At 70.8% G+C, this 55462-nt stretch carries 57 protein-coding genes (1 of these 57 only partly in view); 40 read left to right on the forward strand and 17 right to left on the reverse strand.

Annotated features, from left to right (window positions below; all coding sequences use genetic code 11):
• Positions 1-148 precede the first annotated feature (148 nt).
• The 7 genes from ASD11_RS16625 (at position 149) to ASD11_RS18320 (ending at position 8135) form a co-directional block, all read left to right on the forward strand.
• Positions 149-607 (forward strand): MaoC family dehydratase, encoded by a 459-nt coding sequence (locus ASD11_RS16625; protein ID WP_056290151.1) that lies wholly within the window; start codon positions 149-151, stop codon positions 605-607.
• A gap of 1 nt (position 608) precedes the next feature.
• Positions 609-1826, forward strand: a complete 1218-nt coding sequence (locus ASD11_RS16630; protein ID WP_056290154.1) for an acyl-CoA dehydrogenase family protein — start codon at positions 609-611, stop codon at positions 1824-1826.
• Positions 1823-2650, forward strand: a complete 828-nt coding sequence (locus ASD11_RS16635) for an SDR family oxidoreductase (RefSeq protein ID WP_200940198.1) — start codon at positions 1823-1825, stop codon at positions 2648-2650. Before ASD11_RS16630 ends, ASD11_RS16635 begins: the two co-directional genes overlap by 4 nt.
• A 22-nt stretch (positions 2651-2672) precedes the next feature.
• The gene (locus ASD11_RS16640) at positions 2673-3056 is read left to right on the forward strand and encodes a hypothetical protein (protein WP_056290155.1); all 384 of its coding nucleotides are present in this window, start codon (positions 2673-2675) and stop codon (positions 3054-3056) included.
• A gap of 10 nt (positions 3057-3066) precedes the next feature.
• On the forward strand, positions 3067-3837 hold the full coding sequence (gene map / locus ASD11_RS16645) for a type I methionyl aminopeptidase (protein ID WP_056290158.1): 771 nt from the start codon (positions 3067-3069) through the stop codon (positions 3835-3837).
• A gap of 80 nt (positions 3838-3917) precedes the next feature.
• Complete coding sequence (locus tag ASD11_RS16650; RefSeq protein WP_056290160.1) at positions 3918-5552, forward strand: hypothetical protein; 1635 nt, start codon at positions 3918-3920, stop codon at positions 5550-5552.
• Between the two features lie 84 nt (positions 5553-5636).
• Complete coding sequence (locus ASD11_RS18320) at positions 5637-8135, forward strand: zinc-dependent metalloprotease family protein (protein ID WP_056290162.1); 2499 nt, start codon at positions 5637-5639, stop codon at positions 8133-8135.
• Here ASD11_RS18320 and ASD11_RS16660 read toward each other — a convergent pair.
• Genes ASD11_RS16660 through ASD11_RS16675 form a run of 4 tightly spaced genes read right to left on the reverse strand, consistent with a single transcriptional unit; the run spans position 8132 to position 11361 of the window.
• A complete protein-coding gene (locus ASD11_RS16660; RefSeq protein ID WP_056290164.1) occupies positions 8132-9559 on the reverse strand; it encodes an amidase in 1428 nt (475 codons plus the stop codon). The genes ASD11_RS18320 and ASD11_RS16660 overlap by 4 nt on opposite strands.
• Before the next feature lie 10 nt (positions 9560-9569).
• Positions 9570-10157 carry a PsbP-related protein gene (locus ASD11_RS16665; protein ID WP_056290167.1) on the reverse strand — a complete coding sequence of 196 codons (588 nt, stop codon included), beginning with the start codon at positions 10155-10157 and terminating at the stop codon, positions 9570-9572.
• Between the two features lie 9 nt (positions 10158-10166).
• Positions 10167-10850: a TetR/AcrR family transcriptional regulator gene (locus ASD11_RS16670; RefSeq protein WP_056290170.1), complete on the reverse strand. Its 684-nt coding sequence runs from the start codon at positions 10848-10850 to the stop codon at positions 10167-10169.
• Positions 10851-10896: 46 nt separating this feature from the next.
• On the reverse strand, positions 10897-11361 hold the full coding sequence (locus ASD11_RS16675; protein WP_156464857.1) for a hypothetical protein: 465 nt from the start codon (positions 11359-11361) through the stop codon (positions 10897-10899).
• Positions 11362-11430: 69 nt separating this feature from the next.
• Between ASD11_RS16675 and trhO the strand changes: the two genes are divergently transcribed.
• Positions 11431-12315, forward strand: a complete 885-nt coding sequence (gene trhO / locus ASD11_RS16680) for an oxygen-dependent tRNA uridine(34) hydroxylase TrhO (RefSeq protein ID WP_056290175.1) — start codon at positions 11431-11433, stop codon at positions 12313-12315.
• 24 nt (positions 12316-12339) lie between these two features.
• On the opposite strand, the gene ASD11_RS16685 is transcribed toward trhO, so the two are convergent.
• Entirely contained in the window at positions 12340-12822 is a 483-nt protein-coding gene (locus ASD11_RS16685; RefSeq protein WP_056290177.1) for a hypothetical protein, read from the reverse strand.
• 102 nt (positions 12823-12924) lie between these two features.
• On the opposite strand from ASD11_RS16685, the gene ASD11_RS16690 reads away from it, so the two are divergent.
• Genes ASD11_RS16690 through ASD11_RS16700 form a run of 3 tightly spaced genes read left to right on the forward strand, consistent with a single transcriptional unit; the run spans position 12925 to position 14320 of the window.
• Positions 12925-13293: an ArsR/SmtB family transcription factor gene (locus ASD11_RS16690; protein ID WP_056290179.1), complete on the forward strand. Its 369-nt coding sequence runs from the start codon at positions 12925-12927 to the stop codon at positions 13291-13293.
• Complete coding sequence (locus tag ASD11_RS16695) at positions 13290-13769, forward strand: SRPBCC domain-containing protein (RefSeq protein ID WP_056290182.1); 480 nt, start codon at positions 13290-13292, stop codon at positions 13767-13769. The genes ASD11_RS16690 and ASD11_RS16695 overlap by 4 nt, the downstream gene beginning before the upstream one ends.
• Positions 13766-14320 carry a maleylpyruvate isomerase N-terminal domain-containing protein gene (locus ASD11_RS16700; RefSeq protein WP_056290185.1) on the forward strand — a complete coding sequence of 185 codons (555 nt, stop codon included), beginning with the start codon at positions 13766-13768 and terminating at the stop codon, positions 14318-14320. The genes ASD11_RS16695 and ASD11_RS16700 overlap by 4 nt, the downstream gene beginning before the upstream one ends.
• Here ASD11_RS16700 and ASD11_RS16705 read toward each other — a convergent pair.
• Positions 14286-15254 (reverse strand): AraC family transcriptional regulator, encoded by a 969-nt coding sequence (locus tag ASD11_RS16705; protein WP_235503387.1) that lies wholly within the window; start codon positions 15252-15254, stop codon positions 14286-14288. The two genes, ASD11_RS16700 and ASD11_RS16705, sit on opposite strands and share 35 nt — an antisense overlap.
• 94 nt (positions 15255-15348) lie before the next feature.
• On the opposite strand from ASD11_RS16705, the gene ASD11_RS16710 reads away from it, so the two are divergent.
• From ASD11_RS16710 to ASD11_RS18760, 7 genes are all read left to right on the forward strand, one after another.
• On the forward strand, positions 15349-15804 hold the full coding sequence (locus ASD11_RS16710) for an anthrone oxygenase family protein (RefSeq protein WP_056290187.1): 456 nt from the start codon (positions 15349-15351) through the stop codon (positions 15802-15804).
• Positions 15805-15943: 139 nt separating this feature from the next.
• Positions 15944-17794, forward strand: coding sequence for a molecular chaperone DnaK (dnaK, locus tag ASD11_RS16715; protein ID WP_056290190.1), 1851 nt, complete (start codon positions 15944-15946; stop codon positions 17792-17794).
• Entirely contained in the window at positions 17791-18366 is a 576-nt protein-coding gene (locus ASD11_RS16720) for a nucleotide exchange factor GrpE (RefSeq protein ID WP_056290192.1), read from the forward strand. Before dnaK ends, ASD11_RS16720 begins: the two co-directional genes overlap by 4 nt.
• Before the next feature lie 29 nt (positions 18367-18395).
• Positions 18396-19544 (forward strand): molecular chaperone DnaJ, encoded by a 1149-nt coding sequence (dnaJ, locus tag ASD11_RS16725; RefSeq protein WP_056290195.1) that lies wholly within the window; start codon positions 18396-18398, stop codon positions 19542-19544.
• A complete protein-coding gene (locus ASD11_RS16730) occupies positions 19541-19936 on the forward strand; it encodes a heat shock protein transcriptional repressor HspR (protein WP_056290199.1) in 396 nt (131 codons plus the stop codon). The genes dnaJ and ASD11_RS16730 overlap by 4 nt, the downstream gene beginning before the upstream one ends.
• A gap of 23 nt (positions 19937-19959) precedes the next feature.
• Positions 19960-20403 carry a hypothetical protein gene (locus ASD11_RS18755; protein WP_162246509.1) on the forward strand — a complete coding sequence of 148 codons (444 nt, stop codon included), beginning with the start codon at positions 19960-19962 and terminating at the stop codon, positions 20401-20403.
• Positions 20404-20405: 2 nt separating this feature from the next.
• Complete coding sequence (locus ASD11_RS18760) at positions 20406-20612, forward strand: biotin/lipoyl-containing protein (RefSeq protein WP_056290206.1); 207 nt, start codon at positions 20406-20408, stop codon at positions 20610-20612.
• Positions 20613-20711: 99 nt separating this feature from the next.
• Here ASD11_RS18760 and ASD11_RS16745 read toward each other — a convergent pair whose 3' ends face one another.
• The 3 genes from ASD11_RS16745 to ASD11_RS16755 all read right to left on the reverse strand — a co-directional run bounded on the left by ASD11_RS16745 (position 20712) and on the right by ASD11_RS16755 (position 24670).
• Positions 20712-22136: an HAD family hydrolase gene (locus ASD11_RS16745; RefSeq protein WP_056290209.1), complete on the reverse strand. Its 1425-nt coding sequence runs from the start codon at positions 22134-22136 to the stop codon at positions 20712-20714.
• Positions 22133-23329, reverse strand: coding sequence for a helix-turn-helix domain-containing protein (locus ASD11_RS16750; RefSeq protein WP_056290212.1), 1197 nt, complete (start codon positions 23327-23329; stop codon positions 22133-22135). The genes ASD11_RS16745 and ASD11_RS16750 overlap by 4 nt, the downstream gene beginning before the upstream one ends.
• Before the next feature lie 225 nt (positions 23330-23554).
• Positions 23555-24670, reverse strand: coding sequence for a hypothetical protein (locus ASD11_RS16755; RefSeq protein ID WP_056290215.1), 1116 nt, complete (start codon positions 24668-24670; stop codon positions 23555-23557).
• 285 nt (positions 24671-24955) lie between these two features.
• Between ASD11_RS16755 and ASD11_RS16760 the strand changes: the two genes are divergently transcribed.
• From ASD11_RS16760 to ASD11_RS16775, 4 genes are all read left to right on the forward strand, one after another.
• Positions 24956-25591, forward strand: a complete 636-nt coding sequence (locus ASD11_RS16760) for a hypothetical protein (protein ID WP_056290218.1) — start codon at positions 24956-24958, stop codon at positions 25589-25591.
• A gap of 97 nt (positions 25592-25688) precedes the next feature.
• Positions 25689-26318 carry a hypothetical protein gene (locus ASD11_RS16765; protein ID WP_056290221.1) on the forward strand — a complete coding sequence of 210 codons (630 nt, stop codon included), beginning with the start codon at positions 25689-25691 and terminating at the stop codon, positions 26316-26318.
• 35 nt (positions 26319-26353) lie between these two features.
• Complete coding sequence (locus tag ASD11_RS16770) at positions 26354-26992, forward strand: hypothetical protein (protein WP_056290224.1); 639 nt, start codon at positions 26354-26356, stop codon at positions 26990-26992.
• A gap of 69 nt (positions 26993-27061) precedes the next feature.
• A complete protein-coding gene (locus ASD11_RS16775; RefSeq protein ID WP_056290227.1) occupies positions 27062-27691 on the forward strand; it encodes a hypothetical protein in 630 nt (209 codons plus the stop codon).
• 182 nt (positions 27692-27873) lie between these two features.
• Here ASD11_RS16775 and ASD11_RS16780 read toward each other — a convergent pair whose 3' ends face one another.
• Positions 27874-29121, reverse strand: a complete 1248-nt coding sequence (locus ASD11_RS16780) for a helix-turn-helix domain-containing protein (protein ID WP_056290230.1) — start codon at positions 29119-29121, stop codon at positions 27874-27876.
• Positions 29122-29592: 471 nt separating this feature from the next.
• On the opposite strand from ASD11_RS16780, the gene ASD11_RS18965 reads away from it, so the two are divergent.
• The 10 genes from ASD11_RS18965 to ASD11_RS16830 are packed head-to-tail and all read left to right on the forward strand — an operon-like array spanning position 29593 to position 40100.
• Positions 29593-31365: an ABC transporter permease gene (locus ASD11_RS18965; protein ID WP_056290233.1), complete on the forward strand. Its 1773-nt coding sequence runs from the start codon at positions 29593-29595 to the stop codon at positions 31363-31365.
• Position 31366: 1 nt separating this feature from the next.
• Positions 31367-32221: an MlaE family ABC transporter permease gene (locus tag ASD11_RS16790; protein ID WP_056290235.1), complete on the forward strand. Its 855-nt coding sequence runs from the start codon at positions 31367-31369 to the stop codon at positions 32219-32221.
• Complete coding sequence (locus ASD11_RS16795) at positions 32218-33537, forward strand: MCE family protein (protein ID WP_056290240.1); 1320 nt, start codon at positions 32218-32220, stop codon at positions 33535-33537. The genes ASD11_RS16790 and ASD11_RS16795 overlap by 4 nt, the downstream gene beginning before the upstream one ends.
• Entirely contained in the window at positions 33534-34547 is a 1014-nt protein-coding gene (locus ASD11_RS16800; RefSeq protein WP_056290243.1) for an MCE family protein, read from the forward strand. Before ASD11_RS16795 ends, ASD11_RS16800 begins: the two co-directional genes overlap by 4 nt.
• Entirely contained in the window at positions 34544-35578 is a 1035-nt protein-coding gene (locus ASD11_RS16805) for an MCE family protein (protein WP_056290246.1), read from the forward strand. The genes ASD11_RS16800 and ASD11_RS16805 overlap by 4 nt, the downstream gene beginning before the upstream one ends.
• Entirely contained in the window at positions 35575-36540 is a 966-nt protein-coding gene (locus tag ASD11_RS16810; protein WP_056290249.1) for an MCE family protein, read from the forward strand. The genes ASD11_RS16805 and ASD11_RS16810 overlap by 4 nt, the downstream gene beginning before the upstream one ends.
• The gene (locus ASD11_RS16815) at positions 36540-37841 is read left to right on the forward strand and encodes an MCE family protein (RefSeq protein WP_082554527.1); all 1302 of its coding nucleotides are present in this window, start codon (positions 36540-36542) and stop codon (positions 37839-37841) included. The genes ASD11_RS16810 and ASD11_RS16815 overlap by 1 nt, the downstream gene beginning before the upstream one ends.
• Complete coding sequence (locus ASD11_RS16820) at positions 37841-39004, forward strand: MCE family protein (protein WP_056290252.1); 1164 nt, start codon at positions 37841-37843, stop codon at positions 39002-39004. The genes ASD11_RS16815 and ASD11_RS16820 overlap by 1 nt, the downstream gene beginning before the upstream one ends.
• Positions 39001-39600, forward strand: coding sequence for a nuclear transport factor 2 family protein (locus ASD11_RS16825; protein ID WP_156464858.1), 600 nt, complete (start codon positions 39001-39003; stop codon positions 39598-39600). Before ASD11_RS16820 ends, ASD11_RS16825 begins: the two co-directional genes overlap by 4 nt.
• Positions 39597-40100, forward strand: a complete 504-nt coding sequence (locus ASD11_RS16830; RefSeq protein ID WP_156464859.1) for a hypothetical protein — start codon at positions 39597-39599, stop codon at positions 40098-40100. Before ASD11_RS16825 ends, ASD11_RS16830 begins: the two co-directional genes overlap by 4 nt.
• A gap of 93 nt (positions 40101-40193) precedes the next feature.
• Here the strand turns inward: ASD11_RS16830 and ASD11_RS16835 are convergent, their stop codons facing one another.
• A complete protein-coding gene (locus tag ASD11_RS16835) occupies positions 40194-41111 on the reverse strand; it encodes an NAD-dependent epimerase/dehydratase family protein (RefSeq protein ID WP_056290259.1) in 918 nt (305 codons plus the stop codon).
• 119 nt (positions 41112-41230) lie between these two features.
• On the opposite strand from ASD11_RS16835, the gene ASD11_RS16840 reads away from it, so the two are divergent.
• The gene (locus ASD11_RS16840) at positions 41231-41920 is read left to right on the forward strand and encodes a TetR/AcrR family transcriptional regulator (protein ID WP_056290262.1); all 690 of its coding nucleotides are present in this window, start codon (positions 41231-41233) and stop codon (positions 41918-41920) included.
• Between the two features lie 102 nt (positions 41921-42022).
• On the opposite strand, the gene ASD11_RS16845 is transcribed toward ASD11_RS16840, so the two are convergent.
• From ASD11_RS16845 to ASD11_RS16855, 3 genes are all read right to left on the reverse strand, one after another.
• Positions 42023-43558 (reverse strand): AMP-binding protein, encoded by a 1536-nt coding sequence (locus ASD11_RS16845; RefSeq protein WP_056290264.1) that lies wholly within the window; start codon positions 43556-43558, stop codon positions 42023-42025.
• A gap of 75 nt (positions 43559-43633) precedes the next feature.
• A complete protein-coding gene (locus ASD11_RS16850) occupies positions 43634-44215 on the reverse strand; it encodes a GNAT family N-acetyltransferase (protein ID WP_056290268.1) in 582 nt (193 codons plus the stop codon).
• Positions 44216-45064 carry a 3-hydroxybutyryl-CoA dehydrogenase gene (locus tag ASD11_RS16855; protein ID WP_442854201.1) on the reverse strand — a complete coding sequence of 283 codons (849 nt, stop codon included), beginning with the start codon at positions 45062-45064 and terminating at the stop codon, positions 44216-44218. It abuts the gene before it with no gap.
• 124 nt (positions 45065-45188) lie between these two features.
• Here ASD11_RS16855 and ASD11_RS16860 point away from each other — a divergent pair, with 124 nt between their 5' ends.
• Positions 45189-45587 carry a hypothetical protein gene (locus tag ASD11_RS16860; protein WP_056290274.1) on the forward strand — a complete coding sequence of 133 codons (399 nt, stop codon included), beginning with the start codon at positions 45189-45191 and terminating at the stop codon, positions 45585-45587.
• A gap of 14 nt (positions 45588-45601) precedes the next feature.
• On the opposite strand, the gene ASD11_RS16865 is transcribed toward ASD11_RS16860, so the two are convergent.
• Entirely contained in the window at positions 45602-46771 is a 1170-nt protein-coding gene (locus ASD11_RS16865) for an acyl-CoA dehydrogenase family protein (RefSeq protein ID WP_056290277.1), read from the reverse strand.
• An 88-nt stretch (positions 46772-46859) separates the two neighbouring features.
• Positions 46860-48074 (reverse strand): acyl-CoA dehydrogenase family protein, encoded by a 1215-nt coding sequence (locus tag ASD11_RS16870; RefSeq protein ID WP_056290280.1) that lies wholly within the window; start codon positions 48072-48074, stop codon positions 46860-46862.
• 92 nt (positions 48075-48166) lie between these two features.
• Between ASD11_RS16870 and ASD11_RS16875 the strand changes: the two genes are divergently transcribed.
• From ASD11_RS16875 to ASD11_RS16885, 3 genes are read left to right on the forward strand one after another with little or no spacing between them, the layout of a single operon-like run.
• The gene (locus ASD11_RS16875; RefSeq protein ID WP_056290283.1) at positions 48167-49036 is read left to right on the forward strand and encodes an SDR family NAD(P)-dependent oxidoreductase; all 870 of its coding nucleotides are present in this window, start codon (positions 48167-48169) and stop codon (positions 49034-49036) included.
• Positions 49037-49050: 14 nt separating this feature from the next.
• Positions 49051-50217 (forward strand): thiolase family protein, encoded by a 1167-nt coding sequence (locus ASD11_RS16880; RefSeq protein WP_162246510.1) that lies wholly within the window; start codon positions 49051-49053, stop codon positions 50215-50217.
• A gap of 10 nt (positions 50218-50227) precedes the next feature.
• Entirely contained in the window at positions 50228-50656 is a 429-nt protein-coding gene (locus ASD11_RS16885) for a DUF3237 domain-containing protein (protein WP_162246511.1), read from the forward strand.
• Positions 50657-50719: 63 nt separating this feature from the next.
• On the opposite strand, the gene ASD11_RS16890 is transcribed toward ASD11_RS16885, so the two are convergent.
• A complete protein-coding gene (locus ASD11_RS16890; RefSeq protein WP_056290289.1) occupies positions 50720-51340 on the reverse strand; it encodes a TetR/AcrR family transcriptional regulator in 621 nt (206 codons plus the stop codon).
• Between the two features lie 125 nt (positions 51341-51465).
• Between ASD11_RS16890 and ASD11_RS16895 the strand changes: the two genes are divergently transcribed.
• The 3 genes in view from ASD11_RS16895 to ASD11_RS16905 are tightly spaced (at most 23 nt apart) and all read left to right on the forward strand, a layout consistent with a single transcriptional unit that may run on beyond the window.
• Entirely contained in the window at positions 51466-53241 is a 1776-nt protein-coding gene (locus ASD11_RS16895) for a flavin-containing monooxygenase (protein ID WP_056290292.1), read from the forward strand.
• A 23-nt stretch (positions 53242-53264) separates the two neighbouring features.
• Positions 53265-54173: an SDR family NAD(P)-dependent oxidoreductase gene (locus ASD11_RS16900; protein WP_056290296.1), complete on the forward strand. Its 909-nt coding sequence runs from the start codon at positions 53265-53267 to the stop codon at positions 54171-54173.
• A 2-nt stretch (positions 54174-54175) separates the two neighbouring features.
• A protein-coding gene (locus tag ASD11_RS16905; RefSeq protein ID WP_056290299.1) for a class I adenylate-forming enzyme family protein crosses the window boundary here: on the forward strand, positions 54176-55462 show its 5' portion. Its footprint extends 288 nt past the window's final position; 1287 of the gene's 1575 nt are visible here — the first part of the coding sequence; its start codon is at positions 54176-54178; its stop codon lies beyond the right edge, outside the window.

Here is a 55462-nt window from a genome sequence, read left to right on the forward strand (position 1 = left end):
ACGGACGCCAGCTCACCGCCCGGGTTAAGACAGGTGACAGGCTCACCGCCCGGGGCGGGGCGCGGGCGGACCTAGCCAGTGGCCTCGGGGGCGGCTAGGGTGCCAGGTAAGCAAGCGCTTAGTTGTACCCACACCGGAGGAGTCCCGCATGCCCCGCGTCTTCGAAAGCCTCGACGAGCTGAAGTCCGCCGTCGGAACCGAGCTCGGCACGAGCGACTGGATCACCGTCACCCAGGAGCAGATCAACACGTTCGCCGACGCCACGGGCGACCACCAGTGGATCCACGTCGACCCCGAGCGCGCCGCCGACGGCCCGTTCGGCACGACGATCGCCCACGGCTACCTCACCCTCTCGCTGCTGCCCGTCTTCGGCGCCGACATCTACGAGGTCCGCAACATCGCCATGGGCGTCAACTACGGCGCCAACAAGGTGCGCTTCCCCAACCCCGTCCCGGTGGACTCGCGCCTGCGCGCCACCGCGACGCTCAAGGAGACCGCCGACATCCCGATCGGCACCCAGGTCACCATCACGTTCGTGGTCGAGCGCGAGGGTGCGGAGAAGCCCGCCGTCGTGGCCGAGGTCGTCTACGTCTTCGCGGCGGCCTGACATGGACTTCCTCCACGACGCCGAGACCAACGCGCTCCTCGAGCGCGTCCGTGAGTTCATGGACGCCGAGGTGTTCCCCCGCGAGGCCGAGCTCAAGCAGCAGCTCGAACAGAGCGTGAAGGACGACGTGTGGTCGTTCCCGCAGGCCATCCTCGACGTCCGCGAGAAGGGCAAGGCCGCCGGTCTCTGGAACTTCGCGCTCCCGGGCGCGCCCGAGGAGGGCGGACTCACCAACCTCCAGTACGCCCCCATCGCCGAGCTCACGGGCCGCAGCATCCAGCTCGCGCCCCAGGCCTTCAACTGCGCGGCGCCCGACACGGGCAACATGGAGGTGCTGCACATGTTCGGCACCGACGAGCAGAAGGAGCGCTGGCTCAAGCCCCTGCTCGCCGGTGAGATCCGCTCGGCCTTCGCCATGACCGAGCCCGACGTCGCGTCGTCCGACGCCACCAACATCCAGATGAGCATCGTCCGCGACGGCGACGAGTACGTCATCAACGGACGCAAGTGGTGGATCACCGGCGCCATGAACCCGGCGTGCGAGGTCTTCATCGTGATGGGCAAGACCGACCCGTCGGCCGACCGTCACCGCCAGCAGTCGATGATCCTCGTCCCGCGCGACACCCCCGGCCTGGAGATGGTGCGCGGGATGCACGTCTTCGGCTATCACGACCGCGACCACGGCGGGCACGCCGAGCTGCGCTTCACCGACGTCCGGGTGCCGGCGTCCAACCTCATCGCCGGCGAGGGAGAGGGCTTCGCCATCGCGCAGGCCCGACTCGGGCCCGGCCGCATCCACCACTGCATGCGCTCCATCGGCCTCGCCGAGCGCGCGCTGGAGATGATGGTCCGTCGCGCCACGCAGCGCGAGACGTTCGGCAAGGCGCTCGCTCGCCAGGGTGTGGTGCAGGACTGGATCGCCGAGTCGCGCGTCCAGCTCGAGCAGCTGCGCCTGCTGTGCCTCAAGGCCGCCTGGCTCATGGACACGCAGGGCAACCGTGCGGCCCACACCGAGATCCAGGCCATCAAGATCGCGACGCCCAAGACGGTGGAGTGGATCCTCGACAAGGCCATCCAGGTGCACGGCGGCGGCGGGCTCAGCCAGGACTACCCGCTCGCCGAGATGTTCGCCGGCATCCGGACCCTCCGGTTCGCCGACGGCCCCGACGAGGTGCACAAGGCGGCCCTGGCCCGGGCCGAGATCAAGAAGTACCTGTGACCGTGGACCTGCAGGGCCGGGCCGCCGTCGTCACCGGTGCGGGCGGCGGCATCGGTGCGGCGTTCGCGCGACGTCTGCTGGAGGAGGGCGTGGCCTCGGTCGTGCTCGCCGACATCGACGACGACCTCCTGGACGCGGCGGCCGACCCGCTGGCGGAGGAGTTCGGCGAGGAGCGGGTGCTGCGCCGAGCGGTCGACGTCACGAGCGACCTCGGCGTCGGTGCGCTCCTGCAGACGTCGCCCGGCCCCGTCGACCTCTTCGTGGCCAACGCGGGCGTCTTCCGCGGGTTCGGCCTCGAGGCGTCGCCCGACGACTGGCAGCTCTCGTGGGACGTCAACGTCATGGCGCACGTCGTGGCGGCCCGGACGCTCGTCCCGGAGTGGGTGGCCGACGCCCGTGAGGGCGGGCGCGGCGGCATCTTCGTGAGCGTCGCGTCGGCGGCCGGGCTGCTCACCCAGCTGGGCTCGCCCACGTACTCCGCCACCAAGCACGCTGCCCTCGGCCTCGCCGAGTGGCTCGCCGCCACCTACGGCGACCAGGGCGTGCAGGTCTGTGCCGTGTGCCCCATGGGGGTGCGCACCGCCATGCTCGAGGAGGGCGAGACGAGCGAGGTCCCCGACGCGCGCCTGGGCATGAGGTCGGTCGTGAGCGCCGGGGAGCCGGTGGAGGCGTCGGCGGTGGCCGACGCCGCGCTCCAGGCGCTGGCCGAGGGTCGTTTCCTCGCCCTGCCCCATCCGGAGGTCGACCGCATGCAGCAGCAGAAGGCCGCCGACCGCGACCGCTGGATCAGCGGCATGCAGCGCTTCCGCTCCAGCCTGGAGTAGGCGACGGCGCTAGGGTCGGGTCATGGGTGTCTGGGCAGGGCGGATCAAGGTCGCGGCGGTCGCGCTGGCGGTCGTCGTGGCGGTGTGGATCCTCGACCGGCTCGCCGACGTCGAGTGGCCCGAGGGGGCCGTGCCCGTCGTCCGCGCCGTGCTGCTCGTCGCGGCCGTGGCCATCGCCGGCATCGCGTACCAGACCTGGAGCACCAACCCTCCGCGCACGCCGCTCGTCGTCTCCTCGATGATCGTGTCGCTGGTGGGTGGCGCAGCCTTCGCCTCCGCCGTCACGTCGGCCCCCAGCGGCGAGGTGCTCACGAGCGGACCGCTGCCTGTCGTGGGCGTGGTGGCGCTGGTCTTCGCGGTCGTCGCCCTCACGGCTGAGTCCTCGAAGCGCTCACCCACCACCTAGGCTGGGTCGTATGGCCATCGAGCTCAGGACCCCCGCGCAGATCGAGGAGATGCGTCCCGCCGGACGCTTCGTCGGCGAGGTGCTCACCGCCCTCGTCGAGGCGGCCGACGTCGGCGTCAACCTGCTCGAGCTCGACGCCCTGGCCCACCGCATGATCACGGACCGCAGGGCCGAGTCCTGCTACATCGACTACGCGCCGTCCTTCGGCCGCGGACCGTTCGGCAAGGTGCTCTGCACGTCCGTCAACGACGCCGTCCTGCACGGGCTCCCGCACGACTACACGCTCGCCGACGGCGACCTCGTGAGCCTCGACTTCGCGGTCTCGGTCGACGGCTGGGTGGCCGACTCGGCCGTCAGCGTCGTGGTGGGGACCCCGCGCGAGGAGGACCTCACCCTCATCGACGCCACCCGGGAGGCACTCGACGCCGCCATCGCGGTGGCACGTCCCGGGAAGAAGATCGGCGACATCAGCGCCACCATCGGTGAGGTGGCCCGATCCCACGGCTACCTGGTCAACACCCAGTTCGGGGGCCACGGCGTGGGCCGCACCATGCACGGCGACCCGCACATCTCCAACGACGGTCGCGCCGGTCGTGGACTGCCGCTCAAGCCGGGCCTCGTCATCGCCATCGAGCCCTGGCTGCTCCACACCACCGACGAGATCCGCATGGACGACGACGGCTGGACCATCCGCAGCGCCGACGGCTCGCGCGGCGCCCACAGCGAGCACACCATCGCCATCACCGACGGCGACCCCATCATCCTCACTGCACGCGTTTGACCTCGCAGATCCGTCGTCGCCCGTAGTCTCGGAAGGCCGCGGGACCGACGGGTCCCGCCGGGAGAGCAGGGGAGAACGCGATGTCGGGCCGCGCCAGGAACATCCGGTCGCTGACGGTCGTCGCCGCCCTGGTGGTCGCGACGCTCGTCGGCGCAGCACCGGCGCCGGCCGCGGAGCCGCAGCCGACCGTGCGCACCACTGCCGACGGGTCCACCACCCTCCGCGACCCTGCGCTGTCGGACGAGGACACCCGCACCGTCGAGGGCGTGCTGCGCGAGGTCGTCACCGAAGGGGCCTCGGACCAGGCTCCGGTCATCACGACCGACGACGGCGACATCATCCCGGTCGACCTCGGCACCGAGGTCCCGCAGTCCGACGCTCCCGTCACCGCCGAGCTGGTGGAGGGCCCGGCGCTCGACGCCGCCCTGGGCGGTCGGGCCGCAGCGCCCGTGCAGGTCGAGTCGGCCCGCGTCGGCACGGCCGCGGTCGCGGCGGCCGTCACCAGCCACCGCGCCTACGTGGCCGTCGTGACGAACAGCGGCTCGAGCAACCTCGAGCCGTCGCCGACGCTCGAGGCCGGGGTGGACCGGGGCCTGGCGTACTGGGCCACCGAGTCCGAGGGGGCCATCTCCTCCTTCACCCGGCCCGCCGCCACGGTGCGGTTCCGGTCGTCGCTCGACGCAACCCGGCGCTGCGGCTTCACCGGCGCCGACGCCCTGTGGAACGAGGCGGCCAGACGGTTCCCCGCCGTCGACTTCAACGCGAGCGGCAACCACCTCGTCGTCATCGTCTCTGACGGCTGCAGCGGCACCGGGCTCGGCACGTTCGGGTCGTCCCTCGCCAGCGGGGGACTCGTCACGATGGCCCAGACGCCGTCGGTCTTCCCCATGACCATCGCCCACGAGCTGGGCCACAACGTGGGCCTGGACCACGCCAACTTCTGCGCGGCCGGGTGCTCGGCGCCGTCCGAGTACTGGAACCTCTACAGCGTGATGGGCCTCGCTGTAGCCGGTGGGACGGCGTACCAGCCGGCGTCGCTCGACAGCGTGTACCGCTCGCAGCTGGGCGTCACGACGCCCGGTGAGGTCGGCGTGGTGTCGGCCGGTCAGAGCGTCACGCGATCCCTCGCGTCCCGGGGCTCCGTGAGCGGGCTGCGCGCCCTCAAGGTCAAGGCCGGCACCACGACCTACTGGGTCGAGTGGCGTGACGGCACTGGGCGCGACGCCGCGTCCTTCTACGCCGCCGCCGACGGTCAGGGCATCGGCGGACGCAGCTTCCCCGACGGCGTGACGGTGACCCGACGGACGGCCGGGACGAGGTCGAGCGCCCTGATGGCCAGGAGCACCCGGTCCGGCTCCTACCAGGGTGGCCAGTCGTTCAAGGCCGGCCCGGTCACCGTGAGGGTGGACTCCATCGGGACCTCGGCGGTCGTCTCGACGACGGTGCTGCGGACGTTCACGACCAAGACTCCGACCATCGTGGGGGTGCGCAAGGTCGGCAGGACGCTGCGGGCCTCGACCGGCACGTGGAGCCCCACGCCGACCTTCTCGTTCCAGTGGTACGCCGACGGCAAGGCCATCTCGAGGGCGACCCGCTCGACCATCACGCTGACCAGGGCCCAGAAGGGCAAGCGCATCACCGTGTGGGTGACCGGGCGCAGGTCGGGCTACCTCACCGTCAAGAGAGGCTCGGCCAGGACCGGCACGATCGGCTGATGCCGACTGCCTGTTTCCTGCCCCGCTGGACTCCCGTCGTCGTACTCTCGACTGGGTAGCTCGGGGGAGCTGGGAGATCTGACCATGCGCAGCACGCGCACGTCCCGACGACGCATCGGAGTCGTCGCAGTCCTCGTCGGGCTGTCCGCGGGTGTCATGGCGCCGGCGTCGGCCGCGCCGGCCGCCGCCGATCCCACCGTCTCCACGGCCTCGGACGGCACGGTGACCTACCGCGACGCCGAGCTCCTGGACGATCCGACGACGACGGTCGAGGGACTCCTGCGGACCGTCGTCCAGGAGGGCGAGCACGGCGAGAGCCGCGAGACCACGGTCATCACGACGGACGACGGCACCGTGGTGCCGGTGGCACTCGACGACCGCGTCGATCGCACCGAGGCTCCGGTCGTGGCGAGGCTCGTGGACGGCTCCGACCTCGACGCAGCCCTCGACGGTCGACGGGCCGACCCGGTCGACGTCGCGTCGGCCCGCGTCGAGCCCGCTGTCGCTGCTGCTGCTGTGGCGCCGGCCCCGCAGCGCGCCTACGTGGCCGTCGTGGCCAACAGCGGGAACAGCGACCTCGACGCAGACGCCACCCTGGAGGCGCGGGTCGACCCGGCGCTCCAGTGGTGGGAGACGGAGGCCGACGAGGCCATCACGTCGTTCGACCGCGCCGGCGGCACCCGGCGCTACACGTCGTCGATCAGCGACACGACCCTCCGCTGCGGCCTCGGCAACCCGGGCCCGCTGTGGACCGAGGCTGCTCAGCAGTTCCCGGGGGTCAACTTCAACGTCGCGGGCAACCACCTCGTCGTCATCGTGTCGAGCACGTGCGCCGCGTCCGGCCTGGGCATCGGGACCATGGGGACGTCGATCTCGGACGGTGGCCTCGTCACGGTGAAGCAGGGCGCCGACACGTTCATGGCGACGCTCGACCACGAGCTCGGGCACAACTTCGGGCTCGACCACGCCAGCTTCTGCGACCCGGGCTGCACGTCGCCCGACGAGTACTGGAACGTCTACAGCGTCATGGGCTTCGGCGTCTCCGGATCGACGTGGGGCCCGCCGGCCCTCGACTCGGTCTACCGCGCCCAGCTGGCCGTCACGGACGCGGGCGAGATCGAGAAGGTCGGCCTCGGGCAGTCCGTCACGCGCAGCCTCGCACCGCGGTCGTCGGCCTCGGGGCTGCGAGGCATCGAGGTGACGGACGGCTCGACGAGCTACTGGGTCGAGTGGCGCAACGGGTCCGCGCGTGACGCCAACACGTTCTACCAGGCGTCGGTGACGGACGGCTACGTCCTCAGCAGCAGCCGCAGCTACCCCTACGGCGTCACGGTGACGCGGCAGGCCACGGGGACGCGGGACGAGACGGCGCTCATGGCACGGGACGCAGGCGGGGGGAAGTACCCGGGCGCCTACGCCGCCGGCCAGACCTTCACGGCGGGCCGCGTGAGCGTCACGGTCAACAGCATCGGGAGCGCCGCGAGCGTCACGGTCGCGAACACCGAGGACGCGCCGACCACGATCGGGACGCCCGCGGTGACGGGGACGCCGAAGGTGGGCGTGCCACTCACCGCGACCGAGGGGACGTGGAGCCCGACGCCGACGGCGTACACGTACCGATGGCTCGCGGACGGCGTCGTCATCGCGGGAGCCACGGCGCGGACGTACACGCCCGACGCGGCCCGACTGGCACAGCGGATCAGCGTCGAGGTGACGGCGATCCGTTCCGGGACCACGCTGGGGAAGGCGACGTCGGCCGGGGTCGGCCCCGTCGCCTCGGGGACGTTCACGCCAGGAACGCCCACGGTCTCGGGAACGGCCAAGCTGGGGGCGACGCTCACGGCCTCGACCGGCACGTGGACGCCGGCCCCCGACAGCTTCACGTACCAGTGGCTCGCCGACGGGGTGGCCGTCAGCGGGAGCACCGGGAAGACCTTCGTGCCCCGTGCTGCCCAGGTGGGAAAGAACATCGCCGTCCGCGTCTCGGCGGTCCGTCCCGCCTACGTGTCTGCGCCGCGGACGTCGGCCGAGACGGTGCAGGTCGCGCCGGGCGACCTCGTGAGCGGCACGCCGTCGACGTCGGGGACGGCGAAGGTCGGCTCGACGCTCACGGCGGCCAGCGGCGCCTGGTCGCCGACCCCGGTCTTCTCGTACCAGTGGCTCGCCGACGGATCGCCCGTGGCAGGCGCCACCGCGGCCACGTTCAGGCTGACGGCCGCGCAGCTCGGCAAGAGGATGAGCGTCCGGGTCCAGGGCGCCCTGACCGGGTACGTCACGGCGTCGCGCGCGTCGGCCCAGACCGGTGCCGTCGTCGCAGGCACCCTGAAGCCGGCGACGCCCAGGATCATCGGCACGGCGAAGGTCGGGAAGAGGCTGACGGTGTCCCGAGGCACCTGGAGCCCGACGCCGACGTTCAGCCAGCGGTGGTACGCCAACGGCGTGGCCATCTCCAGGGCCACCGGCTCCTCCTTCACGCTCACCAGGGCCCAGAAGGGCAAGACCATCACGGTCAAGGTCACGGGCCGGAGGTCCGGCTACACCACCGTCTCCAGGACGTCGGCCAGGACGGCCAAGGTCGGCTAGCGGCCGAGGTCGGCGACGGGCCACGGACCCGCGACCCGCTCCACCTGCGCCGCGAGGCTGAACAGCGGGCCGTCCTCGCCCGGTCGTCCGGCCAGCATGACGCCGACCGGCAGGGCGGGTCGCTCGGCCGTGGCCTCGGTGACGTGCAGCGGAAGGCTCACGGCCGGGACCCCGGCCATGTTGTAGACCGCGGTGTACGGGGTGAAGAGGAGCTCGCGCCGATGGTCCTCGGCGGGGTCGCCGGACTCGTTGAACCACTCCACGGGCTGGGGCGGCAGGGCGAGGGTGGGCGTCAGCCACACGTCGAAGTCGCGCATCGCCGTCAGGAGCGCCCGCGTGGTGGCCTCGAGGTACTGCAGCGCACCGGCGAGCTGCGGGCCTGTCACCTCTCGCCCACGCTGCAGCCAGTACCGCGTGTTGGGGCGCAGGACCTCGAGCGCCTCGTCCGGGACCGGCGCTGCTGCCATGCCGCTGGACCAGACGGCGTTGAACTGCGGCTCCAGCTCGGGCGGGAAGGGATTGTCGACGTCGACCACCTCGTGACCGAGCGAGGCGAGCAGCCGGCTCGTCTCCTCCCAGGCCGCCACCGACTCCGGCGAGGCCTCGATGCCCGGCAGGTAAGGGGTGGACCAGCGGGCCACCCGCAGCCGTCGCGGCTCGCGGCCGGCCCAGTCGACGAACGGCGTGGTCGGATCGGGCAAGGGACGGAGGTCTCCCGGCATGGGGTGGGCCATGGCGTCGAGGAGTGCCGCGGCGTCGCGCACGGTCCGTGACAGCGGCCCGTCGCCCGCCAGGCCGCTCCAGTCGCTGCCCAGCGGTCCGGCGCTCACCCGTCCACGGCTCGGCTTGAATCCGACGATGCCGCAGCAGCTGGCCGGGATGCGGAGGGATCCTCCGCCGTCGCTGCCCTGAGCCACCGGGACGAGGCGCGCCGCCACGGCCGCGGCCGCACCGCCGCTCGAGCCACCGGCGTTCCGGGTGAGGTCCCAGGGGGTCCGGGCGGGGCCGACCAGGTCGTTGTCGGTGTACGAGGACAGACCGAACTCCGGGGTGTTGGTCTTGCCCAGGCTGATGAAGCCGGCTCGTCGGACGAGCGTCACCGCGTTGGCGTCGACCTGCGGGACGTTGTCGCGCATGAGGACGGATCCCATGGTCGTGCGCACGCCGGCCGTCGCGTTGAGGTCCTTGAAGGCGGTGGGCACGCCCGCGAAGACGGGTACGTCGTCTCCGCGGGCGCGCCTCTCGTCGACGGACCTGGCCTCGGCGAGCGCGGCCTCGTCGGTGACCGTGACGAACGCGCCGAGCTGCTGGTCGAACGCGGCCACGCGGTCGAGGTGGTGCTGCACGAGCTCGACCGACGAGACCTCACCGCTCGCGAGGAGGCGGGCCTGGTCGTGCGCGTCGAGGGCGTGCAGCTCGGTCACGCCTCGCGCCTCAGGACTTCCAGGACCAGCTGGCGGCGACGGACTCGGCGATCTCCTGCTGCTCGGCGTCCGGGCGGTCCTCGGAGTAGCTGAACGTGACGACGTAGCCGTTGTCGCCGTGGGCGACGTAGTACTGGCGCTGGTCGATCTTGTTGGAGCCGACCTTGGCGGTGTACGAGATGACGGTGGCGTCGTCGCCGTCGAGGGAGACGGGGTCCTCGACCTTCATGTTCTCGGTGGAGAGCATGGCGAGGCCCTTCTTGGCCGCGTCGGCGCGGTCGTCGAGGTCCTGGAAGTTCGCGATGGCGGGGTCGGAGACGACGTTGACGTTGTCGGTGAACCCGTCCTTGTCGTTGGGGTCGGCCGCGAGCACCTCGAAGTTGACCGAGGGCATGGCGGAGGCGTCCTTGGCCTCCCAGCCGTCGGGCGCGTTGAAGGTGAAGTCGTCGGCGCTCTGCTCGGCGCCGGTGGCCGCGGCCGCGGTGGCCTTCGAGTCGCCGGACGTGTCGTCGGAGGACTTCTTGTCATCACCCCCGCCGCAGGCGGTGAGGGCGAGGGAGGCGGTCAGGGCAACAGCGGCGATGCGCGTACGGGTCATGACATCACCCTAGGGCCCCTTGACCGAACGGACGAGTCCGACGACGTCGTCCACGACGCCCCTGACCACCGGCACGCGCGTGAGTCGCAGGAGCCGATCGATGAGCGGCACGGCACGCTCGACGAGCTCGCGCGTCCGTCTCTGGTCGGGACTCCGGTCGTGCACCCAGAACAGGACGACGCCCATCTGCAGGAGCCACATGAGCTCCGGGAGCTCCTCGCGCAGCGCCTTGGACACCTTGAGGTCGGAGCCGTCGATGGTGGCCCGGTGGATCTGGACCGCGGCCTCGCGGGCCGGCGTGGACGCCTCGCTGAAGGGGGACAGCGGGCTGGTGGGCTCGGCGGCGTTCTTGAAGAACGTCCCGGCGAACTCGTGGTACTCCGAGGCGATGTCGACCCACGCCGAGAGCACCGCCCGCAACCGGTCGCTGTACGCAGTCCTGCCCTCGAGGCCCTGGAGCGCCTCCGCCGCCGCGGCGGCATGAGCCTCCTGGAGCTGGTCGTAGAAGGCCTGGACCAGGTGCTCCTTGGAGCTGAAGTAGTAGTAGGCGTTGCCCGCAGAGACGCCGGCCTGCTGTGCGACGGCCCGCATCGTCGTCCCGTCGTATCCGTGGGAGCGGAAAAGGTCCAGGGCCGCGTCGAGGATGGCGGCCCTGGTCTGGCGGGCCTTCTCCGTCGCCGGCGTCTCAGTCACCCGGTCAACCTATCCGGGGGTCCGGGTGTCCCGCTCGTCCTGGCGCTCACCTCTGCGGGTAGGCGGCGTAGGTGGCCGGGCTGACGGCGGTGGACTGGTAGGTCGGGGCTCGGTGGTTGCGACGCATGGAGGTGAAGACGCCCAGGTTGACGAGGTGCACGATGCCCAGCACCAGCAGGACCGAGCCGATCTTCACGCTCACTGCGGTGATCATGTCGGCCGCACCGTCCTGCTGTCCGCCCGTCCGCAGGAAGAGCAGCACGAAGCCGAGGTTCAAGAGGTAGAAGCCCACCACGAGCAGCTGGTTGACGGCGTCGGCGAGGCCCTCGTTCTCCTCGTACACGTCCCGGAGGAAGACCGCTCCGTTGCGGGACAGCGTGCGGGCCACCCAGATCGTGACCGGGACGGCCGTCACGAGGTAGACGAGGTATCCCACGAGGGTCCAGTCGATCCCGCTCGGTGGGGCCGCAGCAGGGCCGACGATTGCTTGAACGTGTTCAAAAGTAGTCATGGACCGACCATAGACCAAGAGTTGAACATGTTCAACTCGCGGACGGGGTCACGTCGCTAGGATGCTCGGGTGGGCACGCCGAAGGTCATCCTCTTCTACGCGTTCGCGCCCCTTCCGGACCCGGACGCCGTCCGCCTGTGGCAGCACACGCTGGCCTCGTCCCTGGGCCTGAAGGGCCGCGTCATCATCTCTCGGCACGGCATCAACGGGACGCTCGGCGGCGACGTGCTCGAGCTCAAGAAGTACGTCAAGGGACTGAGGTCGTTCGCGCCCTTTCGCGGCACCGACATCAAGTGGAGCGCGGGCGAGGCGCTGCCCGACGGCTCGTCCGCCCTCTTCCCCCGGCTGAGCGTGAAGGTCCGCGACGAGATCGTGACCTTCGGGGCCGTGGGCGAGCTCGAGGTCGATGCCGACGGCGTCGTGGGCGGTGCGCCGCGACTCACTCCCGAGGAGCTGCACGCCCTCGTCGAGCGTGAGGACGTGGTCTTCCTCGACGGCCGGAACAGCGTGGAGGCGCAGGTGGGCCGGTTCAAGGGCGCGGTCGTGCCGGGCGTCGAGGCCACGCGCGAGTTCGTCGACGTGCTCGAGTCCGGCGCGCTCGACCACCTCAAGGACAAGACCGTCGTCACGTACTGCACCGGCGGGATCCGCTGCGAGGTCCTGACGCCTCTGATGCGCAACCGGGGGTTCACCGACGTCTACCAGCTCGACGGCGGTATCGCCCGCTACGGCGAGGCGTACGGTGACGACGGCTTGTGGGAGGGCTCCCTGTACGTCTTCGACGCCCGCGACACCGTGGAGTTCTCCGACCACGCAGCGGTCGTGGGTCGGTGCGACCACTGCGGGACCCCCACCAAGGACGTGGTGGACTGCGCCGACGGCGGATGCGTGCGCCAGATGGTCCGGTGCCCCGCCTGTGCGACGACAGACCACCGCTGCGACCGGCCCCGCTGATGGACCGTCCCGCGGCGGCGAGGCTCAGCGGCCGCCGAGGTGACGCTGCATGGCGACGTTGAGCTCGGCGACGACGGATGACACCTGCCGGGCCACGAAGTCGTTGAGCCGGTGGCGCAGACTCTCGCCGGGCTCGGGCAGGAGCTCGTCGAGGCGCACCTCGAGCCGGCGGTCGGTGCCTTCGCGGTCGATGAGGAGGTCGGTGACGTCGGCGCCGCCGAGGGCCGGCCACACCGTGACGCGGAGGTCGATACCCACCTCGGAGGCCGAGCGGGACCGGGCCTGCACGAGCGTGGTGATGGATCCGGCGGCCGGGCGCCGGTAGCCCGCGGGCGGGTCGGCGCGGTGGGCCGGGTCGTCGTCGGCGAGCACCTCGAACTCGTGCACGAGGGGCCTGGAGATCTGTCGTTCGGCAGTGCGCACGAGGAGGGCCTGGAGCGTGCGGGCGGCGTCGTCGAGCTGGGCGTAGGTCAGCCCGCCTCGTCCGTCCAGCAGCTCGTCGTCCATGGGGCCAGCATGCCAGACCTTGATCAACCAGATGGTTGACAACGAGCCCGGCGGGATCGTACCGTTGATCAACCAGAAGGTTGACGACGAAGGAGGCGGGAGATGGCCGACCAGCTCTCCCAGTTGTTCGCGGCCCTCGCGGACCCCACCCGGCGTGACATGGTCGCGCGGCTCGCGGTGGCCGACGCCACCGTCGGCCAGCTCGCCGAGCCGTACGACGTGAGCCTCCAAGCGGTCTCCAAGCACCTCAAGGTGCTCGAGTCCGCCGGCCTCGTGACCCGTGGTCGCGCGGCACAGACCCGCCCCGTCCATCTCGAGGCGAAGGTGTTCGACCTCATGACCAAGTGGATCGAGCGGTACCAGCAGCAGGCCGAGGAGCGCTACCAGCGCCTCGACGCGGTGCTGGACGCCATGAACGGCCCAGCAGACGGAACAGTGCAGACCGACCCGCAGGAGGGGACAGCATCATGAACGCACCGACGAGGCACGCAGGAGTCCAGGTGGAGGCGCCCGACGACGCCCCCGTCATCCTCATGACCCGAGACTTCGCGGCCACCCCCGCGCAGCTGCGCCGGGCCCACCTCGACCCCGAGATCTTCGCCCGGTGGATCGGCCCCAAGGGCTACGTCACCGAGATCGACCGCTGGGACGCGCGGACGGGAGGCAGCTGGCGCTTCACGCACCAGGGGCACGGCTTCTTCGGCAGCTTCCACGAGGTCGGCCACGACCGGCTCGTGCAGACGTTCACGTGGGAAGGGATGCCCACCTCCGTCTCGGTCGACACCCTGACCTTCGAGGACCTGGGCGACGGCCGGACGCGGCTGCGCACGAAGTCGTTCTTCGAGAGCTTCCCCGCCCGTGACGGCATGCTGTCGAGCGGCATGGAGGGTGGCGTGAGCGACGGGTACGAGAAGCTCGACGACCTCCTCGCCGACGGCGCGCTGTGACGGCCGCTGAGCGCCATCGCGACGTGGCCGGGCGGTTCGCCGGCCACGTCGCGGCGGTGACCGACTGGGATGCGCCTGTTCCCGTCGACGGCTGGGTCGCGCGTGACGTGGTGGCCCACCTCGTGGAGTGGCTCCCGGGGCTGCTCGCGGCCGACGGCGAGGAGCTGGGCGCGGTTCCGCCCGTCGCCGACGGCCCCGTGGCCGCCTGGACGGCTCATGCCGCGGCGGTCCAGGCGCTGCTCGACGCACCCGACGCCGATCGGCCGTTCACGCACCAGCACCTCGGAACGTTGCCGCTGGAGGATGCGATCGACCGTTTCTACACGTCCGACGTCTTCATGCACACGTGGGACCTCGCCCAGGCCGCAGGCAGGCCCTCGGGCCTGCCCGAGCTCGAGTGTGCCGAGATGCTCGCGGGCATGGAGCCTCACGACGCGATGCTCCGGTCCTCGGGTCAGTACGGACCGCGCGTCGAGGTGCCTGGCGACGCCCCCGCCGAGGAGCGCCTCGCCGCGTTCATCGGGCGAGACCCGCAGTGGCGCTCGCGCTGACGGCTCGTCGCGCGGCGCGGTGCTGCGCCGGGCTGATCCCGCGCACGCGGGAGAAGGCGGCGCTCAGGGCGAACGGCGTGCTGTAGCCGACCTGGCGGGCGATCGAGCCGATCGTCGCGTCGGTGCGATCGAGGAGGTCGGCGGCGAGTGCGAGCCGCCACGACGTCAGGTGCGCCATGGGTGACTCGCCGACGACCTCGCTGAACCGGCGGGCGAACGCTGAGCGCGAGGTGCCGGTCGCGCGGGCCAGGGACTCGACGGTCCAGGGGTCGGCGGGCCTCTGCTGGACGAGGCGCAGCGCCTCGCCGACCACGGGGTCGGAGGCGGCTCGGTACCAGCCAGGTGCCTCGTGCTCCGCCGACGCGAGCCAGGCGCGCACGACGCCGAGCACCACGAGGTCGAGGAGCCGATCGAGGAAGACGTCCTGGCCGGGGGCGTCGCGCTGCACCTCGGCGCACAGCAGGTCGACGAGGTCGGCGCTCCAGTCGGCCCGGCGCAGGACGAGGCGCGGCGGCAGGGCCAGGAGCAGGCGCTCGCTCACGGCGGTGGCGGTCTCGTACGTACCGGTGACCAGGACGTCGCGGCCGGCGGGGTCGTTGCCCCAGCTGCGCGTGGCCGGATCGAAGAGGAGCTCCTCGGTGAGCGAGCGACCCGACGCGTCGAGACACACGCCGCCCGGGTCGATGAAGACCTGCGGCGAGGTGCCGGGGGCGTCGGCGACGGTGTAGTGGTCAGGGCCGTGGGCCAGCAGGACGTCACCCGGCCCCAGGAGCACGGCCGGCTCGTCGTCGGCCACCACCCACGCCTGGCCGCTGACGACCACCGCGACCGAGAGCGGGGCCTCGTCGCGGATCCGCAGCGACCACGGCGGGTCGAAGACGGACCGGATCAGGAACGCGCCGTTGGCCCGCGTCCCGTCGAGGAGCCCGCCCACGATGTCTATCCGTGGAGCGTAGCCGAGACGATGGCGTATGTCAGCAGGCGATGAGACCATGGATCGTCCCGCTCATCCGCGGTGTCATGGAGTCATGACCCGCACGATGCTGCTCATCGCCACCCTGTCCTCCGGCCTCGTCGCCGGCTTGTTCGCAGCGTTCTCTTACGCCGTCATGCCCGGGCTGCGCCGCGCCGACGACGCCGCCTTCGTCTCGGCCATGCGGGGCATCAACCACGCGATCCTCAACCCGGTCTTCGGCGTCCTGTTCGCCGGAGCACTCATCGCCTCGGGAGCGGCAGCGTTCCTCGCACGGGACCTCCCCGACGTCCGGGTCTGGGTGCTCGTCGGCGCGGGTTTCTACGTGCTGACGCTCGTGATCACGATGGCCGTGAACGTCCCCCTCAACGACGCGCTGCGCGACGGATCCGGCTCGGCCGCGCACCTCCGGGCGCAGTTCGAGAACACGTGGACGGCGTGGAACGTCGTCCGGGCCGTCACGAGCTGCTGCGCCTTCGCGTCCCTGGCCGTCGCCTTCGGCCGCCTCTGACCCCTGCCGTCGCAGCGGAAGATCGGAGGGGGTAGGGGGAATGATCCGGGCTTGATCGAAGTTGATAGAGTAAGACTCAAGTCAGTTGACTGAGATCTTTCAACATCAGCAGCACCCCCGATCAGCAGGAGGAACACCCATGGCACGAGCCGTCGGAATCGACCTCGGCACGACGAACTCCGTCGTCGCCGTCCTGGAGGGCGGCGAGCCCGTCGTCATCGCCAACGCCGAGGGCGCGCGCACCACGCCGTCCGTCGTCGCCTTCGCCAAGGACGGCGAGGTCCTCGCAGGCGAGGTCGCCAAGCGTCAGGGCGTCACCAACGTCGACCGCACCATCCGGTCGGTCAAGCGTCACGTGGGCACCGACTGGAACGTCGACATCGACGGCAAGTCGTTCAACCCGCAGCAGATCAGCGCCTTCATCCTGCAGAAGCTGAAGCGCGACGCCGAGGCCTACCTGGGCGAGCCGGTCACCGACGCGGTCATCACCGTGCCGGCGTACTTCAACGACCACCAGCGCCAGGCCACCAAGGAGGCCGGCGAGATCGCGGGCCTCAACGTCAGCCGCATCATCAACGAGCCCACCGCCGCGGCCCTCGCGTACGGCCTCGACAAGGGCGATGAGCAGACCATCCTCGTCTTCGACCTGGGCGGCGGAACGTTCGACGTCTCGCTCCTGGAGATCGGCGACGGCGTCATCGAGGTCAAGGCCACGAGCGGCGACAACCACCTCGGCGGCGACGACTGGGACAACGCGGTCGTCGACTGGATCGTCACCACCTTCAAGTCCAAGACGGGCATCGACCTGACCAAGGACAAGATGGCCATGCCCCGCATCCGCGAGGCTGCCGAGCGCGCCAAGATCGAGCTCTCCAGCTCCTCGAGCACCGCCATCAACCTGCCCTACATCACGGTGCAGGACGGCAGCCCCGTCTTCCTCGACGAGACGCTCACGCGCAGCGAGTTCGAGAAGATCACGTCGAGCCTGCTCGACCGCACGAAGGCGCCCTTCAACAACGTCATCAAGGACGCGGGCATCACGGTCAACGACATCGACCACGTCGTCATGGTGGGTGGCTCCACCCGCATGCCGGCCGTCTCCGAGCTCGTGAAGAGCCTCACCGGTGGCAAGGAGCCCAACAAGGGCGTCAACCCCGACGAGGTCGTGGCGGTGGGCGCGAGCCTGCAGGCCGGCGTGCTCCGTGGCGAGGTCAAGGACGTGCTCCTGCTTGACGTCACCCCCCTGAGCCTCGGCATCGAGACCAAGGGCGGCGTCATGACCAAGCTCATCGAGCGCAACACGACCATCCCCACGAAGCGCTCCGAGGTCTTCACGACGGCCGACGACAACCAGCCCTCCGTGGCCATCCAGGTCTACCAGGGCGAGCGTGAGATGGCGTCGGGCAACCAGCTCCTCGCCACGTTCGAGCTCACGGGCCTGCCGCCGGCCCCCCGCGGCGTCCCGCAGATCGAGGTCACGTTCGACATCGACGCCAACGGCATCGTGAACGTCTCGGCCAAGGACCGTGGCACGGGCAAGGAGCAGTCCATGACCATCACGGGCGGCTCCGCACTGTCCAAGGACGACATCGACAAGATGGTCAAGGACGCCGAGCAGTACGCCGAGGACGACCGCAAGCGCCGCGAGGCCGTCGAGACCCGCAACCAGGCGGAGTCGCTCGCGCACGGCATCGAGAAGCAGCTCGCCGAGAACGCCGACAAGATCGGCGACGACCTCAAGGCCGAGGTGCAGACCGACCTCGACGCGCTCAACGAGGCGCTCAAGGGTGAGGACGACGAGGCCGTGTCGGCCGCGACGGCCAAGCTCAGCGAGTCGGCCCAGAAGATCGGTACCGCCATCTACGAGGCGGCCGCCGCCGAGGCTGCTGCCTCCGGTGCCGACGCCCCGCCGGCCGACTCCGCGGACGCGGGCAGTGACGACGACGTCGTCGATGCCGAGATCGTGGACGACGAGGATGACAAGAAGTGACCGATCCCGTCGAGGAGCCGCAGGACACGACCTCGGAGGACTCGGCCGGCGACACGCCGGCCGAGCCCGAGGCCCCCTCGGAGCCGACCGTCGAGGACCAGCTCGCCGAGCGCACGAACGACCTGCAGCGCCTGGCCGCGGAGTACAAGAACTACCGCGCCCGGGCCGAGCGGGAGCGCGAGGCGGCTCGGGCTGCCGGCGCCGAGAAGGTGCTCGCCTCCCTGCTCACGGTGCTCGACGACCTCGGTCGGGCCGAGCAGCACGGTGAGCTCACGGGTGGGTTCAAGGCCGTGGCCGACGCCCTCCAGAACGCCGTGAAGAGCCACAAGCTCGAGGCGTTCGGCGAGGAGGGCGACGCGTTCGACCCCAACCGGTACGACGCGGTCTTCCACGCCGGCGAGTCCGCCGACGTGCAGACCACGACGGTCGCGCAGGTCATGGCCCGCGGCTACCTCGTGGGCGACAAGGTGCTGCGCGCCGCTGTCGTCGGCGTGGTCGACCCGGCCAGCGCGCCGGCCGAGGCGCCGGCCGAGGCGGATGCCTCTCCCGCCGAGGCCTCAGAAGACGACTGACCGACGAGAAGGAAGGGTGGTGAAGCGCGATGGCAGCCAGTGACTGGGCGAGCAAGGACTTCTACAAGGTGCTGGGCGTGTCCAAGGACGCGTCGCAGGACGAGATCAAGAAGGCCTATCGCAAGCTCGCGCGTGACAACCACCCCGACTCCAACCCGGGCAACAAGGCGGCCGAGGAGCGCTTCAAGGGCGTCTCCGAGGCCTACGCCGTCCTCTCCAGCGCCGACAAGCGCAAGGAGTACGACGAGCAGCGCTCGATGTTCGGTCAGTTCCGCGGTGGCGGGGGCGGCTTCGGCGGCGGCGGTGGCTTCGGCCAGCCCGGCGGCCAGACCGGCGACTTCGACATCAGCGACCTGCTGGGCGGCCTCTTCGGTGGCGGCCGGGCCGGCCGCGGTCGGGCCCGTCAGCCGCAGGGTCGTCGGGGCGACGACATCGAGACCGAGGCCACCATCACCTTCCAGCAGGCGGTCGAGGGGGCCACGCTCCCACTCCGCATGACGTCCGACGAGGCGTGCCCCACGTGCCACGGCACGGGGGCGCGCCCGGGCACCGCACCCAAGGTGTGCACCAAGTGCCAGGGGAGCGGGATGCAGACCGGCACGTCGGGTGGCGTCTTCGCCATGACCGAGCCGTGCAGCGAGTGCCGCGGTCGCGGCATGGTCGTCGAGCACCCGTGCGACCTGTGCCGCGGCTCCGGGCGGGCCCCTGCCAGCCGCACCATGCAGGTGCGCGTTCCTGCAGGCGTCAAGGACGGTCAGCGCATCCGGCTCAAGGGGAAGGGCGGCAAGGGGCAGGGCGGAGCGCCCGACGGCGACCTCTACCTGCTCGTGCACGTCAACGGCCACAAGCTGTTCGGTCGCAAGGGCGAGCACCTCACCATCACCGTTCCGGTGGCTCTCGACGAGGCCGCTCTCGGCGCGCAGATCGAGGTGCCCACGCTCGACGGCCCGCCCGTCCGGCTCAAGATCCCGGCCGGCACCCCCACGGGACGAACGTTCCGTGCCAAGGGCAAGGGTGCCTCCACGAAGGTCGGCGGACGAGGTGACCTCCTCGTGACCATCGAGGTGCAGGTGCCCACCGAGCTCTCCGACGAGCAGCGCGCGGCCCTCGAGGCGCTGAGGGAAGCGCGCGGGACGTCCACTCCGCGTGACGGACTGTTCGAGGAGGTTGCGACATGACCGACACGCCGTTCGTCCCCCCGGGACCGGAGGCCAAGGTCTTCGTCATCAGCGTCGCCGCCGAGCTCTCCGGCCTCCACCCCCAGACGCTGCGCACCTACGACCGCATGGGTCTCGTGGAGCCGGGCCGCACGGGCGGCGGCGGACGCCGGTACTCGCTGCGCGACATCGAGCTCCTGCGCACCGTCGCGCGCCTCACCGCCGAGGGCCTCGGCCTCGAGGGCGTCAAGCGCGTCATCGACCTCGAGAACCAGGTGGTGGCGCTGCAGGAGCGGGTCGCCGAGCTCCAGGCCGAGCTGGCCGTGGCCCACCAGGCCCTCGGCACGGTCCAGAACCTGCCCGTGCTCGCCACCCAGGCACACATCGCGGTCTGGAAGCGCCCCCGCCGCTAGTGCAGGGCCCTATGCTCTCGGCCATGGGTCTGTTCAAGTCCGAGGAGGAGCGCCTGGCCGCACAGGCCGAGCGTGAGCGTGTCGAGGCCGCCCGTCAGGTGGCCCAGGCCGAGCAGGACAAGAAGGACGCCGCCGCGCGTGCGTTCGCCGCCCGTGCCGCGAGCCCTGTCGGTCGGGCTGAGCTGGCGCACGAGGCGGGCCACCGGTTCTTCGAGATCCAGCTCGACGTCAGCCAGACCCAGGGCACCGCGTTCTTCGGCGAGGTGCGTGGCAACGAGTCGCGCTCCGATGCCCACCTCGGCGTCCTCGGCGAGATCGAGGCGGTCGGATGGCGCCTGGAGCACGCTGGCTACGTCTTCGTCGAGACCGGCCAGGAGTCCACCGACAAGTTCGTCAGCACCGGTCAGCGCATCGCCGTCACGGGCAAGACCGTCGGCATCTACCTGTTCCGTCGCGCCGAGGCCTGAGTGTGACCGACGTCGAGGTCCCGTTCGCGGGGTACCTCCGTCTGCTCGTCGAGGTGGGCGACGTCGTGACGTCGGGACAGGCGATCGCCGTCGTCGAGGCCATGAAGATGGAGGCCGCGGTGTCGGCGCCGCGGGCTGGCACCGTGCAGTCGGTGTCGGTCGTCGACGGTCCGGTGTCCGGAGGCGACGTCCTCCTCACCCTCGCCTGACACGGCCGGGCGTACTCCCCTCCGCAACCCGACCCATACCTCCGGAAGCTTCCCGAGGTATGGTCGGTCTACCACGTTAACGTGGTAAACCGTCGAGGGTCAGCGGGTGGCGGCGAAGGCTGCGGCGGCGGTGGAGAGGGCGGCGACGCCGGCGGTGAGGTCGGGTCCGGCGAGTCCGGCTGCGGCGACCGCCACGCCGACGACGGTGCCGATCGTCGCCACCGTGCGTCCGCGGGCCACGCCCGCCGTGACGGTACGAGCGGTCTCGAGAGCCTGACCCACACGACGCACGTCGAGGTCGTCGAGCACGATCCCGTCGTGCCCGGCCGTGGTGGAGAGGGGGAGCGCGCCGTCCACCGACGTGCTCGACGCGACGGCGACGGACCTGCCCTCGGCCGCGAGCTGCTGCACCAGGTCCGCCGCACTGCCGTGGTGCGCCTCCGTCAGGCCGACGGTCAGGGCCACGTGCTCGGCCCGGTCGGGGCGGGAGGCGGAGACGAGGTGGACGTCGAGCCCGAGGTCGCGCAGTCGCCGGACCGACTCGGGTGCCTTCTCGCGGATGTCGTCTGCCACCTCGAGGGTGCCGAGCACGCGGGAGTCGACCTCGACCGCCACGGTGCGCCACAGCGACTCCTCGGCCGGTGCCCCCAGCCACGCCGGCGAGCCCACGCGGACGGGGTGGCGGTCCACCGAGCCGAGGACGCCCCGGCCGTCGACGTGCTGCACCTCGGCCACGTGACCGCGCGCCGAGAGCTGCGCGATGGCCTGGCTGATGGGGTGGTCGCCGGCATGGGAGAGCGCTCCGGCGAACCAGCGCAGGTTGCGCTCGTGGTCGGGCTCGAGCGGCTTGACCGACGTGACCCGCAGGCGACCCGTGGTGACGGTCCCGTCCTGGTCGAGGACCACGGTGTCGATGAGTGCGGCACGCTGGGCCGCTCGGAGCGACTCGAGCCGGACCCCGAGCGGAGCTGCGCGACGACGACCCGCGAGCAGTGCCGCGCCGGGAGCGACGACGTGGCCGGCTCCGGCGAGCCCGACGGCGGCGGCCACGGCCACGACCACTCCGTCGTCGATCCCGCGGAGGACGACCCAGACGGCGCTCGTCACGACAGCCACGGCGACGAGCACCGAGAACGGACGGGACTCGCTCTCGGCCGGGCTGAGACGGGCCTGCCTGCGGGCCGTCTCGCTGATGGTGAGCAGTGCCCCGGGGACTGCCGCAGCGGCGAGGCTCGTGCGCTCCAGTCCGTCGAGCACCGAGACGGCGGCCCATGCGAAGGCAGCCAACGCGGCGGCCGAGGCCAGCACGGTCGGGCTCGCCGGGCGCCGCCATGCCCGCGCGGCGGTGAGGTGGGCCGGTGCCGCGATGACGAGGCTCACGAGACCGGCAGCGGCCAGGGCGGCCCACTGCCAACCGTCGAAGTGCAGCGCGCCGGAGACAGCGACGACCACGGTCCCGGCTGCCAGCAGGGCCGCTGCCAGGGCAGGTCCGAGCACGGACCACCAGGGCCGCGCCGCGGTCACGAGACCTCCTGAGCCACGCGGAACCGCTCGAAGTCGCTCTGGTCGCCGGCCTTCCACAGCGGGACGCTGGCCTTGAGGAGCATCGTGATCTGGATGATGAACTCGGGGTCGTGCAGGTCCTCGCCGAACAGCTCGTTGATGCGCTTCCAGCGGTACCGGACGGTCTGGGGGTGCACCCCCAGCTGGGCTGCGATGGCCGGTGCGCTGTCGCGCGTCTGCAGCCACACGAGCAGGGTCTCGGAGAGGATCTCGCGGGAGTTGGGCGTCTCGGCCAGGAGCGGCTTGAGCATGTCCTGGCACATGCGTTGACGCAGCGCCGGCTCGGAGTGCAGCCAGATCTGCGTACGGAACTGCTCGCAGTCGATGACCGGCTGCTCGGGGATCACGCCGTGCTCGACCAGCTCGAGGGCCCGGCGGGTCCAGCGGAACGCCGAGGCGATGGCAGCGGGTTCCACCCACCAGCTGAACGCGACGCGGCGGACGCCCGCAGCGGTGAGGGCGCCGACCACCTCGTCACGGTCGTCGGCGTCGGCGATGACCACCACGGTGTCGTCGTGCCCCACCATGAGCGTGGTGCGGGCCAGCGCGGAGAGCTCCGGCCGCTGACCGGCGACATCGGCCACTGCCACGACGACGGTCGCAGGGAGCGGCCAGACGTCGTCGACGCTCTCGGGGACGGCTCCCTTGAGGAGGTGCTCGGCCAGCGCGGCCCGAGCCCGGTGCGGGTCGGTGGCGCGGACCCGCAGGGCCTCGGCGTGACCGGCCTCCGCCAGCTGCGCGAGCCGGTCGATGAAGGCGAAGAGCCCGTCGGACACGACGACGGGGGTGGCCTCCTCCTCGCCGAAGGTCTGGAACCGGCGCCAGCCCACCCGCGTCGCGACCGACATGGCCGCATGGAAGTCGACGAGCGTGCGTCCGGCACGGGCCTCATGACGCCCGAGCGCCCGGAACATGTCCTCGACACCACGGTCGCGGTGCGGCGCACCGTCGAGCGCGTCGAGGAAGCGGTGCAGCGCGGTGGTGGCGGCCTCGGCCAGCGCCGACCGCGCGGTGGGCGCGGGCCGGGCGTACCGCGGAACCCTCTCGGAGACGGCGTCGACGATCTCGGCCGCGACGTCGGGCACCGCACGGCGGACGCGTCGGGCCTGCGCGGCGATGAGGTCCGCGGTCTCCGGACTGGCGGAGATCGTCATGGCAGCACGCAGGCGCGCGGTCCACGAATCATGCCCTGCCCCCCGCCCCGACGACTCTTTCGACTGCACCTGCTTTCTACCTTGCAGTCCGTGTGGCGTCAATCACAGGACCGTGGGAACGGCGACACGAGGGTTTCGATGGCACGGTGATGTCAGTCCTTCGGTGGACAGCCGACGGCCGCGGACCTGTCCGCCCGAGTGTGCAGCGGGCAGCGCGACCTTGGGTCAGTTCGACGTCGGGCTAGGGGCCTGGTCAGGAATGTCGAACTCCTTCGGGATGACCACGATCTGCTTGTTCGGATAGCCGAGGTCGGTCACTGGACAGGCCTTGGCTGGCGTCGCAGCGTCGGGCGCAGTGGGGAGCGAGTGCCCGTTCTCGTCGTAGGAGGTGCACCCGCCGGCCGCCCCGATGCGCACGGCGAGCGGATTGTCGGGGCCCGACAACGCTGAGGTCAGAAGACGGGAGACGTCGTCTCCCGTTGAGGTGCTACATCCGGAGAAGGGCTGGATGTCGATGGACCCGTCCAGCGTCCCGCCGTACAAGCCGTACTGGTAGGTCGTCGGGTCGAACTCGCCGACCAACCGATCAGTGCCCAGCGACTGGTCCCAGGTGTTGTAGTCGGTCGTCACCACGAGCTCCTTCGAGGACAGGACGATCTCGGACCGTGACCCCGTCTGGCAGGACGTTCCGAGGCGCACCGGCACCCCGTCGACCTTCAGGTCCAGCACGCGGACGTTGACGAGGTCTCTGATCGTTGCAGGATCGACGGTCTGCCGGTCCACGTTGGGGCTGAGAGGGTTGACGTAGTCGTGGGGTCTGAGGACCAGGGGACGGGGGAGGCCGTTGCCGTCACGACGCTGGGACACCTGCAGCGTGATCTCTGCGGGCACGGACCCGAAGGCAACGGTGCGAACCGTGATCGGCTGCGAATTTCCGTAGTTCTGCTTCGAGCCCGTCGGCGACACGAAGAAGGCCTGGACCTTGTACCAATACTGGTTGGAGATGTTGTTCGCCGGATCTGGTGCACTGATGAGCTCGATCGTGCTGGCCATCATCGAGATGGGGACCTTCGTCCACTGCTTCGCCTTGACCGAGCCTGCAAGTCCGACCTGCGGGAAGTTGAGCCAGCTGTAGTCGTTGGTCGCGGTCGGGCCGACGAAGTCGCAAGAAAGGTTCTCGCTCGGGACGCCCTCACCCTTGATGTCGTAGCTGCAAGGGACGAAAGGGAGCCCGGGGTAGATCCCGGGCTCCTGGTCCTCGGCTGTCGCGCCGCTCATCGGAACCAGTGCGGTCACGAGCGCGGCGACCCCGCCGAGCAACAACTTCTCCCACATTCGCATGGGGCGACCTTCGCGCCGCGTCCGGTCTCAGGTCAACGGTGCACGGCGGGCGTCGAGCGTCACGGCCCCGATGTTGTCACGCCCATGACAACTCTCGACCTCATCCTCGTCCCGGTCGTCGAACGGCTCGTTCGGCGTCCCGCGACGCAACGTTGTCATGCGCGTGACAACTTCTCGGCTTGTCCGGCGCCTCGGATCGATTGGGCCTTGCGCGTCGGGGGCCGGTCGTTGAGTACTTGTTTCGTGACACACGTCACGCATCCCTTCGGCAGATCGGAACCCACCATGAAGATCAAGAACGCAGCCATCGCCACCGCCGGACTCGCTCTCGCGGGTGTCGCCGTGGCTGGCCCCGCGCTGGCCACCGGCAGCAGCTACACCGTCGCCGTCGGCGGCAGCTCCGCGGCCGGCACGCACAACATCACCGCCACGTCCAGCGGGCCTCTCGGCTTCGCGGTCCCGACCCTCACCATGGGTTGTACCAGCGCTGCTGTCCCGGCGTCGCCGGTCTCCACCGTTGCGAGCGGCACCGCCATCACCGACATCGCCTCGATCAACAAGATCAACTTCACGGGTTGTACCGGTCCCGGCGGCGCTCTGACGGTCACCACCGTCGGCTCCTGGAAGCTGCACGCCACGGGGGCCGCCACCTCGGCAGCGACCGACGTGATCGCCGGTCACGTCGACAGCATCACCGCCAACGTGGCCAACGCGGTCTGCAAGTTCACGGTCACGGGCAAGGCGAACGGCACCTACAACGAGGGCACCAAGGTGCTCAACGTGAGCGAGACCGGCTTCACCGGCAACCTCAAGGTCTCCAACGTGGTCGGTTGCCTGGGCCAGGTGCAGAACGGTCAGTCGGCGAACTTCACCGGCTCGTTCAACGTCGTCTCGCCGGACGGGCTCATCAACGCCAGCTGATTCCAACCGGCTGACGCCCCTGGTAGGGGTGGGGCCGAGCCCTCGTGCTCGGTCCCACCCCCACCCTCCCGTTCCCTCGTGCACTCCAGGAGCACTCATGACCACCACCTCTCGCTGGCGAGGTCGCGCCGCTGCAGCAGCTGCTGCGAGCGCCCTCGCCCTCGTCCCGGTCGCGGCGCACGCCGCCACGATCGTGACGATCTCGTACGACGCCTCGGGCACGTCGCACATCGCCAAGACCAACTCGGACGTCGCCCTGGGTCCCACGACCCTGACGACGAACCTCGACATCGACACCGGTGACTTCACCGGCTCGCTGCCGCTCCCGGGGACGTCGACGGAGTTCAAGGCCGCAGGGTTCCTGCCGGTCAAGGCCGACGTCGACTTCGTGGAGGCGGCACCGCTCGTCGGACGTATCAACCTCACCCAGACGCAGGCCCAGGTGGCCTCCACGGCCACCTACTACGTGAAGCTCTCGAACATCAAGATCGTCGGCTTCCCGACGTTCACCGGCAGCAGCTGCCGGACCAAGGTGCCGGTCTCCATCCCGGTGGGCACGAAGCCGAACGAGGGCTTCGACCTCATCAACGGTGGCGAGCTCGTCGGCACGTACTCCATCGGTCAGTTCGAGAACTGCGGGGCCAACACCTGGCTCATCAACGCGCTGGTCCCGGGTGGCGGCAACACCGTCGACATCCAGGTCAGCAACGGCATCGTCCACGAATGACGATCCGGACCACTCATCCACATCCAGGAGACATCATGACCATCACCACCACCCCCACCCGCTGGCGCCGACGCGCGGCAGCGGTGGCAGCCACCGCAGGTCTCGCGCTGGTCCCGGTCGCGGCGCACGCCGCCACGATCGTGACGATCTCGTACGACGCGACGGGCACGTCGCACATCGCCAAGACCAACTCCGACGTCGCTCTGGGTCCCACGACCCTCACGACCAACCTGGACATCGACACCGGTGACTTCACCGGCTCGCTCCCGCTCCCCGGCACCGCGACGAAGTTCAAGGTGCTCGGGCTCCTTCCGGTGACCGCCAACGTCAACTTCGTCGAGGCCAAGCCGCTCGTGGGCAAGATCAACCTGACGCAGACGCAGGCCCAGGTCAGCTCGACGGCCACGTACTACGTGAAGCTCTCCAACATCAAGATCGTCGGCTTCCCCACGTTCGCGGGCAGCAAGTGCCAGACGAAGCAGCCGGTCTCCATCCCGGTGGGCACCAAGCCGAACGAGGGCTTCGACCTCATCAACGGTGGCGAGCTGGTGGGCACCTACACGATCGGTCAGTTCGAGAACTGTGGCCTCAACACCCCGCTCATCAACGCCCTGGTCCCCGGCGCCGGCAACACCGTGGACATCAAGGTCAGCAACGGCGTCATCGCCGAGTGACTCCTTCGGCCGGTCCGCGTGCTCGGGACGCGGGCCGGCCGGTGGGGTCCTCCCGAGAAAGGAACTCTCATGCGCCTTCGCGCACTCATCACTCTCCTGCTGCTGAGCCTCGGCTCGGCACTCGCCCTGGGACCTGCTTCCGCCACCGGTTCGACCTACACGGTCTCCGTCGGCGGAACGTCGGCGCCGGGCACCCACACCTTCACCGCAGCGTCGTCCGGCACGATTTCGTGGGGGACACCCACTATGCGCATGGGGTGTACCAGTGCGAACATTCCTGCGTCGCCTACGTCGGTGGTGGGGTCAGGTCGAGGACTGGTTGACCTCTTCAATATCTCCAAGATCAACTGGGTCGGATGCACCTTCGCCGGCGGGGCACTTCTCCTGCAGTCCGCCGGGTGGGTGTTCCATGGGGCCTCTGCGGCGACGACGGGAACGTCCGACGTCATAGCTGGTCATATCGACCAGGTACGTATCACCGTCTCCAATGCGATCTGCAAGTTCACCGTCACCGGGCAGGCCGCAGCCAACTTCAACGAGGCGACGCAGCGTCTGATCATCGCTGAGACCGGGTACTCGGGCCGCCTGAAGGTCTCTGGTGCGGTCGGCTGCCTGAGCCAGTTCACAAACGGCCAGGCATTCGACCTTTCGGCGACCTTCCCCGTGTCGTCTGCGGACGGCGTCATCGACATCAGCTAGTCCCGCTTGAGGAGGAGCCAGGTCCCGACGTCCTCGCGGCGGCGGGGCCTCGGCGCGCCGGGAGGTGTAGATCCGAGAGTGGTAGACGGCCTCACGGCCTAGGGTTGTAGGAGGCGCGGGCCCCGGGTGGCCATCCGATCTGCCGATAAGACAACCTCCAGGGCCCGCGCCGCTCCAGGGGGTCAGGTGAGCGAGCGCCGCCAGCTCGTGATGCTCGACTCGAGCGCGATGAGCAGCACAGTGGTCTGGCTGGGGTCGCTGAGCCGGGCACCGAAGAGCTCACGCAGCCGACGCAGGCGGTGCCGGACCGTCTGGTCATGGATGCCGAGGCGCGCCGCGAGAGCGGGGGCGCTGTCGCGGGTCTGGAGCCACAGCAGCATCGTCTCGGCGAGAGCCACGCGACGCTTGGGCGACTGCTCCAGCAGCGGTGCGAGGACGGCCTCGTCGGCCAGCTGACGCAGCGCCGGATCGGCGTGGAGGCAGAGCCGGGAGGTGTGGTCCTGGCAGCGGACCACGTGGTCGTCGGGTGACTCGATGACGCGGTCGCGCACGAGGTCGAGAGCCCTTCCGGCCCAGCGGGCGGCGTCGTGCACCTGCTCGGCCTCCACCCCCCAGGAGAGCGCGACGTCGTGCTCGGTCCCGGAGGCGATGGTGTGGGCGAGGTCCTCGGCGACGCCGGCGTCGGCCACGACGATGAGACGGCCGTGGCGGACCCCGGACACCGCCTGGCACGCGGAGGCGACGACCTCGGAGGTGGCGGCGTCGGCCGTCGTGACGGCCACGGCGATGGAGGCCGGAAGGATCCACGAACATCGACACGCCAGCTCCCGGAGCTGATCGGCGGGTGCTCCGCCGATGAGGGCCACGAGCAGCTCGGCCCGGGCCTCCTCGCGCTCACGGGCGGCGCTCGTGCGCACCTCCATGAAGCCCATGAGGGCCTGCTCGTAGAGCGTGTTCTGGTAGGTGATGAGGGCGTCGCCCAGCGGTCCCCGCACCTGCGCGGGGACGCCCAGCTCGGTGGAGGCGCGACGTAGGTCCTCCCAGGACTCCTGCGTCGCGATGTGGTGGGCGGCCTGCATGGCGTCGAGGTTGTGCCCCACGGTGGCCTCGTGCCGGCCGAGCCAGCGGTAGAACGCGAGCACCTCGGTTCCTTGCGTGGGAGCCCCGGCGACCGTGTCGACGAACAGCTCGACGGCCTTCGTGATGGCGGCGTCGATGCCTGCCTTGACCTGCGGGTCGGCGGCGGCGGCGAATCCGGAGACCTCGCGAGCGATCCGGCCGACGATGCGATCGGCCAGCCGCGCCGACTGCGGGCGGTAGGCGGCCACGACGGCAGGGTCGAGCCCGGGGACGCGGAGCGTCTCCCGGAGCTGCGAGCGATGCGGTCCTCGCCCGTTCGGACGGACGACTTCCTCAACGACAGCGGTCATGCAGTACCTCCCCCTCGAGGCGACCGGTCGCAGCGGGGATGCGGCCGACTTCGCCTGATCCTCAGTGAAGACCGGCAGCGGGGGCGAGGTCCAGGTCCGAGGGGGCGGCGGATTCGATCCGGTCAGGAAGTTGTGACCCGGGTAACAAGTTCTGACCACGACGGCGCCGGACGTCCAGGAGGGAGGGAGGACGTCCGGCGCTGTCGGGTGCGATCGCGATCGATGTGCATCCGATACCCCGTAGTGAAGCGGAGGAGGGATCAGGGACACGGGGTCTTGCACCGTTCCAGTTCGAGACAGACGAGAAGTTGTCACCCACCTGACAAAAAACGTCGGATCCGACGCGACGAGGGCGGGCGAGGGGTGACCGCGGCCTGTGATCCACCTAACTTCCTGGGAGGCGCCGCTCCCGGTTCAGGGGGACGGGGACGGCGCCCCTCACTTCTCAAGACCACTCGGAGGGAATCCCGCATGGGCGGAAGCGTCGAGGTCCAAGGCCTGACCAAGTCCTACGGACGCCAGAACATCTGGCGTGACGTGTCGGTGACCCTGCCGCAGGGCGAGATCACGGCACTGCTGGGTCCGTCGGGCACCGGCAAGTCGGTCTTCCTCAAGTCGCTCATGGGGATCGTGGAGCCCGAGCAGGGCACGATCCTGATCGACGGCATCGACATGGTGACCGCCAAGGAGTCGCAGCGCCTTGAGCTCCGCAAGAAGTTCGGCGTGCTCTTCCAGGACGGTGCGCTCTTCGGCTCCATGAACGTCTACGACAACGTGGCCTTCCCGCTGCGCGAGCACACGCGCAAGACCGAGGCGGAGATCCGCCAGATCGTGCTCGATCGCCTCGACATGGTGGGTCTGCTGGGCACCGAGCACAAGCTGCCCGGCGAGATCTCCGGCGGCATGAAGAAGCGGGCCGGCCTGGCTCGCTCGCTCGTGACCGACCCCGAGATCATCCTGATCGACGAGCCGGACTCCGGCCTCGACCCGGTCCGCACCTCCAACCTGGCGCAGCTGCTCGTGGAGGTCAGCCTCACGACCGACGCCACGATGCTCGTCGTCACCCACAACATCGAGCTCGCCCGCACGCTGCCCGACAACCTCGGCATGCTCTACCGCCGCGAGCTCGTCATGTTCGGTCCGCGCGAGGAGTTCCTGCTCACCGACCACCCCGTGGTCTCGCAGTTCATGAGCGGCGACCCCGAGGGCCCCATCGGCATGAGCGAGGAGACCGACCACCGCAGCGCCGACCTCTTCGACGGCCCGCTCGACTACGACGCCCCCGGCGCGACCGCGATCATGTCGCGGCACGCCGGAGCGCGGGCGATCGAGGTGCTGCCCCGCCAGCTCGAGCCCAAGTCGGGCAGCGTCCGACCGGCTGCGCGCCGGCACCGCGAGCGCGTGGCGTCGGGCCAGGCGCCGCTCTACGTGGCCGACGACGACGAGAAGGACCGAGTCCCGACCGCTCGTGGTCGCGGCCCCGTCGGCCGCGCGCTCGCCTCCACCGGCGACGTCTTCGCGTTCGCGCTCGACGCCGGTCGCGGCACGCTGCGCCGGCCCTTCGCTGCTCGCGAGGCGTTGGAGCAGTTCTGGTTCGTCGTGAGCGTCTCCTGGGTCCCCGCGATCCTCGTGGCCATCCCGTTCGGCGCCGTCATCGCGCTCCAGCTCGGCACGCTCACCGTGCAGGTGGGCGCGCAGTCCTTCACGGGTGCGGCGAGCGTGCTCGCCGTCATCCAGCAGGCGGCGCCCATCGTCACGAGCCTCGTGATCGCGGGCGCGGGCGGTGCGGCCATCTGCGCCGACCTCGGCTCGCGACGCATCCGCGATGAGATCGACGCGATGCGGGTCATGGGCGTGTCGCCCGTGCAGCGGCTCGTGGTCCCGCGCGTCATCGCCTGCATCGGCGCGGCGGTGCTGCTCAACGGCCTCGTCTCGGTGGTCGGTGTGCTGGGCGGATACTTCTTCAACGTCATCGTCCAGGGCGGCACGCCGGGTGCCTACCTCGCGAGCTTCACGGCGCTGGCCCAGATCCAGGACCTCTACGTCGGCGAGATCAAGGCCGTGCTGTTCGGCTTCATCGCCGGCGTCATCGCGTGCCACCGCGGCCTCAACACCCCGCCGGGCCCCAAGGGCGTCGGCGACTCCGTGAACCAGTCGGTCGTCATCACGTTCCTGCTGCTGTTCTTCGTCAACTTCGTGGTCACGACGCTGTACCTCCAGCTCGTGCCCGGCAAGGGGGCCTGACATGGCAGCCATCGACCAGTCCGGTCCGCCGGAGCCCCGCCGCCACTGGTGGGACACGCCGCTCGACGCCTTGGCGAGCACCGGCCAGAGCATGCGCTTCCACGGTCGCGTCCTGCTGTGGGCGCCGGCCACGCTGCGCCGCTACCCGCGCGACGTCCTCCGCCTGCTCTCCGAGGTCTCGTTCGGCTCGGGCGCTCTCGCGGTCATCGGCGGCACGATCGGCGTCATGCTCGGCATGACCCTGTTCGTCGGCAGCGTCGTGGGGATGCAGGGCTACGCGGCCCTCGACCAGATCGGCACGTCGACGCTCAACGGCTTCATCTCGGCGTACTTCAACACCCGCGAGATCGCGCCGCTCGTCGCGGCGCTCGCGCTGTCGGCCACCGTGGGCTCGGGCTTCACCGCGCAGCTCGGGGCCATGCGGATCAACGAGGAGGTCGACGCCCTCACGGTGCTCGCCGTCCCGAGCGTCCCGTACCTCGTGACCACACGCGTCGTGGCCGGGTTCATCGCCATCATCCCGCTGTACGTCATCGGCCTGCTCACGTCGTACGCCGGTGCCCGGTTCGTCACGGTCACGTTCTACGGGCAGTCGGCCGGCACGTACGACCACTACTTCAACCTGTTCCTGCCGCCCATCGACATCCTGCTGTCGTTCGCGAAGGTCCTGGTCTTCTCGGTCATCATCATCCTGATCCACTGCCGTCTGGGCTTCACCGCGAAGGGCGGACCGGCCGGTGTCGGGATCGCCGTCGGCACCGCGGTGCGCCGCAGCATCGTGACCGTCGCCGTGCTCGACCTCGTGCTCTCGATGGTTCTGTGGGGCACCACCACGACGGTGAGGATCGCCGGATGAGCCGACCCTCCACCCGCCGCGGCGACCTCCTGGCCGGCGTCGGCTACTTCGTGGTCATCGCCGCGCTCCTCGCCGCGGCGGCGCTCGTCTACAACCGCACGTTCATCAGCAGCGTCGACGTGAAGCTCCGTACCGACGAGGTCGGCAGCTCGCTGCAGAAGGGGTCCGACGTGAAGCTCCGGGGCGTGCCGGTGGGCCGTGTCTCCTCCATCCGCTCCACCGAGGACGGCGCGCTGCTCACGCTCGCGCTGTCACCGGAGGCGACCAAGGAGATTCCCACGAGCACCACCGCACGGCTGCTGCCCAAGACGCTCTTCGGCGAGCGGTACGTCGACCTGCAGGCGCCTGCGGTCGACGGCGGACCCACCGTGGAGTCCGGCGACGCCATCGCCCAGGACACGTCGGCCGGCGCGGCCGAGCTGCAGGAGGTCCTCGACGGCCTGCTGCCGCTGCTGCAGTCCATCCAGCCCGAGAAGCTCCAGGCCACCCTCAGCGAGCTGGCCACGATGCTGCGCGGTCGCGGCAACGACCTCGGCGACACCCTCCAGGCCTGGGGCACGTACCTCACGAAGCTCCAGCCCAGCGTGCCGCAGCTCGCCATCGACCTCGACAAGCTGGGCAAGGTCGCCGACACGTACGCCGCGGCCGCCCCCGACCTCCTGGCCGCGCTCGACGACCTCACCACCACCTCGGCCACGGTCGTCGACGAGCGCCGCACGCTCACCGACGTCTACGAACGCGTCATCGCCGCAGCGGACACGTCGCGCGGCTTCGTGAGCGACAACCGCCAGACCATCGAGGTGCTGTCGCGCGACGGACGCAAGGCGCTGGAAGCAGCGGCCCCCTACGCGTCGGAGTTCCCGTGCCTGCTGCGCTCGATGCGCCAGTTCATCCCCACGATGGACAAGAACCTGGGCCAGGGCACCGACCAGCCGGGCATCCACGTGGTCCTCAACGTCACGGAGGGCATGCGCCCCTACCAGGCGGGCAGGGACGAGCCGACCTTCAAGGCCAGCGGCTCGCCGTCGTGCCCGTACGTGCCGAGCTCGGTGAAGGCCGCGGACAAGAAGGCCCGCTCCGCGCAGGCGAGCCGCGCCTCGGCGTCGGACCCTGAGTCGATCGCTGCCCCGACGTACGCCCTCGAGGGCTCCGCCGTGGCGGCCACGGGCCTCGGCCAGGCCAACTCGCCGGCCGAGAACCAGCTCATCGCGGAGCTGGTCGCGCCGTCGCAGAAGATGTCACCGCAGGACTTCCCGGCCTGGGGCAGCCTCCTGCTCGGCCCGGTCCTGCGCGGGGCGGAGGTGAGCGTCCGATGAAGGTCGTCGCGATCAAGAGCATCGTCTTCACGCTCGTCACGGTCATGGCCACGGTGGTCCTCGCCGGCACCATCCGGAACTCCACGGGAGGCGACGGTGCCACCTACGACGCGGTCTTCAGCGATGCCACGAGCCTGAACCGGGGTGACGACGTGCGCATGGCCGGCGTGAAGGTCGGCACCGTCACGTCGGTCGAGGTCACCGAGAAGCGCCTCGCCGGCGTGAGATTCACGGTGCAGGACTCCGTGTCCCTGCCCCGCGGCACCGTGGCGCAGCTGCGCTTCCGCAACCTCGTGGGGCAGCGGTACATCTCGCTCGACCCGCCGCAGGAAGGTGCGTCGGGCATGCTTGCGCGCGGTCACCGGTTCGGCGTCGAGGAGACCCGCCCGGCCCTGGACCTCACGATGCTGTTCAACGGCTTCCAGCCGCTCCTGCGCTTCCTCGACCCCGACGACGTCAACGCCCTCAGCCAGCAGATCATCGCGGTCTTCCAGGGCGAGGGCGCCACGGTCGAGGGGCTGCTGTCCAGCACGGCGAGCCTCACGTCGACGCTCGCCGACAAGGACCGCGTGATCGGCGAGCTGATCAAGAACCTCAGCTCGGTCCTCCAGGTGGTCAACGACCGCTCCGACCAGCTGGACACCACGATCATCACGCTCCAGCGACTCGTGAGCGGCCTCGCGCAGGACCGCAAGACCATCGGGAGCACGCTCGACGGGATGGGCAGCCTGACCTCGAGCGTGGCCACGCTGCTGGAGGAGGGCAGGGCGCCGCTCAAGGGCTCCATCGCCTCGCTCGAGACCCTCTCGAGGCAGCTGGCCGACTCCGGCGCGGTCCTCGACTCGTTCTTCCGGAAGCTGCCCCTCAAGCTCGACCGCATCGGCCGGATCGGTTCGTACGGCTCGTGGCTCAACTTCTACGAGTGCCAGATCAAGGGCACGATCCCCAAGCCCGAGGGGTACTTCGGTGACCTCGGGGCCCAGCCCGTCGCAGACAGGTGCTCCTCATGACCGACCGACGGACACAGCACTATCCCACCGCCTTCGGCGAGCGCAACAAGATCACCATCGCGGTGGTCGGCATCCTCGTGCTGGCCGTCCTCTTCCTGCTGACGTTCAACGCGCAGTCCCTGCCGATCATCGGCGGAGGGGCGAAGCACCAGGCCTACTTCGCCGAGGCCGGGGGGCTCAAGGAGGGCAACGAGGTCCGCGTCGCCGGCGTCAAGGTCGGCAAGGTGACCGGCCTCGAGCTCGACCGGGGCCGGGTCGTCGTGACCTTCCGGGCCAAGGGTGTGGAGCTGGGCGACGCCACCACGGCTGCGGTCAAGGTCAAGACCACGCTCGGCCAGAAGTTCCTGGCCATCGATCCCCTGGGGCGCGGTGAGCTCGACGGGCCCATCCCCCTGGCGCGCACCACGACGCCCTACGACGTGAACGAGGCGTTCTCGGACCTCTCCGACACGATCGGCCAGATCGACACCCCGAAGCTCGAGCAGAGCCTGGAGGCACTGGCGGGGACCTTCCGGAACACCGCACCCTCGGTGCGCAAGGCGGTCTCGGGGCTCACCGACCTCTCGCGCGTCGTCTCCAAGCGCGACGAGGAGCTCGCCACGCTGCTGCAGGCCACGCGCAAGGTCTCCGGCACCTTGAAGGACCGCAACACGGAGATCGCCGCCCTGCTCACCGACGGCAGCAGCCTGCTCGACGAGCTGGGCAAGCGTCGAGAGACGGTGGAGGCGCTGCTCGAGGGGACGTCGCGCCTCGGCGTGCAGCTCGAGGGCCTCGTGCGCGACAACGAGAAACAGCTGCGCCCCGCGCTCGACAAGCTCGACGACGTCGCCGCCATCCTGCAGCGCAACCAGGACAACCTCGACGCCGCGCTCAAGCGTCTCGGCCCCTACTACCGGACCGTCGGCTCGTCCCTCGGCAACGGGCCCTGGGTCGATGCCTACATCTGCGGGCTCTTCGACGACCAGAAGGCTCCCGAGCTCCGCAACGACGTGGTCCGGAACTGCACGCCCAAGAAGGGAGGCGGACGATGACCCGCCGCCGGATCGTCACCGCCCTGGTGCTCGCCCTCGCCCTCGCGGGGGTCGTCACGTGGCGCGCCACCGCGGACCGCGGGACCACCACGTTCTCGGCCGTCTTCGACTCCACCGTCGGGCTCTACCCGGGCTCCGACGTCCAGGTCCTGGGCGTTCCCGTGGGCAAGGTGACGGCCGTGACCCCGGGCCGCGAGGGCGTGAAGGTCACGATGCGTCTCGACCGCGGCCAGGAGGTCGCGAAGGACACCGACGCCGTGATCGTGGCACCCACGCTGGTGTCCGACCGCTACGTGCAGCTCACCAAGGCGTTCGTCTCGGGGGAGCGTCTCGAGGCCGGAGCGGTCCTGCCCGCGTCGCGGACAGCCGTGCCGGTCGAGATCGACGACCTGTACCGCAGCCTCACCGACGTGAGCCAGAAGCTGGGCCCCGACGGCGCCAACCGCAGGGGTGCGCTGTCCGACGTCCTCGACGTCGCGGCCAAGAACCTGCGCGGGAACGGCAACGGGATCAACACGATGATCCGTGAGTTCGGCAAGGCCTCGGGCACCCTGGCCGACAGCGGCGACGACCTGTTCGCCACCGTCGCGAACTTCAAGGAGTTCAACGACATGCTCGTCGCCAACGACGACTCGGTGGCCGACGTGAACCGTCAGTTCGCCGAGGTGACCGACTACCTCGCCGACGACAGCGACGACCTCGCCGGGGCCATCGACAACCTCGGCTCGGCGCTGGCGGTGGTCGACGACTTCATCCGGGACAACCGGGGGAACCTCGCCACGAGCGTCGACAACCTCGTGGGCCCCACGCAGGTGCTGGTGGACCAGAAGAAGTCGCTCGAGGAGTCCATCCGGCTCGTGCCGCTCGTGCTGCAGAACTTCCTCCGGGCCTACAACCCGGACCTGAAGACGATCGAGGGCCGCGGCAACCTCAACGAGGTCTCGATCTGGGGTGACGAGTGATGCGCACACGACGCGCCCTGGTGGCCGCCCTCTCGGCGGGACTCGTGCTGGTCCTGGTCTCGGGCTGCGGCATGCTCGGACGGGGCGTCTACGACACCCCGCTGCCGGGCGGCGCCGACGTCGGCTCGGACCCGCTGACCCTCACCGCCGACTTCGCCGACGTCCTCGACCTCGTGCCGCAGTCGAGCGTGCGGGTCGACAACGTCGCGGTGGGCCGCGTCTCCAAGATCGTGCTCAACGACGGCGGCCGCAGTGCCCGGGTCACCCTCGTCGTGAACCGGTCCACCGCCCTGCCGGCCGGCACCGAGGCGCGCCTCCAGCAGACATCACTCCTGGGTGAGAAGTACGTCGCGCTCGTGCGGCCGGAGCAGCCGGTGGCCGGTCCGGCGCTCGCCAGCGGCGACCGTATCGGCCTGGCGGCCACCTCCCAGGCCGCCGAGGTGGAGCAGGTCCTCGGCGCACTCTCCATGGTGCTCAACGGGGGCGGCATCGGGCAGTTCCAGGAGATCTCCCGCGAGCTGCAGAAGGTCTCCGACGGTCGTCCCGAGGAGATCAAGGCCTTCCTGAAGCAGGTCAGCTCGTTCGTCACGGTGCTCGACGACCGCAAGGAGTCCATCACCGGGGCGATCGACGGGCTGGCCCGGCTCTCGGCCAATCTCGAGGCCGACCGCGGGAAGATCGCGTCGGCGCTCGACGGCCTCGAGCCCGGCATGCGCGTCATCGCCGACCAGAGGAAGCAGCTCGTGTCCATGCTGCGCTCCCTCGACCGGCTCTCGAGCGTCACCGTGAAGACCCTCGACGCCTCGCAGGAGGACATCGTGGCCGACCTCAAGGCGCTCGAGCCGATCATCACGCAGCTCGCCAAGGCGGGCTCGGACCTGCCTGATGCTCTCGAGGTCCTGCTGACCTACCCGTTCCCGGACTCGGTCCTGGGCGCCATCAAGGGCGACTACATGAACCTCTTCGTGGTGACGAACTTCCGCTCGCTGCCGGCCGGTTGCTCGGCCATGGGCTGTGCGTGGAACCAGGTCGGCGACCCCAACTACCCGGCCTCGGCCCTGAGGTCCGGCAAGCGGGTCAAGAACCCGAGGCTCGTGCCGTCGCTGCTCCCGCCGACGTCGTCGCCCATGCCGGGCACGCCGTCCCCCACGATGCCGGTCCCCAGCAGGAACGTGCCGACCTCTCCGTCGGCCTCGCCGTCCCCGTCGGTCTCGCCGTCGGCGGGCTCCAGTCCGACGCCCACCTCGACGGCGTCGTCCGACCCGTCGCCCAGCACCAGGCCGACGGACGGTGGTGAGTGATGCTGACCGGACGGATCAAGATCCAGCTCGTGATCTTCGCGGTGCTCGCGCTCGTGGCCACCTCCTACCTCGGCGCCCGCTACGTGGGGATCAACCCCTTCGGCACCGGGTACACGGTGAGGGTCGACCTGCCCGACGCCGGTGGCACCTTCGACAACGGTGAGGTGACCTTCCGCGGTGTCCCGGTCGGCCGGATCAAGGGCCTCGAGGCCACCGACTCCGGCACGCGTCTGACCCTCCACATCGAGGGCGGCGGACCTCGCATCCCCGCCGACGTCCGCCCGGTCGTGGCCAACCGCTCGGCCATCGGCGAGCAGTACGTCGACCTTCGCGAGGGCACCACGACGGCTGTGGCGCTGTCTGACGGCGATGTGCTCTCCGCGGGGGCCGAGTCCCAACCGCCTCCGGTCGACGACCTGCTGCGCTCCGGCGCGAGCTTCGTGGACTCCGTCCCGGCCGACTCGCTCAACACCGTCATCGACGAGTCGTACGACCTGTCGCGCGGTGTGGGCGAGAGCTTCGGGACCCTGCTCGAGACGTCCCAGCGGTTCCAGCGTGCGGCGGACCGGAACTTCGTGGCCACCCGTGGACTCATCGAGAACTCGGACCGTGTGCTGACCACCCAGCAGGAGGCGTCGCAGAGCATCCTGTCCTTCAGCGAGGACCTCTCGACGATCGCCGCGACCCTGAAGTCGTCGGACGGCGGGCTGCGGCAGCTCATCGAGAGCTCACCGCGAGCCGCTCGTGAGGTCGACGCGTTGTTCCGCGAGGTCGGGAAGCCGCTCGGCCTGCTGCTGAGCAACCTCGTCACACCCGCCCAGGTCTTCGGGATCAACGCGGGCGGGGTGGAGGACGCCCTGGTGAACGTGCCCAAGGTCGCGAGCATCGGCTGGGCGGTCTCGGGCAGCCGAGGGCTCAACCTCAGCCTGGCGCAGACCTACTTCAACCCGCTGCCCTGCACCACGGGCTACGGCGGGACCGACGTCCGCAAGGGACTCGTCACGTCGAAGGGCAAGCCGTTCAACCTCCAGGCAGGGTGTCGCTCGTCGGATCCGTCGTCCAACGTGCGCGGCCCCAAGAGCGTGCCCGCCCCGGGCGGTCTGAAGACCGCGCGGGTCTCCTCGGCCGACTCGCTGGCCGACCTCATGGGTGGTGCACGATGACAGCAGCAGGATCGGTGCAGGACCAGACGGACGGGGGACGGGTGGACGACGACCAGGTCGACGAGTCGGTGCAGGCCGAGGAGAAGAAGCCGGGCCGCGTCGGCCCCACGGCCCTCGTGGGCCTCGCGGTCGCCGTGGTCTTCGGCGTCACGGGCGGGGTCGCGTGGTGGTCCGCCACGTCGAGCGACGACCTGTCGCTCGCCCAGGAGCGCGACGCCGTGCTCGTGTCGGCCAAGACCGAGATCGCCGTGCTCAACACCCTCGACTACCGCTCGGTGGCCAAGGGCCTCAAGGCGTGGCAGTCCGCCAGCACGGGGACACTGCGTGACCAGTTCGCCGGCATCTCGACGAAGGACCAGGGCGTGCTCGCGGACCAGAAGAAGATCTCGAAGGGCAAGGTCGTCGACGCTGCGGTGCTCGAGGTCGACGGCGACTCCGCCACCGTCCTCGCGGCGGTGGAGGTGACCGTGACCGACGGGACGGACCCGAGCGCGGAGCCCGTCGTGAAGCGCAACCGGTTCAGTGCCGACCTCGCCCGGTCCGGCGGGACGTGGAAGGTCGCCAACCTGCAGCAGGTCGCGGTGAACGTCTCATGAGCCGCTGGGTGCAAGGGGTCGTGGGGCTCCTCGCTGCCGCAGCGCTCGCCGTCGGTGTCGTGGGCTGGGCGCAGTACGTCCGCCAGAACGCCTCGTCGTCGGCCTCCAACGCCTCGATCGTCGACGAGAAGGCCACGGCCCGGGTGCAGTCCGCCGTGGCGCAGGGGCTCGAGCAGGTGCTCAGCTACACCTACTCCGACCCGACCACGACGCAGGCCGCCGCCGACCGCGTGCTCACCGGAAAGGCTCGCGAGGAGTACGACACCCTCTTCGCGACGCTGAAGAAGGAGGCGCCGGGCCAGAAGCTCGTGCTCACCGCCCGGGTCACGGCCGCCGGCGTGAAGCAGCTGAGCGACGACACGGCCTCGTTGCTCGTCTTCGTCGACCAGTCGGCCCGCCGCAAGGGCGACGAGCAGGCGGCCGTGTCGGCCGCGCAGATCGCCGTCGAGGCCCGCAGGACGGGCTCCACGTGGACCATCACCGGCCTCGACCCCCTCTGACCAGTGTCCCGGTTCACCACGGGGTCTGGGCAGACCTGACGCCCCACGGGCTGCAGCCCGTGGGGCGTCGGTGCTTGCCGTGGTGCGTCGTGATCAGGCGTCGAGGAAGTCGGCGACGGTCGCCTTGACTGCGACGTCCCACGGCGTGGGGCTCAGGCCGAGCAGCGCCTCCGACGCCGACGAGTCCATCGTGAAGGGCCGGTCGAACTGCTCCACCATCTCGGCGACGCCGGCCGTCTCGCGGTGGAACCGTCCGACGAGCCGGAGGAGGCCGGGACGCACCGTCGAGACCTTGGGGGCGGGCCGGCCGACGGCGGTGGCGTAGTCGTTCGCCACCTCGCGCTGCGTCCGGGGCGAGCCGGTCGGCGCCATGAGGACGCGGTCGTCCTCGGTGGGCAGCTCGCTCGCGGCGATCATGGCGGCGGCGAGGTCGGGCAGGTAGGTCCAGGAGTGCGGCTGGTCGGCGTCACCGATGGGTCGGACGGTCTTGCCCTGGGTGATGGGGCCGAGCATCCGCTCACCGGCGTGGGCGCCGATGCCGGCTCCCGGACCGAAGTAGTCCGACGCGACGACGCTGATGGTCGGCGTGCTCGAGGCCCGGCGCGCGGCGAGGAGCTGCGTGCGGATGCCACGCTTGCCCTCGGTCGCGACGATCGCCGAGCGCTCGGTGATGGGCGGCGCGGGGTCGAAGGCGTAGAGGCTCTCGGGGAAGACGACCGTGGCGCCGACCTCCTCGGCCACACCCAGCACGGCGGCCTCCGCGGCGGGCAGCTCCCGGGCCCAGGCGTCGGCGAGGTAGGCCGAGGCGTGGACGCAGTGATGGATGACGGTGGCGCCCTGGGCGGCGGCCACGAGTGCGGCACGGTCGTTGACGTCGGCCGCGATGCGCTCGACGAGCGGGTGGTCCAGCCCCGAGCCGGAGCGGGTGACGACGCGGACGGCGACACCCTGCTCGACGTAGGTGCGGGCGATGGTGGTGCCGATGGGGCCGGCGCCGGTGATGACGATCATGGTTTCCTCCAAGAAATGTGAGCGGTGCTCTCTCTTCTCAACCATGCATCACGTCGAACGGAAAAGCAAGAGCAGTGCTCACATTTGCGTCTGGTGATCGCTTCCGGCAGGATCAGGGCATGGCAGGCACCCCGCGACAGCAGGCACGCGAGCACACGATGCGCGAGATCGTCCGCATCGGCCGTGAGCAGCTGGCGGAGGTGGGGCCCGCCGACCTCTCGCTCCGGGCGGTCGCACGGGAGCTGGGCATCGTCTCGTCGGCCGTCTACCGCTACGTCGCGAGCCGCGACGAGCTGCTCACCCTCCTCATCGTGGACGCCTACGACGAGATGGGTGACCGCGTCGATGCCGCCATCGCCGCAGCACCGGCGCATCCGCGCAAGAAGCTGCACGCGGCGGCCGACGCCGTGCGGGACTGGGCGCTGGCCGAGCCCTCGCGCTACGCGCTGCTCTACGGCACGCCGGTGCCCGGGTACCGCGCCCCCGCCGATCGGACGGTCGAGCCCGGGACCAGGGTGGTCGTGGCGCTCACGGTCCTGCTCGACTCGGCCTTCGTCGAGGGTCGGTTGCCGGCGTCGGACGAGCGGCTGCCGCGCAGCGTGCGCCAGGACATGGACGCGATCCGGCGGGAGTACGGGATCACGATGCCGGCACCGCTCCTGGCCCGCGGCTTCACCCTCTGGTCGAGCCTGTTCGGTGCCGTGAGCTTCGACGTCTTCGACCAGTACGGCGCCCAGACCCTGAGCGACCGCCGCGCGTTCTTCTCCCACCAGGTCGACGCGCTCGCCGACCTCGTCGGCCTGCCCTGACCCCCCGACGGTTTACCACGGGGTGTTGGCAACCTGACCCATACCTCCGGAAGCTTCCCGAGGTATGGGTCGGCTTGCACGCTTAACGTGGTAAACCGACCGTCAGTTGATCTGGCGGCCGGTGTCCTTCCAGAACTCCTCGCGGAGCTTGAACTTCTGGAGCTTGCCGGTGGCGGTGCGGGCCAGCTCGTCGCGGAAGTCGATGCGCTTGGGGCACTTGTAGCCCGCGAGGCGCTCGCGGCAGTGCGCGATGAGCTCCTCGGCCGACACCTCGTGGTCGTCCTCCACGACGACGAGCGCCGTGACCATCTCGCCCCACTTCTCGTCGGGGATGCCGATCACCGCGACCTCGCGCACGGCCGGGTGCGACGACAGGGCGTCCTCGACCTCGATGGACGTCACGTTCTCGCCGCCGGAGATGATGACGTCCTTCTTGCGGTCGGCGATCGTGACGTAGCCGTCCTCGAACGTCCCGCCGTCACCGGTGTGGAACCATCCCCCGGCGAGCGCTGACTCCGTGGCCTCGGGGTTGTCCCAGTAGGACGCGAGCACCGTGTTGCTGCGAGCGAGGACCTCGCCCGTGTCGTCGACCATGATCTGCGTCGAGAGCGCGGGGGCACCGGCGCGGCCGAGGTTGCGCGCCTGTTCCGTGGGGTCGAGGTCCTCCCACTCCTCGCGCATGCGGTTCATGGTGAGCAGGGGGGCCGTCTCGGTGAGGCCGTAGATCTGGATGAACTCCCAGCCCAGCTCCTCGCGGACCCGCTCGATGGTCCGCGTGGGCGGGGGAGCGCCCGCCACCACGCAGCGCACCTGGTCGCGGCCCGGGACCTCGCCCTCCCAGTCCTTGAGCGCGTCGAGCACGGAGGCGAGCACGGCCGGCGCGCAGCAGAGGTACGTGACCCCGTGGTCGCGGATGCGGCGCAGGATCTCGGCGCCGTCGATCTGGCGGAGCACGACGTGCCGCGCGCCCATGCCGGTGACCCCGTAGACCTGGCCCCAGCCGTTGCAGTGGAACATCGGCAGCGTGTGGAGGTAGACGTCGCGGTCGTTCACGAGGGCCTGCCAGCCGAAGACCGTGGCGTTGGTCCACAGCGCGCGATGGGTCTGCTGCACGCCCTTGGGCCGCGCCGTGGTGCCGGACGTGTAGTTGATCGTGGCCGACGCGTCCTCGTCGGCCGCCCACTCCTGCGGGGTCGTGAGCGCCGGGTCCCAGATCTTGTCGTCGTCGACGCCGGCCACGAAGACGTGCTCGGCCGACGAGCAGACGTCGCGCAGGTGCTCGAGGTCGGGATCGAGGATCACGACCTCGGCGCCCGAGTGCTGCACGATGTACTCGACCTCGGCGGGCGCGAGCCGGAAGTTCACCGGGACGAGCACGCGGCCCCACCCGGACACGCCGAAGAACGAGACCAGGAGTCGAGCGGCGTTCTGGGAGACCACGGCGACCCGTCCTCCGACGGGCACGCCCAGCGCGTCGAGCGTGGCGGCCTGTGACCGCGCCAGACGCTGCACGTCGGCGTAGGTGAGGTCGGGCCACGGGGTGGCCGGCTGGTCCGGCTCGTCGACGACGGCGACACGGTCGGGGTAGACCGTGGCGGCACGGTCGAGGAAGTCGCGGATGCTGAACGGGACGTTCACGGGCCCTCCCGAGGCAGATGTATGGCGTGGGTCACGTCCATCATGCCCGGCCGACGTTGCGAGGGCGCTGCGGCCTCAGCCCCCGCGTCGGGCCGTCCACTCGTCGGCCAGGATCGCGTACGTGTAGCCGTCGACCCAGCCCAGGTCGCGGTGCAACGAGTCCCGCACACCGTGGGCCTCGCGCCGCATCCCGAGGCGTTCCATGAGCCTCCAGGACGGCGCGTTCTCCACGAAACACCCGGCGGTCACGCGGCGCAGCCCGAGCTCGCCGAAGCAGAGGTCGAGCAGGTCGGTGACGGCCTCCGACCCGAGACCGAGGCCGTGGTGGCTCGGCGCGAGCACCCAGCCGAGCTCGGCCTCCGTCCTCGCGGCGCCGTCCCTCACGTCGGCCTGCGACCAGCCGTCGCCGACCCGCACCATGAGGTCGGCCATCACGACGCCGTCGTGCTCGGCCACCAGCGCGGGCTCCCCGGGCCGCGCGACGAAGCCCGTGGCGAGGTCGTCCCGGGTCCGCGGGGCGCGCCCGACCCAGCGGGCGACGTCAGGGTCCGAGCGGTAGGCCCAGACGGCGCCGAGGTCCTCCTCGCGGTACGGCCGGACGACGAGTCGTTCGGTCCGTCGAGGCCAGGTGACGTCGGCGAGGTGAGGAGCGGTCACTCAGTGAGGATAGAACCCGTGCCCGCTCTTGGAGCCGAGCAGCCCGGCGTCGACCATGCGGTCGAGCAGCGGCGGCGGGGAGTAGAGGGGCTCCTTGAACTCCTCGTACATGGAGACGCCGATGGCGCGGACCGTGTCGAGGCCGATGAGGTCGGCGAGGGCGAGCGGCCCCATGGGGTGCCCGCAGCCGAGCACCATGCCGGAGTCGATGTCCTGGGCGCTGGCGTAGCCCGCCTCGTACATCCGGATGGCGGAGAGGATGTAGGGGACGAGCAGGCTGTTGACGACGAACCCGGCGCGGTCGGTGGCCTCGATGGGCTGCTTGCCCAGCTCCTCGGAGACGAACGACTTCATCCGCTCCAGGGTGTCGCCCGACGTGGTGAGCGAGGGGATGAGCTCGACGAGCTTCATGACGGGGGCGGGGTTGAAGAAGTGCACGCCCATGACGCGGTCGGCGCGGCCGCTGACGGCGCCGAGCTTCACGATGGGGATGGAGCTGGTGTTGGAGGCGAGGATGGCCTCGTCGTCCTTCAGCAGGGCGCCCAGGTTGCGGAAGAGGTCGAGCTTGGTCTGCTCGTCCTCGCTCGCGGCCTCGACGACGAGGCGTCGGTCGGCCAGGGCGTCGAGGTCGGCGGTGACGACGATCCGGTCGAGGGTGGCCTCGACCTCCTCGGGCGTGATCTTGCCGCGCGACTCGGCCTTGCGCAGCGAGGCCTCGATGCGCTCGGCGGCGCGCTTGGCGGCGTCGTCAGAGACCTCGACGGTGACGACGTGCAGGCCCGCGCGGGCCCCGACCTCGGTGATGCCCGAGCCCATGAGCCCGCCGCCCACCACGCCGAGTCGATCGATTCCTGCCATGTCACGGCCTCCTGAAAGTTGAGGGATCCTCATGTTCGACGGTACAGGCCGACCGCGTGCGGCCGTCCGGCGCGTCCGTGGCCGAGGCCCCGTCCGGTTGTGCTGGGATGGTGCGGTGAAGACCGCCGTGCCCGCCCTCGTGGCCAGCCTGCTGCTGCTCTCCGGATGCAGCGGCGGCGGCTCGACGGCTACACCGGAGGCGAGCGGGTCGGCCTCGCCGTCCCTCGACGTCCCGGTCGAGGGTCAGCCGGCCCCCGACGCGCTGCGGTCGTTCCAGTGCCGCGCCGACGCCGAGGGCGACTGGAACGCGGAGGGCAGGATCGCCAACCCGGCCAAGACCGCCCACTCCTACAGCGTCACGGCCCAGGTGGGCCCCGCCGACGGTGAGCAGGTGGCGGCCAAGCGGGTGAAGGTCACGGTCCCGGCGCGCTCGACGGAGTCGTTCCTCCTGCCCAAGCTGCCCACCAGCTCGCCCGACGGCCCGTGCCACCTGCGCGTCGTCGTCACCGACTGACGAGCCGGCAGAGGTCACCGGAAGGCCGCCTGGCCGGTCAGCTCCTTGCCGATCACGAGCTGGTGCACCTCCGAGGTGCCCTCGTAGGTGAGCACGGACTCCAAGTTGTTGGCGTGCCGCAGGATCGGGTACTCGCCGGTGATGCCGGCGGCGCCGAGGATGGTGCGGCACTCGCGGGCGATGGCGATGGCCTCACGCACGTTGTTGAGCTTGCCGAGGCTGACCTGCGCCGGACGGATCTGGCCGGCGTCCTTGAGCCGGCCCAGGTGCAGGGCGAGCAGCATGCCCTTGCCGAGCTCGAGGCTCATGTCGGCGAGCTTGGCCTGCGTGAGCTGGTAGCCCGACAACGGCTTGTCGAAGATCGAGCGGGTGTTGGCGTAGGCGATGGCCGTGTCGAGGCAGTCGCGGGCGGCCCCGAGCGCACCGAAGACGATGCCGAAGCGGGCCTCGTTGAGGCACGAGAGCGGGCCGGACAGCCCCTTGGCCTCCGGCAGCTGGGCGGAGGCGGGGAGCCGGACGTCCTCGAGCACGAGCTCGGAGGTCACGGAGGCGCGCAGCGAGAGCTTCTGCTTGATCTCCGGCGCGCTGAAGCCGGGGGTGTCGGTGGGGACCACGAAGCCGCGGACCGTGTCCTCGGTCCGGGCCCAGACGACGGCGACGTCGGCCACCGACCCGTTGGTGATCCACATCTTGGAGCCGTTCAGGACCCAGTCGTCGCCGTCCTTGCGGGCGCGGGTCCGCATGCCGGCGGGGTCGGAGCCGAAGTCGGGCTCCGTGAGGCCGAAGCAGCCGATGGCCTCGCCGGCGGCCATGCGGGGGAGCCACTCCTGCTTCTGCTCCTCGGAGCCGAAGCGCCAGATGGCGAACATGGCGAGCGAGCCCTGCACGGAGACGAGGGAGCGCAGCCCGGAGTCGATGGCCTCGAGCTCGAGGCACGCCAGGCCGTAGGCCGTGGCGGAGGCGCCGGCGCAGCCGTACCCCTCCAGGTGCATGCCGAGGACGCCGAGGCCACCCAGCTCGCGGGCGAGGTCCCTGGCCGGGATCTTCCCGTCCTCGAACCAGCCCGCGACGTGAGGGCGCAGACGCTGCTCGCCGAAGCGGCGCACCGTCTGGGCGATGGCGCGCGACTCGTCGTCGACGAGCGCGTCGAGGTCGAAGATTCCCAGGGCAGTGCTGTCGGTCATCTCGTCGTCTCCGTGGTTCAGGGGTCAGGTCCTCGCACCGTACCAGACCGAGCGCTTGCTTGGCACAGGCTCGGGTGTGGTCCTGCGGTCAGCGGGAGGTGGGCGCCTCGGGGCGCGGGAGCCCGAGGACGCGCTCGGCGACGACCGTCCGCAGGATCTCGTCGGTCCCGCCGCCGATGCGCAGCCCCTCGAGGCTGAGGGTCAGCTGGTTCCACGCGAGCTCGGCCGGTGTGCCCGAGGCCACGACGGCCCGATCGAGGAGGACGTCCTGGGCGAGCTCGCTGATGCGGTGCAGGTTGTCGGTCAGGAGGACCTTCGACATCGACATCTCCGGCCCGGGCTCGCCCCCGGCGGCCGCGAGGAACGCCTGCGTCATGGCGGCGCCGCTGCGTCCGCGCACGAGCGCCTCGCCGAGGCGCTCCAGCACGGAGAGGTCCTCCTGCAGGTCCGGCTCTGCGGCCACGACCGACGCCAGCTGGTCGATGAGCGCGAGGTCGACGCCGCCCTCGGTGCCGATGACGGAGCGCTCGTGCCGCATCGTGGCCATGATGACCGACCAGCCCTGGCCCTCGGGCCCGATGCGTCGCGAGTCGGGCACGACGGCGCCGTCGAGGAAGACCTCGCTGAAGGAGGCGCCACCTGTCATCTGGTGGATGGGACGCACCTCGATGCCGGGCTGGTCCATGTCGATGAGGAAGGCCGTGAGGCCGCGGTGCCGACGCGACCCGGCCTCGGTGCGGGCCAGGAGCAGGCCGACCTGGCTGTAGTGCGCGCCCGAGGTCCAGACCTTCTGGCCCGTGACGGTCCACGCATCGCCCTCGCGGGTGGCGCGGGTGCGCACGGAGGCGAGGTCCGAGCCGGCGTCCGGCTCGGAGAAGAGCTGGCAGGAGACGAGGTCGGCCCGGCGGAGCGGGGAGAGGAGCTCGGCGCGCAGGCCGGCGTCGGCGTGCTCGAGGAGCGTCGGGCAGAGGATCGCGACGCTGAAGCGGGTGTAGGCCTCGTCGGGGACCTGGAAGCGACGCTCGACGGTGCGGTAGGCGTCGGCGAAGTGCGACGGCAGCCCCCGGCCGCCGTGCTCGACGGGCCCGTCGATCCAGCCGAACCCGGCGTCGTAGGTGGTGCGGCGCCAGGTGAGGGCCTCGGCCAGCTCGCGCGCCTCGACCTCGGCCGACTTCTCGGGCAGCACGCTGAACGACACGGCCTCGCGCACGGAGGCCGGGGTCCGGCGCGGGTGGTGCGCCGCGACGAACTCCTCGGACTCCCGGACGAAGTCCTCGAGGTCGATCGATGTCGAGCGGCTCATGCCAAAGGCCTTCCGTCGGGGGCAGAGGTGTGTGCTAGCGTACAAGCCAAGCGCTTGCTTGGCTAACTCGACCGCAGGAGGCGGGCACTGACATGGACGCCGTGACCGACGCAGCCCGGGCCGCGGGCTCCCGCTTCGAGGGCCGGACGGTCCTCGTCCTCGGCGGAGGAGCCGCACAGCCCGACTCGCCCACCGCCAACGGCGCGCAGGTCGCGCTCCGCCTGGCCGCCGAGGGAGCGCGGGTGGCCGTCTCCGACGTCAGCCTGGAGCGGGCGCAGAACACCGTGGCCGCGCTCTCGCGCGACGACGGCGTCGCCCTGGAGTCCGACGCCTCCGACGCGCAGGCCTGCACCGAGCTGGTCGCGCGCGCCGAGGCCGAGCTGGGCCACCTCGACGTCGTGGTCTGCAACGTCGGCATCACCGGCAAGTACCCCGGCCGCACCCAGACGGTCGAGGACTGGCAGCTCGTCAACGACGTCAACGTGCGCTCGCACTGGCTCGTGGCGCAGGCCGCCCTTCCGCAGATGATGGAGCGCGGCCACGGCAGCCTGGTCTTCGTCTCCTCGATCGCCGGCATGATCGCGAGCGGCTACTCCCTCTCCTACGAGGCCTCCAAGGCGTCGCTCCTCGCGGTGTCTCGCCACTTCGGGACGCGGTACGCGGACCGCGGGATCCGCTCCAACGCCGTCGTCCTCGGGGTCGTGGACACCGACATGGTGCGCGGCGACTTCGGCGACGCCGAGAGCCTGCGCCGCGCCCGCGACCTCATGCAGCCCATGGGTCGGCAGGGGACGCCGCACGAGGCGGCCGCGGCCGTGGCCTTCCTCGCGTCCGACGACGCCAGCTTCATCACCGGGCAGTGCCTCGTGGTCGACGGGGGCCGCACGGCCGACGGTCGCTACGACGCGCGCTACGCCCGGGCAGCCAGCACCGACGCGGCCTCCCCGGCCGCGTCCCGATGAGAAGGGACCACACGATGCGCGACGCATTCGTGTCCGGAGTGGGCATGACGCCGTTCGGACGGTACGAGGACGTCAGTCTCAAGGAGCTGTCGGCGCGGGCCATCCGCTCGGCGTTCGACGATGCAGGGGTCGGGTTCGACGACGTCCAGGCGGTGTTCTTCGGCAACGTCGCGGCCGGCGTGATGTACGGCCAGCACTCCATCCGCGGCGAGACGGTGACCCACGCGATGGGCGCGGGCGCGCTGCCGGTGACCAACGTGGAGAACGCGTGCGCCTCCGGGGCCAACGCCTTCCACCTGGGCTGGAGCGCCGTGGCCGGCGGCCAGTACGACACGGTCCTGGTGGTCGGTGCCGAGAAGCTCTACTCGCAGGACAAGCAGAAGAGCTTCTCGGCGTTCCTCGGCGGCATGGACGTGGACTACCTCGACCTCGGCGACGGCGCCGGCGTCACGCGCAGCCCCTTCATCGACCGCTACGCCAAGGTGGCCGACCTGCTGCTGAACGAGCGCGGCCTGACCCGTGAGGCCTTCGCGCAGGTGGCCTCCAAGGCCCACTCGAACGGCGCCCTCAACCCGTACGCGCAGCGCCGCAAGGCCCTGACGCCCGAGGAGATCCTCGCCTCGCGCCACGTGCTCGGACCTCTCACGGTCCTCATGTGCTCGCCGGTCGGCGACGGCGCGGCCGCCGCGGTGATCACGAGCCGGCGTCCCAGCGAGTCGCCGGTGCGCATCCTGGCCTCCCAGATGCGCTCGCTCTCCGCCGACAGCACGGGCCCCTCGGACTCGCACGAGTACTCCGCGGCCGCCGCCTGGGAGCAGGCCGGCCTCGGGCCCGAGGACATGGACCTCGCCGAGGTGCACGACGCGACCACCCCCGGCGAGATCGTGTCGTGGGTCGAGTCCGGCCTGTGCCGTCCCGGCGACGAGATGAAGTGGATCGAGACGGGTCACACGACCCTGTCCGGCCCGCTCCCCGTGAACCCCTCCGGCGGGCTCATCGCCCGCGGGCACCCCATCGGCGCCACGGGCGTGGCCCAGGTGTTCGAGGGTGTGCAGCAGCTGCGCGGCACCGCCGGCGACCGCCAGGTCGCGAACGCACGGCGGGCCTTCCTGCAGTGCGGCGGCGGTCTGATCAAGGGCACGACGGCCGTCTCGGCCGCGCACGTGCTCACCACCGAGTGATGGAGAGATGATGGAACTGGTTCCCTTCTGTGTGTTCACGGCGCGTCCGCTCGCGGACAAGCCCGACTTCGCCGGGCGCACGCCGCTCGGCCAGCGCGTCGTGGTGGGCGTGCGCGACGGGCGGTGCGAGGGCGAGCGCTTCATGGCCTCCCAGCGCGGCGAGTCCGCTGCCGACTGGCTGATCATCGGCCCCGACGGCACGGCCATCCCCGACGTCCGCATGGCGCTGCGCACCGACGACGGCGCGTTCATCTACATGACCTACCAGGGTCGCGGCGACGCCTCGGACGGACTCGACGGCGCGACGATGTACACCGCCGTGACCTTCGAGGTCGCCGACGAGCGGTACGCGTGGCTCAACACGTCGCTCTTCGTGGGCAAGGGCTCGATCGACACGTCGTCGAGCACCGTGCGGTACGAGATCTTCCAGCTGCGCTGAGACGACGACGGCCCGCGCCCACCCGAGAGGGGTGAGGCGCGGGCCGTCCGTCGTGCAGGGGCCTCAGGGACGCGAGGAGATGCCGTTCATGAACAGCGTGGCGACGTCCTCGCCCAGCTGGTCGACGCTCACGGACCCGTTGGGCCGGAACCAGCGCGCCGTGCCGCTCACCGACGACATGATCGTCCGGTACAGGATCGTGGGGTCGACGGCGGCGCTGAAGTCGCCCGAGTCGACGCCCCGCTGGATGACCTCGAGCCAGATGCCCTGGCACTCGTTGAGGGAGGTCTCCATGAACGGGAAGGTCTGCGACAGGTAGGTCCAGTCGTTGAGCATGACGCGCAGCGCGAGCGCGCACTCGTCGAGCAGGTGCACCGAGGCCTTGATGAGCCCGCTCGCGGCGGCCGTGACGTCGTCCTCGGTGGCCACGACGTCGCGGTAGCGCTCGAGGAGCTTGGACCAGTAGTCGACGAGCAGGTCCTCGACCATCGACTCCTTGGACGTGAAGTGGTGGTAGAGGCTGCCGGACTGGATCCCGGCGGAGTCCGCGATGTCGCGGATCGTGGTGGCGAGGAAGCCTCGCTCGGCGAAGAGCTCCGCCGCGATCTGGATGAGCTCGGCCCGCCGGTCGCTCGCTCCCCGTCGTCCGGGGGTGGCCGTCGTCGCGGCTGTCGTGCTGGTCATCGCGCCAGCCTGTCGTACGTCATGCCTCTGAGTCTAGACCAGCGACCCTCTCTAGCGCTTGATTGTTTTTGCTCTTCTCAACCAAGCAACCATTTGGTAGGTTACGACGCGTGAGTGGATCTGTGATGACGACCGACCTGGAACGCGAGCTCGAGGCGGTCCGCCAGTTCGAGTCCTGGCTGGACGGCGCCCGCGCCGCCACGGCCTCGGGCGACGCCGGAGCCTTCGGCGCCTTGTTCGCCGAGGACGGCTACTGGATGGACTACCTCGCCTTCACGTGGAGGTACCGCACGTTCGAGGGCCGCCCGGCGATCGAGGACGCCTTCGCGCGCACGCAGGAGCGTGCGCGCCTCAAGGGCCTCGAGATCTCGGCGCAGCGCGCTCGCCCGCGCCTGGCCCGGCGCTCGGGCGTCGACGTCCTGGAGGGCTACCTCGACTACGAGGTGGCCGCCGGTCGGGGCACGGCCTACGTGCGGCTGCGCCTCGACGACCCGTCGGGCGAGCCGCGCATCTGGATCATGCTGACCACGCTCCAGGAGCTCGACGGCTACCCGTCCCTCGTCGGCGTGGACCGGCCCAAGGGTCGTGAGCACGGCGCCGGCCCGGAGAACTGGCTCGACCGCCGGCTCAAGGAGCGTCGCTTCGACGACCGCGAGCCCGAGGTGGTCATCGTCGGAGGCGGCCACGGCGGCCTCGTCCTGGGCGCCCGGCTGCGCCAGATGGGCGTCGACGTCCTCATCGTGGAGAAGAACGCCCGCGTGGGCGACAACTGGCGCCACCGCTACCACTCGCTGACGCTCCACAACGAGGTCGCGACGAACACGCTGCCCTACATGCCCTACCCACAGACCTGGCCCGCCTTCCTGCCCAAGGACAAGCTGGCGCACTGGCTCGAGGCGTACGCCGAGGCCATGGAGCTCAACGTCTGGACCGGCGCCGAGGTCACCTCGGGCGAGCGTCACGAGGACGGCACGTGGACCCTCACGGTCCGCCGCTCCGACGGCGAGCGCGTGCTGCGCGTGCCGCACGTGGTCCTCGCCACCGGCGGCCACAGCGGCGTGCCCAACGTGGCGCGACCCGAGGGCGTCGACGACTTCCGGGGTCGCGTCATGCACTCCAGCGAGTACCGCGCCGGCCGGGACCACGTGGGTGAGCGGGTGGTCGTGATGGGGACGGGCAGCAGCGCGCACGACATCGCGCAGGACCTCTACGAGAACGGCGCGGCGTCGGTCACGATGGTGCAGCGCAACCCCACGGCGGTCATCAGCCTCGACCCGTGCGGGACCATGGTCTACGCCGCCTACACCGACGACCGCGACCCGGTCGACGTCGACCTCGTGCAGGCCGCGACGCCGTACCCCATCCTCAAGGCCACCTACCAGTGGCTCACGCGCAAGACGTGCGAGCTCGACAAGGACCTCATCGCCGGTCTCGAGGGCGCGGGCTTCCGCACCGACTTCGAGCCCGACGCGACGGGCTTCCACATGAAGTACCTGCGCAAGGGCGGCGGCTACTACATCAACGCCGGCTGCTCGGACCTCATCATCGACGGCTCGATCGCCGTCCTGCAGGCCGCCGAGATCGACACGCTCGAGGCACGGGGCCTGAGGCTGAAGGACGGCTCGCTGGCCGAGGTGGACACGCTCGTGCTCGCCACGGGGTACCAGAACCAGCAGGAGGGCGTCCGGATCCTCTTCGGCGACGAGATCGCGGAGAAGGTCGGTCCCATCTGGGGCTTCGACGAGAACCACGTGATGCGGAACATGTGGGTCCGCACCCCGCAGGACGGCCTGTGGATCATGGGCGGCGCCCTCATGGAGGCCCGCCTGTACTCGACCTACCTCGCGCTGCAGATCCGGGCCGACCTCGACGGCATCCTGCCGGCCGAGGGCCTGGTCTGAGCCGGGAAGACAGGAGGACGACCATGTCAGAGCTCTCGTTGGACGGCCGCGTCGCCATCGTCACCGGTGCGGGCGGCGGCCTCGGCCGCGTCTACGCCCTCGAGCTGGCCCGGGCCGGCGCCCAGGTGGTGGTCAACGACGTCGGCGGGTCCGTCGACGGCGCAGCCGCCGCCGACTCTCCCGCCCAGGCCGTGGTCGAGGAGATCGAGGCGCTCGGCGGCAAGGCGATCGCCTCGACCGACACGGTCGCCACGGTCGAGGGTGGGCGCTCGCTCGTGCGCACGGCGGTGGAGCGGTTCGGCCGCGTCGACGTGCTCGTGAACAACGCCGGCATCCTGCGCGACCGCAGCTTCGCCAAGCTGGACTGGGACGACTTCGGAGCCGTCCACGACGTCCACCTGCGAGGTGCCGCCCACGTGACGCAGCCGGCCTTCCTGCAGATGAAGGAGCAGGGCTACGGCCGGCTGGTCTTCGTCTCGTCCAACGCCGGCACGTTCGGGAACTTCGGTCAGGCCGCGTACGGCTCGGCCAAGGCCGGCATCATCGGCCTGTCCAACGTGCTCGCCATCGAGGGCGGCCGGGACGGCATCCTCAGCAACGTCGTGTGCCCCATCGCGCGGACCCGCATGACGGAGTCGATCTTCGCCCCCGGCACGGCCGAGCCCGAGCACGTGGCCGGGCTCGTCGTCTACCTCGCGAGCGAGGCGTGCGCCGTGACGCACCAGGTCTTCTCCGCCGGGGCCGGCCGGTACTCCCGCGTGTTCACGGGGCTGAGCGAGGGCTGGGTGTCCCCGGACGGGGCGGCCGCCTCGGCCGAGGACGTCGCTCGGCACCTCGAGCAGATCTGCGACACGCAGCGCTTCACGGTGCCCCAGTCGGCTGCCGACGAGCTGGCCGAGCTCTCCGACCTGCTCGAGCCCGCCGAGGCCTGAGCATGTCGGACTGGGTGACCGTCCGCGACCTCGTGACCCGCACGTCGCGCTTCGGCGACCGGGTCGCCCTGCGCGCGGAGGAGCACGAGCGGACCTTCGCCGACCTCACGGCACGCGCCGCGCGGCTGGGTGGCTGGCTGCTGTCGGCCGGGCTCGAGCCGGGCGACCGCGTGGCCGTCATGGTCGAGGACGGGCTGCGCTCGGTGGAGCCGCACCTCGCCGCGATCCTGGCGGGTCTCGTCGTGGTCCCCGTGAACGCGAGGTTCAGGAGCCACGAGCTGGAGCACATCCTGAACGACTGCGGAGCCCGTGCCGTCGTCCACTCGGCGGGTGTCTCGGGCGTCGTGGACGGCGCACCGGCTGCCGCGGGCCTGGTGCGGATCTCCACCGGCGGCGGCGCCGCCGCCGACACGGACGACGCCTACGAGGAGGTCGTGGGCGCCGGGCCGTCCCCGTTCCCCGACGTGGCGGTCTCGCCGGACGACCTCGTGATGATCGGCTACACGAGCGGCACGACCGGGGTGCCGAAGGGCGCCATGATGTCCCACGCCGGTGCCGTGGCGGCCGTCCGGGCCAACCTCGTCGCGTTCCGGGTCGTCCCGTACGGAGCCTGCGCCTTCTCGGGCTCGATCTCCTTCACCGCCCTCGTCTGGGCGTTCGTGATGCCGCACCTCGCCGTGGGGGCGAGCCTCGACCTCCTGCAGCCGCGGCTCACGATGGACCGCTGGTTCGACCGCATGGAACGGCACGGCAGCACCTTCACGTTCGTGCCGACCCCCTTCATGGACGAGTTCGCGCGCACGGCGCGCGTGCGACCGAGGGCGCTGGTCCGTCTGGCCGGCGTGTGCCACTCGGCGTCCCCCGCCACCCAGCAGCAGCGTGCGGCGATGGTCGAGGTGCTGGGCGGTGCGTACGTCGAGTCGTACGGCATGACCGAGAGCCTGGCCGCCGTCGCGGCCACCACGCGGCTGGACGCCGACGGCAGCACCGGTGCCTCGGTGCCGCACGCGACGATCGGGCGGCCTCTCGCGCCGGCCGACGTGCTCGTGGTGGGGCCCGACGGGGCGCCCCTCCCGCCGGGCGAGGTCGGCGAGATCGTGATCGAGTCGCCCTCCCTGTTCGTGGGCTACTGGGGACGGCCGGAGGCCACGGGTCGACAGCTGCGCGACGGCCGGTTCCTCACCGGCGACCTCGGCCACGTCGACGAGGAGGGCTTCCTCTACGTCGACGGACGGGCTGCGGACCTCATCATCAGCGGCGGGATGAACGTCTATCCCGCCGAGGTGGAG

The organism is Aeromicrobium sp. Root495 (assembly GCF_001426755.1).
In the GTDB taxonomy this organism is placed as follows: Bacteria; Actinomycetota; Actinomycetes; order Propionibacteriales; family Nocardioidaceae; genus Aeromicrobium.

Bases quoted from the DNA above. Each gene is read 5' to 3' on its own strand.
- ASD11_RS18320 (WP_056290162.1), top strand. From the start codon at position 5,637: ATGCGCAGCACGCGCACGTCCCGACGACGCATCGGAGTCGTCGCAGTC.
- ASD11_RS16795 (WP_056290240.1), top strand. From the start codon at position 32,218: ATGAGCCGACCCTCCACCCGCCGCGGCGACCTCCTGGCCGGCGTCGGC.
- ASD11_RS16765 (WP_056290221.1), top strand. From the start codon at position 25,689: ATGACCACCACCTCTCGCTGGCGAGGTCGCGCCGCTGCAGCAGCTGCT.
- ASD11_RS18755 (WP_162246509.1), top strand. From the start codon at position 19,960: ATGGGTCTGTTCAAGTCCGAGGAGGAGCGCCTGGCCGCACAGGCCGAG.
- ASD11_RS16750 (WP_056290212.1), bottom strand. From the start codon at position 23,329: ATGACGATCTCCGCCAGTCCGGAGACCGCGGACCTCATCGCCGCGCAG.
- ASD11_RS16895 (WP_056290292.1), top strand. From the start codon at position 51,466: ATGACGACCGACCTGGAACGCGAGCTCGAGGCGGTCCGCCAGTTCGAG.
- ASD11_RS16730 (WP_056290199.1), top strand. From the start codon at position 19,541: ATGACCGACACGCCGTTCGTCCCCCCGGGACCGGAGGCCAAGGTCTTC.
- dnaK (WP_056290190.1), top strand. From the start codon at position 15,944: ATGGCACGAGCCGTCGGAATCGACCTCGGCACGACGAACTCCGTCGTC.
- ASD11_RS16665 (WP_056290167.1), bottom strand. From the start codon at position 10,157: ATGACCCGTACGCGCATCGCCGCTGTTGCCCTGACCGCCTCCCTCGCC.
- ASD11_RS16815 (WP_082554527.1), top strand. From the start codon at position 36,540: ATGCGCACACGACGCGCCCTGGTGGCCGCCCTCTCGGCGGGACTCGTG.
- ASD11_RS16880 (WP_162246510.1), top strand. From the start codon at position 49,051: ATGCGCGACGCATTCGTGTCCGGAGTGGGCATGACGCCGTTCGGACGG.
- ASD11_RS16825 (WP_156464858.1), top strand. From the start codon at position 39,001: ATGACAGCAGCAGGATCGGTGCAGGACCAGACGGACGGGGGACGGGTG.
- ASD11_RS16760 (WP_056290218.1), top strand. From the start codon at position 24,956: ATGAAGATCAAGAACGCAGCCATCGCCACCGCCGGACTCGCTCTCGCG.
- ASD11_RS16830 (WP_156464859.1), top strand. From the start codon at position 39,597: ATGAGCCGCTGGGTGCAAGGGGTCGTGGGGCTCCTCGCTGCCGCAGCG.
- ASD11_RS16650 (WP_056290160.1), top strand. From the start codon at position 3,918: ATGTCGGGCCGCGCCAGGAACATCCGGTCGCTGACGGTCGTCGCCGCC.
- map (WP_056290158.1), top strand. From the start codon at position 3,067: ATGGCCATCGAGCTCAGGACCCCCGCGCAGATCGAGGAGATGCGTCCC.
- ASD11_RS16685 (WP_056290177.1), bottom strand. From the start codon at position 12,822: ATGGACGACGAGCTGCTGGACGGACGAGGCGGGCTGACCTACGCCCAG.
- ASD11_RS16710 (WP_056290187.1), top strand. From the start codon at position 15,349: ATGACCCGCACGATGCTGCTCATCGCCACCCTGTCCTCCGGCCTCGTC.
- ASD11_RS16800 (WP_056290243.1), top strand. From the start codon at position 33,534: ATGAAGGTCGTCGCGATCAAGAGCATCGTCTTCACGCTCGTCACGGTC.
- ASD11_RS16770 (WP_056290224.1), top strand. From the start codon at position 26,354: ATGACCATCACCACCACCCCCACCCGCTGGCGCCGACGCGCGGCAGCG.
- ASD11_RS16820 (WP_056290252.1), top strand. From the start codon at position 37,841: ATGCTGACCGGACGGATCAAGATCCAGCTCGTGATCTTCGCGGTGCTC.
- ASD11_RS18965 (WP_056290233.1), top strand. From the start codon at position 29,593: ATGGGCGGAAGCGTCGAGGTCCAAGGCCTGACCAAGTCCTACGGACGC.
- ASD11_RS16630 (WP_056290154.1), top strand. From the start codon at position 609: ATGGACTTCCTCCACGACGCCGAGACCAACGCGCTCCTCGAGCGCGTC.
- ASD11_RS16780 (WP_056290230.1), bottom strand. From the start codon at position 29,121: ATGACCGCTGTCGTTGAGGAAGTCGTCCGTCCGAACGGGCGAGGACCG.
- ASD11_RS16775 (WP_056290227.1), top strand. From the start codon at position 27,062: ATGCGCCTTCGCGCACTCATCACTCTCCTGCTGCTGAGCCTCGGCTCG.
- ASD11_RS16835 (WP_056290259.1), bottom strand. From the start codon at position 41,111: ATGATCGTCATCACCGGCGCCGGCCCCATCGGCACCACCATCGCCCGC.
- ASD11_RS16790 (WP_056290235.1), top strand. From the start codon at position 31,367: ATGGCAGCCATCGACCAGTCCGGTCCGCCGGAGCCCCGCCGCCACTGG.
- ASD11_RS16805 (WP_056290246.1), top strand. From the start codon at position 34,544: ATGACCGACCGACGGACACAGCACTATCCCACCGCCTTCGGCGAGCGC.
- ASD11_RS16870 (WP_056290280.1), bottom strand. From the start codon at position 48,074: ATGAGCCGCTCGACATCGATCGACCTCGAGGACTTCGTCCGGGAGTCC.
- ASD11_RS16695 (WP_056290182.1), top strand. From the start codon at position 13,290: ATGAACGCACCGACGAGGCACGCAGGAGTCCAGGTGGAGGCGCCCGAC.
- ASD11_RS16755 (WP_056290215.1), bottom strand. From the start codon at position 24,670: ATGCGAATGTGGGAGAAGTTGTTGCTCGGCGGGGTCGCCGCGCTCGTG.
- ASD11_RS16675 (WP_156464857.1), bottom strand. From the start codon at position 11,361: ATGACTACTTTTGAACACGTTCAAGCAATCGTCGGCCCTGCTGCGGCC.
- ASD11_RS16890 (WP_056290289.1), bottom strand. From the start codon at position 51,340: ATGACCAGCACGACAGCCGCGACGACGGCCACCCCCGGACGACGGGGA.
- ASD11_RS16690 (WP_056290179.1), top strand. From the start codon at position 12,925: ATGGCCGACCAGCTCTCCCAGTTGTTCGCGGCCCTCGCGGACCCCACC.
- dnaJ (WP_056290195.1), top strand. From the start codon at position 18,396: ATGGCAGCCAGTGACTGGGCGAGCAAGGACTTCTACAAGGTGCTGGGC.
- ASD11_RS16885 (WP_162246511.1), top strand. From the start codon at position 50,228: ATGGAACTGGTTCCCTTCTGTGTGTTCACGGCGCGTCCGCTCGCGGAC.
- ASD11_RS16640 (WP_056290155.1), top strand. From the start codon at position 2,673: ATGGGTGTCTGGGCAGGGCGGATCAAGGTCGCGGCGGTCGCGCTGGCG.
- ASD11_RS16810 (WP_056290249.1), top strand. From the start codon at position 35,575: ATGACCCGCCGCCGGATCGTCACCGCCCTGGTGCTCGCCCTCGCCCTC.
- ASD11_RS16840 (WP_056290262.1), top strand. From the start codon at position 41,231: ATGGCAGGCACCCCGCGACAGCAGGCACGCGAGCACACGATGCGCGAG.
- ASD11_RS16625 (WP_056290151.1), top strand. From the start codon at position 149: ATGCCCCGCGTCTTCGAAAGCCTCGACGAGCTGAAGTCCGCCGTCGGA.
- ASD11_RS16900 (WP_056290296.1), top strand. From the start codon at position 53,265: ATGTCAGAGCTCTCGTTGGACGGCCGCGTCGCCATCGTCACCGGTGCG.
- ASD11_RS16865 (WP_056290277.1), bottom strand. From the start codon at position 46,771: ATGACCGACAGCACTGCCCTGGGAATCTTCGACCTCGACGCGCTCGTC.
- ASD11_RS16875 (WP_056290283.1), top strand. From the start codon at position 48,167: ATGGACGCCGTGACCGACGCAGCCCGGGCCGCGGGCTCCCGCTTCGAG.